Source organism: Streptomyces huiliensis (genome assembly GCF_020037025.1).
Taxonomy (GTDB): Bacteria; Actinomycetota; Actinomycetes; order Streptomycetales; family Streptomycetaceae; genus Streptomyces; species Streptomyces huiliensis.
Genome location: NZ_JAIQLH010000008.1, coordinates 1 through 56,988 on the forward strand (window position 1 = coordinate 1; position 56,988 = coordinate 56,988).

Sequence of the window (56,988 nt, forward strand, 5' to 3'; positions counted from 1 at the left end):
CGGGCCCGGCGGCGCCGCACCAGGCCGCCCCGGCCGCTCCGGCGCAGCCCTACCGGGAGCCCGAGCCGCCGCCGGTCGCGCTCGAGGACGACATGCCCGCCGAGGACGACCCCGACCTCGACGACACCGCCCTCACCGGCCACGACCTGATCGTCCGCGAACTCGGTGCGACGGTGATCGAGGAGATCGCCAACGAGTAGCGGCGGGGCGGGCCGGAAGGGCGGGCTGGGAAAGGGGGGGCCGGTTGTCCGCCGGTCGCCCCCGGGTCCGGCTGGGCATGGTCGCCCCGGTCCGTCCGGGCATGCCCACCGCCGGGTACGCACTCGCCGTACCTCCCGAGCCTGAGTGCGCCCCGCCCCCCCGCCCCGGAATACGGCCCGCGGCGCCTCCTCGCTCCCCTCCCGCGCCCCGGTGACCCTCTGGCCCCAAGGCGCCTCTCAGCGCCCCACAGCGCCCCACAGCGCCGCTCGCGCCGTGAACCCACCGCCGGGCCGCCCTCCCCGGACTTCTTGCCCTCGCATGGCGCGCCGCGCCCGACGAACACGTAGGCTCGGGCTACCGACCCCGCGTCGGACCGCGCGACGCCCAGCCGTGCCGCACGGCGCGCCGTCGTACCCGTAGTCGCGAGAGCACAGGAGCGAAGCCGTGATCCCCGGTGGTGGCCAGCCCAACATGCAGCAGCTGCTTCAGCAGGCTCAGAAGATGCAGCAGGACCTCGCCGCAGCCCAGCAGGAGCTGGCGGAGACCCCCGTCGAGGGTTCGGCCGGCGGCGGCCTCGTGAAGGTGACCGTCAGCGGCGCCGGCGAGCTCCAGGGGCTGGTCATCGACCCGAAGGCCGTCGACCCCGAGGACACCGAGACCCTCGCCGACCTGATCCTCGCCGCCGTCCGCGACGCCAACAACGCCGCCCAGCAGCTCCAGCAGCAGAAGCTCGGTCCGCTCGCCCAGGGTCTCGGCGGCGGCATCCCCGGGCTGCCGTTCTGACACCGGCCACGACCGGGGCGGACCCCGACCCGGCCCCGACTCGTCCCTGAGCCGGCACCGAGCCGACCCTGATCCGGTCGCGTCGACCGGCCCTGACAGGCCCCGACCGGCTCCGGCTCACGGGCCGCACCGGAAAGCCCCACCCGAGAAGGAGAACCCGATCCGTGTACGAAGGCGTGGTCCAGGACCTCATCGACGAGCTGGGCAGGCTGCCCGGCATCGGTCCGAAGAGCGCGCAGCGGATCGCCTTCCACATCCTCCAGGCCGAGCCGACCGACGTCCGTCGGCTCGCCCACGCCCTCACCGAGGTGAAGGCGAAGGTCCGGTTCTGCGCCGTCTGCGGCAACGTGGCGCAGGAGGAGCGGTGCCGGGTCTGCCAGGACCCGCGCCGGGACCCGGCCGTCATCTGCGTCGTGGAGGAGCCCAAGGACGTCGTCGCCATCGAGCGGACGCGTGAGTTCCGCGGCCGCTACCACGTCCTCGGCGGGGCCATCAGCCCCATCGAGGGCGTCGGCCCCGACGATCTGCGTATCCGCGAGCTGCTGGCCCGGCTCGCGGACGGTGCTGTCACCGAGCTGATCCTCGCCACCGACCCCAACCTCGAGGGCGAGGCCACGGCCACGTACCTGGCGCGCATGGTGAAGCCGATGGGGCTCAAAGTCACCCGGCTCGCCAGTGGGCTGCCTGTGGGCGGAGACTTGGAATATGCCGACGAGGTCACGCTCGGGCGTGCCTTCGAAGGGAGACGACTTCTCGATGTCTGACGCAACGCTTCACGACGCCAAGCGCGAACCGGACGACTTCGTCGTCTCCGTCGCCGACTCGATCGAGAGCTTCATCGTCGCCGTCACCGAGGTGTCCCGCGGTGACGAACCGGACAGCGCCGTTCCGTTCCTGCTGCTGGAGATCTCCCAGCTCATCCTCACGGGCGGCCGGCTCGGCGCGCACGAGGACTTCCTGCCCGACGAGCGCTACGAGCCCGACGTGGGCCCGGAGCCGGACGTCGACGAGCTGCGCGAGCGGTTCGCCACGCTCCTCGACCCGGTCGACGTCTACTCCGAGGTCTTCGACCCGTACGTGCCGCGCAGCGAGCCCGTCGCCTGCCGGATTTCCGACGATCTCGCCGACATCATCACCGACCTGCGGCACGGCATGGCCCACTACCGGAACGGCCGCGTCAGCGAAGCCCTGTGGTGGTGGCAGTTCTCGTACCTCTCCAACTGGGGTCCCACCGCTTCCGCCTGCCTCCGGGCCCTCCAGTCCCTCGTCGCCCACGTCCGTCTCGACCAGCCCCTCGACGAACTCGACGGACTGGACACGGACGCCGTCGGCACGGAGGAGCAGTTGGAGGAGGAGGCCGGACGGGTCATGGCCGCGGAAATCGGCGGAACGGCCGCTCGGCTCCGCTCGCTCTGACGGGCGGTGGGTGACGGGCGGTGGGTGACGCGCGGCGGGTGTCGGGCGGCGAGGCGGCGGGCGGTGGTCAGCGGTCATCAGTCGTCGGGTAGCCATTCCGCTGCCCTCGCCGATTTCACGGCGGAATCAGGCCGGTTGAAGACCGATTGAAGGCCGATGGAAAGGCCGGTTGAAGGCCGATGGAAAGGCCGGTTGAAGGCCGGTTGAAGGCCGGTTGAAGAATCGCGTCTCCGCATGAGTACCCGCCGCAAGAACTCCCGTTTTCCCGTAAGGGGCGCCCCGGAGTTCCCGTAAGGGGCTTGCCGGGGCTTTCCCACGCCCCTTACGGGCTCCCCTGAACCCACGTCGGGGGATGGCCGACGACGTCTCAGCATGCGGCTCCCCGAGGGCTCGATCCCGCCGCTCGTTAGACTGAGCCGACCGCATTACACAGAGCTGCGAGGAGCGCACGTGGGCCTTGTCGTGCAGAAGTACGGAGGCTCCTCCGTTGCCGATGCCGAAGGCATCAAGCGGGTCGCCAAGCGAATCGTGGAAGCCAAGAAGAACGGCCACCAGGTCGTCGTCGTGGTTTCCGCGATGGGTGACACGACGGATGAGCTGATCGACCTCGCCGAGCAGGTATCGCCGATCCCTGCCGGGCGAGAGTTCGACATGCTGCTGACCGCCGGAGAGCGGATCTCCATGGCGCTGCTGGCCATGGCGATCAAAACGCTCGGCCACGAGGCGCAGTCGTTCACGGGCAGCCAGGCCGGCGTCATCACGGACTCGGTCCACAACAAGGCGCGCATCATCGATGTCACGCCTGGGCGCATCAAGCAGTCGGTTGACGCGGGCAACATCGCGATCGTGGCCGGCTTCCAGGGTGTGTCCCAGGACAAGAAGGACATCACGACGCTGGGTCGGGGCGGTTCGGACACCACCGCCGTCGCCCTCGCCGCCGCGCTGGACGCCGAGGTCTGCGAGATCTACACGGACGTCGACGGCGTGTTCACCGCCGACCCGCGCGTGGTGAAGAAGGCGCGCAAGATCGAGTGGATCTCGTTCGAGGACATGCTGGAGCTGGCGAGCTCCGGTTCCAAGGTGCTGCTGCACCGCTGCGTCGAGTACGCGCGCCGTTACAACATCCCGATCCATGTGCGGTCGTCCTTCTCGGGGCTCAAGGGCACATGGGTGAGCAACGAGCCTCCAGGAGGTCAGCCGGTGGAGCAGGCGATCATCTCGGGTGTCGCGCACGACACGTCCGAGGCGAAGGTCACGGTCGTCGGGGTGCCCGACAAGCCGGGCGAGGCCGCGACGATCTTCCGTGCCATCGCGGACGCCGAGATCAACATCGACATGGTGGTGCAGAACGTCTCGGCGGCGTCCACCGGTCTCACGGACATCTCCTTCACCCTGCCGAAGGCCGAGGGCCGCAAGGCGATCGAGGCGCTGGAGAAGACCAAGGGCCGCGTCGGCTTCGAGCACCTGCGGTACGACGACCAGATCGCCAAGATCTCGCTGGTCGGCGCGGGTATGAAGACCAACCCGGGGGTCACTGCGGCCTTCTTCGAGGCGCTGTCCAACGCGGGCGTGAACATCGAGCTCATCTCGACCTCCGAGATCCGCATCTCGGTCGTCACGCGCGCCGACGACGTGAACGAGGCCGTCCGCGCCGTCCACACCGCGTTCGGCCTGGACAGTGACACGGACGAGGCGGTCGTGTACGGCGGCACCGGGCGCTGACCCGCTTCCGGTTCCTCCGGTTCCGCTCCCGCGCGCGCTCCCGATCCCGGGGCCGGTTCGCCGGCCCCGGCGTCGCCCCGGTGTCGTCCTGCCGTCGTCCTGCCGTCGGGCACTCCGCCCGTCGGGCCAACCGATCGGCGGAGCAGGCGAGATGGTGCTTGGCGGCGTCCGCTGCCGGTCGCATCGAGGTGTGAACTCTCCCGTCGCCGGGGAGGGTTCGCCCAGGCGGTTCGCGGCGGCGACGGGGATCCGGCTCCGGTGGACGCGACCGGTGGCACCGAGTCCGCATCCCGCCGCCCTCGGATCACCGAACTCGTGGCGGCGGGGACGGGTGCTCGGCAATACTGGGGAACGTGTGAAGGTTCTGTGATCAAGTCATTGGTCCGGGCCCCTTGAACTGCGCGGACGTTCCGTTCGCGCGGGCGCTTCCCGTCGCGCGCGCTTCACGCCGCCCCTGACCGGCGGCGGTACGGGAGCGGCGCCAGGCCCGGCCGTCCGGCGGAGGCCTGCTTGCCGTCTTCGCTCAAGGAGGCCGGGGATCAGGGCGTTTCGCGGCATGAGGAAGGGCTGGTACGCATGGCGGCACACGGCGCGGCGGTCCGTGACACGTCGGCGGCCGGGGCGCTGAGCGCGTACAACCCTGGTGGGGGGAAGCGTGTCCAACAGGCGTGGCAGAGGTCATCAGCATCGCAACGGTCCCGAGGCGCGGAAGCGTCGCCGCGCGCTCGCGTACGCGTGCTGCGGGCGGTATGCCGGTGATCGCCCCCTGGTCTCCCACTCCGGCCACTTCCGCCACTCCGGACACCCAGGGCACTCCGGACGCGTCACCCGCCTCCGGCTCGAGCCCGGGCCCCGCCGACTCCACTGCCCCGGTTTCCCCGTCGGAGCGGACCACGGCACGCATCCCGGCCCAGCCCACCCGGGGCCAGGCCATCGACGCGCGGAGCGTCGGGGAGCGTCAGGAAGCGACGCGGCAAGCCCTGGCGCCCAGCGCTGACACGCCGATGGCCGTCGGCACCACCGTCGATCACCTCACCGAGACCTACCGGGCGCACTACCGGTCGCTGCTGGGTCTGGCCGCCCTGCTCCTGGACGACACCGCCTCCTGCGAGGACGTCGTGCAGGAAGCTTTCATCCGCGTGCACTCCGCCCGCAACCGGGTCCGCGACCCGGAAAAGACCCTGGCCTACCTGCGGCAGACTGTCGTCAACCTGTCCCGCTCCGCGCTGCGCCGCCGCATCCTGGGTCTCAAGCTGCTCTCCAAGCCGATGCCCGACATGGCGAGCGCCGAGGAGGGGGCGTACGAACAGCTGGAGCGAGACCAATTGATCAAGGCGATGCGCGGCCTGCAGCGCCGGCAGCGCGAGGTGCTCGTCCTGCGGTACTTCGCCGACATGACCGAGGCCCAGGTGGCCGACGTGCTGGGCCTCTCGCTCGGCTCGGTCAAGGCGTACGGCTCACGGGGCATCGCCGCGCTCCGTGTCGCCATGGAGGCTCCGGCATGAACCACCGCAACCCGGGCGACAGCCGCTTCGGCCACCGCCGCGGCAACCGATGGACGTCCTCCCCGAACGATCCGACGTCCACCCACCCCGGGCAGCCGCCCGCCGAACCGCCGCACCCGGGCGAACAGCACCCGAACGAGCAGCACGTGAACGAACACTCCCCCAACGAACAATCCCGTGCCGGGCAGCCTCTCGACGAGCAGCCCCTCGACGAGCAGGCGCTGCGCCGGATGTTGCAGGGCGCCGTGGAGAACCTCGAGCCCGCCGACGACGCGCTGGAGCACCTGCGCCGCGCCGTGCCCGCCCGGCGTACCCGCCGGCGCCAGGCGCTGGGCGGCGCGGTGGCGGCCGTGGTGCTCATCGGGGCGGCGGTGCCGGCTCTGATGCACGTCGCCGATACCGTCGGCGTCGGCGGCTCCGACGACCGTCCCGCCAACGCCGCCAACAGCCACCGGCACGCCGAGGAGACGGTCGGCGACGAGGGCCACCGCGGCGGTACCGCCGACCCCGCCCGGCCCGGTGGTGGCGACACGGCCGCCCGTGGCGAACACCGTGTCGAACAGCCGAGCGGCGACTCTGACGCCCCGCGGACGAGCCGGGAACCGAGCCGCCCCCGCGACAGCGTCGGCAGCGCCTCCCCGACGCCCGGTGTCACGCTCAGCGCCGCCGCCCCGACCTGCGACCGCGATCAGCTCGGCAAGGGCTCCGGTTCGGTCGGCGCCGCCGATGCCGCGGGCCGGGTCTACGGCGCGTTCCGCATCGTCAACGTCTCGCGGGCCTCGTGCGCGGTGACCGGCCCCGGGGAGCTGGTCGCCCAGACCGGAGGCGGCTCCCAGAAGGCACGCGTCTCGGTCGTCGACCACACCACCGGCGACCCGGCGGCCGGTCTCCCCGACCCGGAGCACGCCCCCAGTGCGGTGGTGCTCCGGCCCGGGCAGGCGTACGTGGTGAAGTTCGCCTGGGTCCCGACCGGGGACGGCGGAGCGTCGGGTTGTACCAAGACCGGCGGCAGCACCACCCCGCCCCCCGCAGCCGGCGCTCCCACCGGAACCGGCGGCGGCCGGGTCGCCGAAGCCCCCGCCGTCTCCCCGTCACCCTCCTCACCCGCCGTCGTGCCGCCCGCGACGCCCGCCCCTCCAGCGCCGACGGGCAGCGTCACCCTCACCAACACCCCGGTGGCCGGGGAGCCGGCCGCGGCGGAGGCCCGGATACCCGACGCGTGCGCCGGGACCGTCTACCACACGGGCCCCCTGCCGGCCGCCGCCCCGACCGCGTAGCCGCGAGCCGGCCTCCGCGAGCCGGCCTCCGCGGGGGCGGCCCGAACCTCAGGGCCGCCTGCCGTCACGCTCCGCGTTCCCCGTACCGTGTGGGGTGTGTACCGGTTCCTGCTGACTCCTCGCTGGTGGGGGATCAACGTCTTCGCCGTGCTGGCCATCCCCTTCTGCCTGTTCATGGGCAGCTGGCAGCTCGGCCGCTTCGAGACCCGCGTCGACTCGCACCACGAACAGCAGACCCAGGCCGACGAGGCGCGCCGTGCCGCCGCCACGCCGTTGCGCGACCTGCTGCCGGTGACGACGGAGACCTCGGGCCGCAAGGCCAGTGCCACCGGCCGCTACGACACCGGCCACCAGCTGCTCGTGCCCGACCGCGACCTCGACGAACGCAAGGGCTTCTACGTCCTGACGCCGTTGCGCACCGACGACGGCAAGGCGCTGCCCGTGGTCCGGGGCTGGGTACCCGGCGACGCCGGCTCGAAGGCGGACACGGCCAAGGTGCCGGCCCCGCCGCCCGGCCGGGTCACCGTCGCCGGCGCCCTCCAGTCGTCGGAGAGCGCGACGTCGAAGGGCGTGCGCACCGGCGGTCTGCCCACCGGCCAGCTGGGCGTGATCAGCGCCGCCTCATTGGTCAACCTCCTCCCGTATCAGGTCCATGACGCCTGGATCACGGCGACGGACGCGCCCGCCCCCCTGACCCCGGTGCCGCCGGCTGCCCCGCCCAACACCGGCCTGGACCTCAAGGCGTTCCAGAACCTCGGGTACACCGGTGAGTGGTTCGTCTTCGTCGGCTTCGTGCTCTTCATGTGGTTCCGGCTGTTCCGGCGCGAGGCCGAGGCCGAGCGGGACGCGCGACTGGGCCTCGCCCCGGACCCGGGACCGCTCGCCGCGGCAGCCCGGGCTACCGCTCACGGAACGGCCGACCAAACCAGCACGGCCGATCAGACTCCCGCGGCCGACCAGACCCCTGCGGCCGACCAGTCCTCTGCGGCCGGTTAGGGCCCAGCAGGCGGTCAGGGCCCCGCTTCCGAACAGCCGGACCCCGCCCCCGTGCCGGGCGTCACCCCGTAGCCGGGCGTCACGCCGTAGCGGGACTCCGGTGCTCCGGGCTGTCGTCACGAAGCTCGCGAAGCCCCAGATGACGCTCCGCGAAAGCGATCTCCAGCCGGAGCTGCTTGATCCGCTCCCCCACGACCAGTGAGCCGTGGCCGGCGTCGTACCGGTACACCTCGTGCGGGTGGCCGCGCTCCTCCAGCCGCCGCACGTAGTTCTCCACCTGGCGTATCGGGCAGCGGGGGTCGTTCACCCCGGCCGAGATGTAAACCGGCGCCCGGACGGCGTCCACGTAGGTGAGGGGCGACGAGGCGGCGAAGCGCTCCGGCACCTCTTCGGGGGTACCGCCCAGCAGCGTGCGGTCGAGAGCCTTCAGGGCCTCCATCTCGTCGTGGTACGCCGTGACGTAGTCCGCGACGGGGACGGCGGCGATCCCCACGGTCCAGGCGCCGGGCTGCGTGCCCACCCCCAGCAGCGTCAGGTACCCGCCCCACGAGCCGCCCGACAGCACCAGCTTCTCCGGATCGGCCAGCCCGGAGGCGACCACGTGCTCGCGGACGGCCGCGATGTCCTCCAGCTCGATCAGCCCGACGCGGTGCTTGAGCGCGTCCGTCCACGCCCGGCCGTAGCCGGTGGAGCCGCGGTAGTTCACCCGGACGACCGCGAAGCCGTGGTCCACCCAGGCCGCCGGGCCCGCGGCGAAGGCGTCGCTGTCGTGCCAGGTCGGACCGCCGTGGATCTCGAAGACCGTCGGGAAGGGGCCGTCACCCGCGGGCTTCTGCACCAGGGCGTGCACCTTGCCGCCGGGCCCGTCCACCCAGATGTCCTCCACCGGGACCGACTCGGGAGCCCGGATCACCCCGTCCGTCCCGGAGGGCGCCTCCAGCACCACGTGCCCCGCCGTCGAGCGGACCACGGGGGGCATCTCCGCCGAGGACCAGAGGAACTCCACCGACCCATCGGGACGCGCCATGGCGCTGGACACCGTGCCCGAGGGGGTGTCGAGGCGGCTCAGAGAGCCGTCCGCCAGGTCGTAGCGCCACAGCTCGCTGCGCGCGTGGTGGTTGTGCTCGACGAGCAGGGCGGAACCGTCGGGGTACCAGTCGGCGCTCAGGTCGCCCGGGAGGTCGAGGGATATCACGGTCTCCTCCCCGGTGACCGCGTCCCAGAGCAGGGGCTCCCACCGGCCGCGCCGCTGGTGCCCGAGGAGCAGCCGGGAGTCGCCGGGGACGGGGGAGAAGCCCGTCACCGACAGCCCGAGTTCCTGGGTGCCGCCCTGGGTGTCGTCCAGCTCGGCCGCGGTCGTGCCGTCCAGCCGGAGGATCCGGACCGCCGAGTGCATGGCGTCGCCGTGCTCGGTGTGCTCGACCGCGATCAGGGTGCTGTCGTGGGAGAGTCCGGCGACCACGGCCGACTCGTCGTGCCGGTAGATCTCCACCGGCTCGGAGCCCGGCCGGGCCACGTGGACCGACGAACCGGACTTGTCGGTGGACCGGCCGATCACCACCGTGCCGTCCCGGCCCAGGGCCAGCCCGCTCGGGTAGGAGGGTTCCAGGCCGGGCACCGCCGGCTCGTCCGCGCCACCGTGGAAGGGCTGCCGCATCCAGACGCCGAACTCGTCGCCGTCCGTGTCCGAGAACCACCAGATCCACTCGCCGTCCGGCGTCAGTATCCCGCCCGTGGTGCCGTTGGGGCGGTCCGTCACCTGCCGCCGCTCACCGCTCGCCCGGTCCCACGCGTACACCTCGTAGGTGCCCGTCGCGTTGGACGTGAACAGCGAACGGTCCGGCGCCTCTTCCGCCCATCCGGGCAGCCCCGTGCGGGGCGCCCGGAAGCGCTTCTCCCAGTCGGGCATGGACTCGTCGCCCCGCAGGGCCCCGTTGCTCTCAGTCATGACCCCATTCTGCGCCGAACCGCCGACATCCGGTCCGGCCGGCGCCGAGTCTGTGGACAACCACCCGCTTGTGGATAACTCCATAACCCCGACGGGTGGTTGTCGGCCCGGTCCGGCCGTTTGTGGGGCTGTTCGCCGCCCGCTGTCAGTGGCGCGACTCATAGTGGGGACATGTACGAGACACCGGAGGACATGACGGCTCTCCAGCACCTGCTCGACGACAGCTATGCCGGTGCGGGTCCTCATCTGCGAAGAATCATCGGTGAGGAGCGCCGGCTGGACGCGGCCGGAGTCGTGGCCGCCCTCGACGGCATCAACATCATGGCGCTGGCCACGGCCGGTGTCTCGGGCGACCCCCGGGTCGGTCCCGTCGACGGACACTTCTACCGGGGCCGCTTCCACTTCGGATCCGGCCCGGATTCGGTGCGCGTCCGCCACATCCGCGGCCGCCCGGCGGTCAGCGCCACCGTCTTCGACGGCCAACGGATGCAGATCACCGTGCACGGCAAGGCCGTTCGGGTCTCACCGGCGGAGGACCCGGCCCTGGAGAGCTGCCTGATCGAACTGCATGGGAAGGCGTTGTGGGACGAATGGCTCAAGGATGTGGCATGGGCCCGCATCGATCCCGAGAAGATGTTCACCTTCCACAACCCGGGGCCGTTCAGCCGACGCGCTCGGCCCAGCCCTCCGGAAGGTCCCCGGGGGCGACGGAGATGACCGAGTCGTCGTCCGCCCCGACGTACTCGGAGAACGTGATCCGGGCGAACTCCGGGACGACGTAGATCGGGTAGGTCGGTCCGGCGTCGCGGTAGGCGCGCATCTCGTCCAGGTGGTCGTTCTGGAAGCACACCGTCCGCTCGCCGTGCTGCCGGATCCAGTCGGGGAAGAAGATCACGCCGTGCAGACGGCGCTTGCCCGGCATGATGTTCACGGAGACCGAGGTGCCGGTGGGTTCGGTCCAGGACACCTTGTAGCTGTCCTCGTCGAGCTGTACGAGATCGACTTCCTGGTCCTTGACCCAGCGGCCGCCGACGTGACCGCTGTGGATGCGGTAGTCGATGGTGCGGTCGTTCTTCACGTACATCTCGTACTGCCAGCCGTTGGCGTAGGTGTAGACGAACCGGTGGCCGACGATTCCGGAGAGGTCCTGCGCCGGGATGAGGTCGCTGAGCGTACCCATGATCTACCTCCAAGGAGTGCGAAGTGGACACTTCATTTTGCAACAAAACTTGTTTGATGCAAAAAGAACTCACCGGCACAATGGAGTCATGGACACCGCGACAGAGTTCGGACGGCTGCTCGGCCCCCTGCGCCGCGCCGTGCTGCGCACCCGACGTTCGGAAGGGCTCCCCGACCTCCCGGAAGCACAGATCGAGCTGCTGCGCGTGCTCGCCGAGACCGGCGGCGTCACCCCGCGCGAGGCCGCCGCGCGCCTGCGCGCGGCGCCTTCCACCATCAGCAACCTCGTCCGCACCATGTCCGCCGCGGAGCTGGTCGAGCGCACCCCGTCCGCCACCGACCTGCGCACGGTCCAGCTGTCCGCCACCCCGCGCGCCCTCGACATGCTGGACCGCTACGACCGGACCAGCACCGCCGCCCTGCGCCGAGCTCTCGACGCCCTGCCCCCGGCCGGCCGTCAGGCCATCGACGAGGCCCTGCCCGCCCTGGCGGACCTGCTGATCACCCTGGAGCGGCAGGACGCGACCGACCGCCGCCGCGCCTGACGACCCGCCGGTCCTGACGTCCCGCGTCCCGACGATCCGCCTCCTGCCGACTGGCCGCTCCCGACGACCCGCCCGGACGGGCGGGACGCCGGGACGTCAAGCGCCGCCGACCAGCCCGGAACGGTAGGCGTAGCGAACGGCCTGAGCGCGATCGCGTGCGCCGGTCTTCGCGAAGACGCGGTTGATGTGCGTCTTGACCGTGGCACGGCTGAGGAAGAGGCGTTCGCTGATCTCGGTGTTGGACAAGCCTTCCGCGATCAGTGTGAGGATCTCCGTCTCCCGGGCGGTCAGCAGCTCCGACGGAGGTGGGGGCGTTCCCTCCGCCCCCTGAGGCGCAGAAGACGACTGAAGCGGCCGCGGTGCCCCGCCCGTCTGATCCATCCGCGGCACGGCGCCCGGCGGCCCCTGCGGGGGACCGCTCGGGCCGGGCCCGGCCGAGGGCAGCGAATCCGCGGAGGTGACGACCGCGATCAGACGTTCCTGGACCACCGGATCCATCCAGATCCGGCCCTCACGCACGGCCCGGATCGCTCGTTCGATCTCGTCCGCGCCCGCGTCCTTGGTGAGGTACCCCTTCGCCCCGGCCCGCAGGGCGGGGAAGACCGACGAGTCGTCCGCGTAGGTCGTCAGCACGAGCACGGCGATACCCGGGGCCTGTTCGCGGAGCGTCCGGGTCGCGGCGAGGCCGTCCGTCCCCGGCATCGCCAGGTCCATCAGCACGACGTCCGGCCGGTGCTCGTGAGCAAGGGCCACGGCCTCCGCGCCGTCGGCCGCTCCGCCCACGACCTCCATGCCCTCGTTCAGTCCGATCAGGAGCATCAGACCTTCGCGGGTGACGCGTTGGTCGTCGGCGACCAGCACCCTGATCGGAGCCACGGAATCGTTCACGCCGGTATCTCCATCTCCACGGTCCACCCCTCCCCGGCGGGCCCCGCGTGGGTGCGGCCGCCGACACGTTCGATGCGCTCGCGCATGCCCCGCAGACCGTTCCCGCCGCCGGTCCACGCCTCGGCGGGCGGCGCGGGAACTCCGTCGACGCCCCCGTCGACTCCCGCTCCCGCGGACCGGCCCTGGTCCGAGACGGTCAGCGTGGTGGCCTCCGGCGTGTAGCGCAGCACGACGGCGGTGGGCGAACCGGGGGCGTACCGGGCGGCGTTGGTCAACGCCTCCTGTGCTCCGCGGTAGAGCGCGAGGTTCGCTTCCGGCGCCAGCGCCCGGGGGTGCCCGGCGACCGACAGCGTGATGGGCAGCGCGAGGTCGCGGCGGCACCGGCCCACCAGGGCGGTGAGCTGATCGGCCACAGGCGCCTCGTCCCCGCGCAGGGCGGCGACGGCCTGCCGTGCGTCGGAGAGCCCCTCGCGGGTCAGTTCACCGCTGCGAACGATCAGTTGGTGCAGGGTCGGGTCGACCTGGCCCCGCTCGGCGAGCTTGCGGGCCCCTTCGAGCTGCACGGCGAGCGCGGACAGGGACTGCGCGAGGACGTCGTGCAACTCCCGGGCGATACGGGTGCGCTCGGCGACCGCGGCGGCCCGCGTCTGGGCCTCCCGCGAGTCCTCCAGCTCGGCGAGCAGCAGTTCGGCCTGGTCGTGCCGCAGCCGGGCCTGGCGGGCGAACATGCAGACGGCGCCGAGCACCGCGCACAGCAGAGCGCCGGCCGCCCCCGCCTGAAACGGGTTGCCCGACGTGCTGACGTACGCGCTGACGGCGGTGATCCCCGCGGTCAGCGGCACCGCCGGCACGACGGCGAGCCCGGGCCGCAGACGCGAGAAGAGCAGCGCGACGGCGGTGGAGACGGGGACGATCATCAGGGAACCAGGCTGGAGGAAGGCCAGGACGCTGCCGCCGGCCCCCAGGACCAGCGCCAGTCCGACGGTGACCGCCTCCGGCTTCCCGCGACGGGTCAGCGCCGCGACGGCCAGGGACGCCACGCAGGCGGTCAACGCCAGACTGACCGCGAGACGTTCACCGGTGAGGCCCGGACGGGGCCGGCCCTGCGCCACGGACAGAGTGGTGAAAACCAGGATCACCCAGAGCGCCAGGTGCATTCGGGCGCCCTGCCGCAAGGCGCGTACAGCCGCGCGCGACCGGGCCTCCGCGACCCTCGGACTGTCCCCCGCACGACCGCCGGGCGGCGTCGAACTCATGTCGGACAGCATAGGCGCGGCCGGGCCCGCGAAGCGCGAGCCCAGCCTCTGACGTGCGACGTTCACGCAGTCACCGAGTGGTTCGCGGTCGTGGAGGAGGACAGCCGGTAACCCCGGTACCGGATCACCACCAGTCGGGCCACCGCCTCGGAGAGCGCCATCAGGACGAAGGCCGCCACCCATGCCTGGGCCGAGGTGATCTCGTGCGTCCGGCTGAAGCCGGCTATGGCGTCGCCCGCGCCGTGCTCGTCGGCGAAGACGAAGCCCATCCGGAACGCCATGCCGAAGACCCAGAACGCCGCGGCGGCCGGCCCCGCCTTGGCGTACACCCCGTCGGCCCCGCGCCAGAGCCGCGTCGTGAGCCCGCAGAACACCCCCAGCACCACCCCCGCGCCGGCCAGCACCAGCTCCAGCACGAGATCGTTCCCGGCCGTCGGCACCTCGCGCAGGTAGTACACGGCGGTGGCACTGACCAGCACGACCGGCAGCACCAGGTTGGACAGGCTCAGACGGCTGCCGCGGGCCTGCCGCACGACGAGGAGGACGAGGATCGCGTTGACGATGTAATCGGTGGTGTTCACAGGAATAAGCCTGCTCGGATCGGCCTTCCCGATCGTCGGCCCCCGGGTTGACCACCGGGTGGAACCCGGGCGGAGACCCATCTCAACCCACGGGTTGACGCGCCCCCGGCACCCACGCTGAAGCTGGCCCACGATGCTCAACCTCAAGTGATCCGCATCACAACCCCACCCTCGCCCCGTCCGGTGACCGCTGACGGAAGACACGAAAAAGCCGGAGCCCCGATCCACTCTGTGGATCAGGGCTCCGGCCTGTGCAACCAAGTCGGGGTGGCGGGATTTGAACCCACGACCTCTTCGTCCCGAACGAAGCGCGCTGCCAAGCTGCGCTACACCCCGCTGCAACGAGCTCTACTTTAGCGGACGGGAGCCGGGAGACGAAATCCGGTTCTCGGGGAGGTGCAGGTGGGGGGTGGAGGGGAGCCGAGGGGGCCGCCGCTGTGCTGCGAGGCGGGCGGCCCCGGACCCGGGCCGGCGCGGGGTGCGGTCAGGCGTCGCGCGGGGTGAGGGTGAGGAGGGTGGCCTCGGGGGGGCAGGCGAAGCGGACGGGGGTGTAGCGGTTGGTGCCGCAGCCCGCCGAGACGTGGAGGTACGAGCGGTGCCCGCCCGCGCGGTGGGCGGAGAGGCCCTTGACCCGGTCGGGGTCGATGTCGCAGTTGGTGACCAGCGCCCCGTAGAAGGGGATGCAGAGCTGGCCGCCGTGCGTGTGACCGGCGAGGATCAAGGGGTAGCCGTCGGCCGTGAAGGCGTCGAGAACGCGCAGGTAGGGAGCGTGGACGACGGCGAGGGAGAAGTCGGCGTCCTGGACCGGACCGCCTTGGACGGCGTCGTACCGGTCGCGCTTGATGTGCGGGTCGTCGAGCCCGGTGAGCGCGATCTCGTTGCTGCCGATCTTCAGGTGACCCCGGGTGTTGGTGAGGTTGACCCAGCCGGCCTTGTCGAAGGCGTCCCGCAGTCCCTCCCAGGGGTTGTGGATCACGCCGACGGCCGGCGCGTTGCCGTTGAGGCCGTGCCGTCCGCTGGCCCGCTCGAAGAGGTAGCGGGCAGGGTTCCGCAGCTTGGGCCCGTAGTAGTCGTTCGAGCCGAAGACGTAGGCGCCGGGGAACTGCATCAGCGGGCCCAGCGCGTCCAGGGTCTCGGGAACGCCCTCCGGGTCGGAGAGGTTGTCCCCGGTGTTGATCACGAAGTCGGGGCGCAGCCCGGCGAGGGACTGCAGCCAGCGCTGCTTCTTGCGCTGCCCGCTCACCATGTGGATGTCCGAGACCTGCAGCACCCGCAGCGGCCGCATACCGGGCGGCAGGACGGGTACGGTCACCCGCCGCAGCCGGAAGGAGCGGACTTCGAAGCCGGCGGCGTAGGCGATGCCCGCCGCGCCGACTGCTGTGATTCCCAGGGGTACTGCGTATCGCGCGCGCATACGGCCATGGTCGCAGACGGCGGGGGCCGGCCGTGCCACGGGCCCGGTGGCGAGGGGGAGTTGTGGGGCCCGGGCGGCCGCGGGGGCCGGGGGCGTCGGCCGGGGGTGTCGTTAATACGGGGCGCGGGCGGGGGTGGGATGCGAAGATTGCGGCATGACCACGCTCAAGGCAAAGCTCCAGGACGACCTCACGGCCGCCATCAAGGCGCGCGACGAGCTGCGCTCCGCCACGCTCCGTCTCACCCTCTCGGCCATCGGTTACGAGGAGACCGCGGGCAAGCAGGCCCGTGAGCTCTCCGACGACGAGGTCCTGAAGGTGATCACGCGCGAGGCGAAGAAGCGCCGGGAGGCCGCGGACGCGTTCGCGAAGGGTGGCCGTGCAGACTCCGCCGAGCGGGAGCGGGCGGAGGGCGAGGTACTCGCCGGCTACCTCCCGCAGCAGCTGTCGGACGAGGAGCTCACCGCGCTCGTCGCCGAGGCCGTGGCCGAGGCGAAGGCCGGCGGGGCCGAGGGGCCGAAGGCCATGGGCGCCGTGATGAAGGTCGTCAAGCCCAAGGTCGGCAACCGCGCCGAGGGCGGCCGGGTCTCCGCCGAGGTCAAGCGGCAGCTTTCGTAAACGCGGGAGCGAGAAGGAGTAAACAAGGAGGGGCCTGCCGGACCGCGAGCGCGGTCCGGCAGGCCCCTCCTTGTTTCAGTGCCCGCGGCCGGGCTTCCCGTTCTTCCCCGTCTTCCCGGGCTTGTTGCCCTTCCGCCCGGAGCCGCCGCCCTTCTTGCCCTTCTCCTTCTTGTCGGAGTCACCGGTGTCGATGCCGGGCACCATGTCGAAGGTCGGCGCGGACCTGTCTTCCAGGGCGCCGTTCATGGCGTCCCGCCAGATCGGGCCCGGGGTGTCACCGCCGTAGACCTGGGCGTGGTAGACGCCGCCGATGGTGATGTCCTCCATCGAGACCTGGGTCTCGCCCGCTCCGCCGACCCAGACGGCCCCGGCCATGTTGGGGGTGTAGCCGACGAACCACGCCGCCTTGCGGCCGTCCGTCGTACCGGTCTTGCCCGCGCTGTCGCGGCCGCCGAGGCCGGCCTCCTTGCCCGTGCCGTCCTCGACGACGCCCTTCAGCAGGGTGCTGATCGTCTGGGCGGTCTCCTCGGACATGGCCCGGGAGCAGTTCGACTTCGGCACGTTCAGCGGCTTGCCGTTCGGGCCGAGCGCGGAGGAGACGACGACCGGCGTGCAGTAGGTGCCGCGGTTGGCGAAGGCCGCATAGGCGGAGGCCATGCTCAGCGGGGACATCGGCTGGGAGCCCAGCGCGATCGACGGGACGGCCTCGAACTTCCTGCCGTCGGCCCGCTTGAGGCCGAGCTTCTCGGTCATCTTCTGCACCGGGCAGAGCCCGATGTCACCGAGCAACTGGACGAAGTAGGTGTTGACCGACTTCGCCGTCGCCTCCGCCATGCCGTACGGGCCGGCCTCGCTCTTGTTCTCGTTGGTGAGCGACTCGCCGCCGTTCTTCCAGGAGGTGCCGCAGGTCTCCACCTCGTCCGGGTAGGACATCGAGAACGGGGAGGAGTACGACTGGTTGGCCGACTTGCCCTCCTCCAGGGCGGCGGCCGCGATGATCGGCTTGAAGGTCGAGCCGGGCTGGAAGCCGGTGGACCCGCCCTGGGAGAAGTTGGTCGACAGGTTGATCTGGGTCTGGTTCTTGCCGAAGCCGTACGGCTTCGACTGGCCCATGCCGAGCACCTTGCCCGACCCCGGCTCCACGATCGAGATCGCCGTGGCCACCGTGTCGCTCTGGTAGACGTGCTCGCTGATCGACTTCTGCACCGACTTCTGCGTCTGCGGGTCGAGGGTGGTGCGGATCGTCATCCCGCCCTCGTTCCACCGCTTGGCGCGGGCCTCCTTCGTCTTGCCGAAGGCGGGGTCCTGGAGGAAGGTCTGGCGGACGTAGTCGCAGAAGAATCCGGCGCCGTTGACGGCGGTGATGCAGCCGCTCTTGGGGCGGCTGACGTTGAGCTTGATCGGCTTGGCCTTCTCGGCGGCCAGCTGCGCGGGGGTGATGTTCTTCAGGTCGGCCATCCGCTGGAGGACCAGGTTCCGCCGCTTCGCGGCTTCCTTCGGCGCGTTGACCGGGTCGAAACGGCTGGGCGACTGGACGATGCCGGCCAGCAGCGCCGACTCGCCGAGGGTGAGGTCCTTGGCGTGCTTGCTGAAGTAGCGCTGGGAGGCAGCCTCGACGCCGTACGCCTGCTGCCCGAAGAAGGTGATGTTCAGGTAGTTGGCGAGGATGCGCTGCTTGCCCAGCTCCTTCTCGACCTGGATGGCGTACTTCAGCTCCTTGACCTTGCGGCCGATGGTCTGCTGCGTGGCGACGGCGACCTTGTCCGGGTCGTCGCCGGCCTCCTCGATGAAGACGTTCTTGACGTACTGCTGGGTGAGGGTGGACGCGCCCTCCGAGACCCCGCCGCTCTGCGCGTTGCGGTTGAGGGCGCGGAGCACGCCCTTGAGGTCGACCGCGCCGTGCTCGTAGAAGCGCGCGTCCTCGATGGCCACGATCGCCTTCTGCATGTACGGGGAGATCCGGCTCAGCGGGACGACCGTGCGGTCGCGGGAGTAGACCTTGGCTATCTCCCCGCCTTCGGAGTCGAGGATGATCGTGCGCTGGCTCAGCGGGGGCGTCTTGAGGTTGGCGGGGAGTTCGTCGAACCCTTCCACCGTCCCCTTGGCCGCCAGCCCGAACGCGCCGACGGCCGGCAGGGCCAGACCGGCCAGCAGAACTCCGGAGAGGACGCTGACGCCGAGGAACTTGGCGGCCTGCTGGGCCCCCGAAGAGGCCCCCCCGCCCGAGCGCTTCATAGCCATGAAGGAAAGCCTACGTTCTCATTCGGCGGACAGACGCCCGTGTGTTCGCCTACGCTGTTTTACGCCAGCCACTGCGGCTTCTTCAGCATCACCCGTGCCTTCACTCCTGTAGGTGATGAGGTGTGTCCGTATTGCCGCATGTGTTGCTGACTGTCCTGTGCGAGAAGAGTGAAGTGTCCCTGTCTGCACAGGAATGTCACTGATGTCGTCAGGTCACTCCGTTGGGTGATCTGCCGCGTACGCATAGTCCGTTCGGGCCATTCAAGATTGGGCCCGAAGGGGGTGTTGCCCCCTGTCCTGCTTCCGTAACGTCCTCAACTGGCAACGGTGAATATGCCGCTGCCGCCGTGGGGGAGCCTCAATTCGGGAGAGGACGGCGCCAGCATGGGCTGGGTAACCGACTGGAGTGCGCAGGCTGCCTGCCGCACTACCGATCCGGATGAACTGTTCGTTCAGGGCGCAGCGCAGAACAGGGCCAAGGCGGTCTGCACCGGGTGTCCGGTCCGCACCGAGTGCCTGGCCGACGCGCTCGACAACCGCGTCGAGTTCGGCGTCTGGGGCGGGATGACCGAGCGCGAGCGGCGGGCGTTGCTCCGGCGCCGGCCGACGGTCACGTCCTGGCGCAGGCTGCTGGAGACCGCCCGCACGGAGTATGAGCGCGGCGCCGGCCTCCTGCCGCTGGGCGAGGAGGAGTACGACGCGTACGCCGCGGCCGGGTAGGCCGATCGGCGGCGGTGGACCGGACTACCCGGCTCCACACGCGGGCCTTCCAATCCCTCCGGCCGTTCCCTCCGGACGCTCCGTTTCACCACTCCGTCCGGCCCGGACCCCGTCGGACCCGGCCCGTCCAGCTCGCCGTGGTCGCGGCTATTCCGTCCGGCCCGCTTGGTTCAGGCCCGCCTGGTTCAGGTCCGCTTGGTCCGCCCGGCCCGTCCCCTGCCGGCCTATTCCTTGCTGGGGCGGTACGGCACCCTCGGTCACCTCACCCGCTGCCGACTCCTCCTGCCCGGCCAGCCGGTCGCCGATGGCCCGCAGCCCGGAAAGGTCGTGGACGTCACCGGGGAGCGCCGGCACCTCGGCCACCGGGACGTCCGGGTGCAGCGCGGTGAAGCGGTCACGGGTACGCCGCTCGCGCGCGAGCACCCGCATGCGCTCCGCGTGCAGGCGCAGGAGCCCCGCGGCGAGCCCCTCGGCGGAGAGCGCAGCACCACCAGCCGCAGCACCACCCGCCGGAGCGGCACCCTCGGCAGCGGAGCCCGACGCTTCCACCCCGGCGGAATCCGGGGCTTCCGCATCGCAGGTATCGGAATCGCCGGTAGCGGATGCGGTACCAGCGGCGACGCCGCGTGCGGCACCGACGGAATCCGCGTCCGCGCTCGCTGATGAGGACGAGGGCGCGGATGCGGATCCCGATGGTGCCGGCGCTGCCGAAGCTGCTGTTCCTGACGGTGCCGCGGAGTCTGCCGACACCGTGGGCACTCCGGGTGACACGGGCTGGGGGAAGCCGCTCTCGGGAGAGGATGTGTCGAGGGGAGTGACGGTGCCAGGGTCGTCAGCGGTACGTGTCCCAGCTTGCCCGCTGCCACGATCCACAATGCCGGAACCGGCAAGATTTTCTGTGTAATCCGCCGTCGCGGTGCCACCCGCGTGCGCCGGGGACCGCACGGGCTCGGCCGGTCCGCCGGTCTCGCCGGCAGACGACTCGGCCGATGACTCGGCCAACGCCTCGGCCGCCGCGAGCGCGCGCTCGGCGGAGAGGCGCGCGGCACCGCTGCCGTGCACCCGGTTGAGCACCAGTCCTGCCAGCGGCATTCGCTCGGCGGCCAGCCGCTGGACGAAGTAGGCGGCCTCCCGCAGCGCGTCCCGCTCGGGTGCGGCGACGACGAGGAACGCCGTCCCCGGGGCCTGCAGCAGGCGGTACGTGGCATCGGCACGCGTACGGAAACCGCCGAACATCGTGTCCATCGCCGCCACGAAGGTCTGTACGTCACGGAGCAGTTGGGCACCCATCAGTTTGTTCAGGGGGCCGCTCATCACCGACATGCCGACGCCCAGGAACTTCATCCCGGCCCGTCCGCCGATCTTCGCCGGGGCCATCAGCAGCTTGATGAGCTTGCCGTCCAGGAACGACCCCAGCCGGCTCGGCGCGTCCAGGAAGTCCAGCGCCGAACGGCTCGGCGGGGTGTCGACGACGATCAGGTCCCACTCGTCGCGGGAGCGGAGCTGGCCGAGCTTCTCCATGGCCATGTACTCCTGCGTACCGGCGAAGCCGGCCGACAGCGACTGGTAGAAGGGGTTCTCCAGGATCGCCCGGGCGCGCTCCTTGTCGGCGTGCGCCTCGACGATCTCGTCGAAGGTCCGCTTCATGTCGAGCATCATGGCGTGCAGTTCGCCGCCGGCGGCGGCGTCGACGCCGGGGACCCGGCGCGGCACGTTGTCCAGTTCCTCGATGCCCATCGACTGCGCGAGCCGGCGCGCCGGGTCGATGGTGAGCACGACCACCCGCCGGCCGCGCTCCGCCGCCCGCAGGCCCAGCGCGGCGGCGGTCGTCGTCTTGCCGACCCCGCCGGAACCGCAGCACACGACGATCCTGGTACGGCGGTCGTCCAGGATGGGGTCGATGTCGAGCGCGGTCGTCCTGTCCAGGCTCACTGGGCCCCCTCGGTCGTTCGGCTCGTGCCGTCGTGCGACGTGCCGTCCTGCGACGCGGCGATCCGCCGCCCCGCGCCGTCCCGCCGGACGATGTCCTGTTCCCGCAGCGCACGCGCCATGCGGTACAGGCCGGCCAGGTCCACGCCGTCGCCCAGCAGCGCCAGTTCGCTGGTGGGCAGGGCGAGTTTGGCCAGGCGGGCGCGGCCGAGGCGTTCGAGCGCCAGGCGCCCGGTGTGCTCGCGCGCCTCGTCGAGCAGCGGCCCGACCAGGGTGCCCGCCGCGCCAGCCCGGCCGCCGCTGCCGGACGACGTCCGGGCCAGGGCCTCGGCGAGGGCCGCGGCGACGGCGTCGCGCCGGCCGTTCGCGGCCTCCTCGACTGCGGCCTCGTCGAGGACCTCGGGACGCACCATGTTGATGACCACGCCCCCGACCGGCAGCCCCGCGGCCCGCAGCTCCGCCACGCCGTCCACCGTCTCCTGGACCGGCATCTCCTCCAGCAGCGTCACCAGGTGCACCGCCGTCTGCGGCGACTTGAGGACGCGCATCACGGCCTGCGCCTGGTTGTGGATCGGACCGATCCGGGCCAGGCCCGCCACCTCGTCGTTGACGTTGAGGAAGCGGGTGATGCGGCCGGTCGGCGGGGCGTCCATCACGACGTGGTCGTAGACGAAGCCGCCCGCACGGTCCTTCCGGCGCACGGCCTCGCACGCCTTGCCGGTCAGCAGGACGTCCCGCAGGCCGGGGGCGATGGTCGTCGCGAAGTCGATCGCGCCGAGCTTCTTCAGGGCGCGGCCTGCGCTGCCGAGCTTGTAGAACATGTGGAGGTAGTCGAGGAGGGCGCGCTCGGCGTCGATCGCCAGCGCGTACACCTCGCCCCCGCCGGGTGCGACCGCGATCTTGCGTTCCTCGTAGGGAAGCGCCTCCGTCTCGAAGAGCTGGGCGATGCCCTGCCGGCCCTCGACCTCGACCAGCAGTGCGCGTTTTCCCTCGGCCGCGAGGGCGAGGGCGAGAGCGGCGGCGACGGTGGTCTTGCCGGTTCCGCCCTTGCCACTGACGACATGGAGCCTGCTCATGATGCGGAGCCTAACCAGTCGCCGCGCGGGCTACGCACGAGGCTGTCAGTGTGAGGCATTACAGTCGGGCCATGACCAAGTGGGAATACGCGACCGTGCCGCTTCTGGTGCACGCGACCAAGCAGATTCTGGACACCTGGGGCGAGGACGGGTGGGAGCTCGTCCAGGTCGTTCCCGGCCCGAACAACCCCGAGCAGCTCGTGGCGTACCTGAAGCGGGAAAAGGCGTGAGTGCCGTCGAGGACAGGCTCGCGGAGCTCGGCCTGACCCTGCCGGAGGTCGTGCCTCCGCTGGCCGCCTACCAGCCGGCCGTGCGCAGTGGCGCGTACGTCTTCACCGCGGGCCAACTGCCCATGGTGAAGGGGTCCATTCCCGTCACGGGCAAGGTCGGCGCCGAGGTCAGCCCCGAGCAGGCCAAGGAGCTGGCGGGCGTCTGCGCGCTGAACGCCCTGGCCGCCGTGAAGTCGGTCGTCGGCGACCTGGACCGGATCGTCCGGGTCGTGAAGGTGGTGGGCTTCGTCGCCTCCGCCCCCGACTTCACCGGCCAGCCCGGTGTGCTGAACGGCGCCAGCGAGCTGCTGGGCGAGGTCCTCGGCGACAAGGGCGTGCACGCGCGGTCCGCGGTGGGTGTCGCGGTGCTGCCGCTGGACGCGCCGGTCGAGGTCGAGCTCCAGGTGGAGGTCGCGGGCTGACGTCCGTCCGGGTCCGGGGCGGTGGGATCCGTCCGCTGCCGGACCGGGGCCGGGTGCGCGGCGGAGGCGGTCCGAGTGCCGCCGCGCCGTGCCGAGTTCCGGCCTGCCGGAGGCCCGTGGCGTCGATCGCCGCGGGCCTTCCGCGCCCCCTCGAACATCCGCGCACCAGCGCATAGCATCCGGCCATGGTGACGACGAGCGGCCGGACGGACGGCGACGGAGCGAACGATCGCGAGGGCGGCCGGACGAACGGCCAGTGGTATCCGCCCGAGTGGCCCGACCGGATCAGGCGGCTCGCGCACGGCGAGCTCGAACCCGTACCGCCCCGGCGCGCGTCCACCGTCCTGCTGCTGCGGACGGACGCCGACGGCGTACCGGCCGTGCACATGCTGCGCCGACGCGCCTCCATGGCTTTCGCGGGCGGCGCGTACGCCTATCCGGGCGGCGCCGTCGACCCCCGCGACGAGCGGAACCTGCCGTGGGCGGGGCCCTCGCCGCGGGAGTGGGCCGCTCGGCTCGGCGTCGAACCGGCGGTGGCGCAGGCGGTCGTCTGCGCGGCCGTCCGCGAGACCTTCGAGGAGGCGGGCGTGCTGCTCGCCGGGCCGGATCCGGCCACGGTCGTCGCGGACACCACGGGCGAGGACTGGGAGGCCGACCGGGCCGCGCTCGCCGGACACGAGCTGTCGTTCGGCGACTTCCTGGAACGGCGTGGGCTGCTGCTCCGCAGCGACCTGCTGGGCGGCTGGGCGCGCTGGATCACCCCGGAGTTCGAACCCCGGCGGTACGACACCTGGTTCTTCGTGGCGGCCCTGCCCGAAGGGCAGCGCACCGCCGGCGTCTCGACCGAGGCCGACCGCGCCGTCTGGATCCGCCCCGCCGAGGCCGTCGCCGGATACGACCGCGGCGAGCTGCTGATGATGCCGCCCACCGTCTCGACACTCCGCGCGCTGCTGCCGTACGGGAACGTGCCCGGGGTGCTGGCGGCGGCCCGTGAGCGGGATCTCACCCCGGTGCTCGCACAGGCCCGGCTCGTCGGGGAAGAGATCGTGCTGAGCTGGCCCGGGCACGAGGAGTTCACCAAGCACCTCGCCTCCCGTCCGCAGGACCCTCCGCACACCCCAGCGACCTCGACCTCGGGAGCCGACGCATGACGTACGCAGCCGTACCCGCCGAGCCGCCGGGGCGCCCGCGCGCGGGCAGCCCGGCCGGTTCCGCCACCCCGCGCGCGACCTGCGTCCTCGCGCCCAACCCGTCCGCGATGACGCTCGACGGCACCAACACCTGGCTGCTGGCCGAGCCAGGGTCCGACGAGGCGGTGGTGGTCGACCCCGGCCCGCTGGACGAGTCCCACCTGCGGGCCGTCATCGCGGCGGCCGAGGAGTCGGGACGGCGGATCGTCCTGGCCCTGCTCACGCACGGGCATCTCGACCACTCCGGCGGCGCCGAGCGCTTCGCCGAGCTGACGGGCGCGCCGGTGCGGGCCGTGGACCCGGCCCTGCGCGTGGGCGGCGGAGGGGGACTGGCCGCGGGCGACGTCATCACCGTCGGCGGCCTGGAGCTGCGGGTCGTCCCCGCGCCCGGCCACACGGCCGACTCCGTCTGCCTCCACCTGCCCGCGGACCGGGCCCTGATCACCGGCGACACCGTGCTCGGCCGGGGCACCACGGTCGTGGCGCACCCCGACGGACGGCTCGGCGACTACCTCGACTCGCTGCGCCGCCTGCGGACGCTGGCGGTCGAGGAGGACGTACGGACGGTCCTGCCCGCCCACGGCCCCGTACTGGACGACGCGCGGGGCGTCCTGGAGTACTACCTGGCCCACCGCGCCAAGCGCCTCGCCCAGGTGGAGACCGCCGTCGAGGCGGGGCACCGCACCCCCGCCGAGGTCGTGGCGCACGTGTACGCGGACGTGGACCGCGCCGTGTGGCCGGCGGCGGAGCTGTCGGTCCGGGCGCAGCTGGACTACCTGGGCGAGCACGGGCTGATCTAGCGGCTCGGAGCCGCGAGACAAGCGCCCGAGCACGCCGTAGGAGGGCCCCGCCGGAACGGGACCCTCCTACGGGCGGGCGCGGCTCGGCGCCCGCGAGGTCAGCGGGACCGCTTGGCCAGTCGCTCGACGTCCAGCAGGATCACTGCGCGCGCCTCCAGGCGGAGCCAGCCGCGGCCGGCGAAGTCGGCGAGCGCCTTGTTGACCGTCTCGCGGGAGGCGCCCACGAGCTGCGCCAGCTCCTCCTGGGTGAGGTCGTGCACCACGTGGATGCCCTCCTCGGACTGCACGCCGAACCGGCGCGACAGGTCCAGCAGCGCCTTGGCGACGCGGCCGGGGACGTCCGAGAAGACGAGGTCCGACATGGAGTCGTTGGTGCGGCGCAGGCGGCGCGCGACGGCGCGCAGCAGGGCGGTGGCCACCTCCGGGCGGGCGTTCAGCCAGGGCTGGAGGTCGCCGTGGCCCAGGCCGAGGAGCTTGACCTCGGTGAGGGCGGTCGCGGTGGCGGTCCGCGGCCCGGGGTCGAAGAGGGACAGTTCGCCGATCAGCTCGCCCGGGCCCAGGACGGCGAGCATGTTCTCGCGGCCGTCGGGGGAGGTGCGGTGGAGCTTCACCTTGCCCTCGGTCACCACGTAGAGGCGGTCGCCCGGGTCGCCTTCGTGGAACAGGGCGTCGCCCCTCGCGAGAGTGACCTCGCCCATGGAGGCGCGCAGCTCAGCGGCCTGCTCGTCATCGAGCGCCGCGAAGAGCGGGGCGCGCCGCAGAACGTCGTCCACGAGTTCTCTCCTTGTCGACATGCACAGAGGACCGTGGTCCCCATGATGCCCGTCGGTAAAACTGTGTGATCAAACACAAGTGTGGCGCATCGTCGCCGGAAGCCCTACGGCAGGGGTCCGATTGGGCTGTGCTTTTCCCGCGCCCGGGGCGGATGTCAGTGCCGGGCTTTAGTCTGGCCGGGTGTCCAATACGCCGGTGAGAGCACAGGGCAAGGGGGCCGGGAGGGTGACCTCGACCCGTGATTCCGCTGTGGGCGAACAGCCCGCGGTGAAATCCGCAAAAGACGCAAATGCCGCCAAACCGCGGGCCCGGAGAGGGGCCGGTGAGACAGTGGGCGAGAAGGCTGACGGGAAGTCGGAGACGGCGCTGTCGGCCGAACGGGGGGCGCCGCCGGCGGGGGCGAAGAAGACCGCCGCGAAGGAGGCTCCCACGAAGAAGGCTGCCGAGAAGAAGGTGCCCGCCGCCAAGAAGACGCCTGCCAAGAAGACACCCGCCGCGAAGGCGCCCGCCAAAAAGGCCGCGGCGGCCGGGAAGGCCCCCGGTGCCGAGTCCGCCGGCGGCGGCGCCCGTCCGGAGTCGCGTACCGCGCTCGTCCGGCGCGCCCGGCGGATCAACCGCGAGCTCGCCGAGGTGTACCCCTACGCCCACCCCGAGCTGGACTTCGAGAACTCCTTCCAGCTCCTCGTGGCCACGGTTCTCTCCGCCCAGACCACCGACCTGCGCGTGAACCAGACCACCCCGGCCCTCTTCGAGGCGTACCCCACCCCGGAGGACATGGCGGCGGCCGACCCGGAGCGGCTGGAGCAGCTGATCCGCCCGACGGGCTTCTTCCGCGCGAAGGCCCGGTCCCTGCTCGGGCTCTCCGCCGCCCTCCGCGACCGCTTCGACGGCGAGGTGCCCGGCCGCCTCCAGGATCTCGTCACGCTCCCCGGCGTCGGGCGCAAGACGGCCAACGTGGTGCTGGGCAACGCCTTCGGCGTCCCCGGCATAACGGTCGACACGCACTTCCAGCGGCTCGTCCGCCGCTGGCGCTGGACGGCGGAGACCGACCCGGAGAAGATCGAGGCCGAGGTCTGCGCGCTCTTCCCGAAGAGCGACTGGACGATGCTCTCGCACCGCGTCATCTTCCACGGCCGCCGCATCTGCCACTCGCGCAAGCCCGCCTGCGGCGCCTGCCCGATCGCCCCGCTCTGCCCCGCGTACGGCGAGGGCGAGACCGACCCGGAGAAGGCGCGGAAGTTGCTCAAGTACGAGAAGGGCGGCCTGCCGGGCCAGCGGCTGAAGCCCCCGCCGGACTTCCCGGGCCCGCCCGCGCCCCCGCTGGGAGCCGAGTGAGGGTGCCGCCGCGCGGGGGCACGGCGCGGATTCCACGAGAAGACGCGGATTTCCACGAGAAGACCAGGGAACGCCCGGCAACGGCCGGGAAGATCGTCGGGAACATTGGGGAAGCGCATGAGGAGCACGTACGGCCGGGACAGCCGTGAGATCACCGTGACCGCCGAGGGGCTGCCCGAGTGGCTGGAACCGGTGGCGCGCTTCCTGACGACCGTCGAGCCGCACCAGCTGAGCCGCTTTCTGCCGCCGGAGACCGGAGGGCGCCTCTCCGCGGTGCTGGTCCTCTTCGGCGAGGGGCAGGACGGCCCCGAGCTGCTGCTTCTCGAACGCTCCGGCACGCTGCGCTCGCACGCCGGCCAGGCGTCGTTCCCCGGGGGCGCCCTCGACCCGGAGGACGGCGAGCCGGCCGACGGCGGCCTGGTCCGGGCGGCGCTGCGCGAGGCGGAGGAGGAGACCGGCCTGAACCCCTCGGGCGTCCAGGTCTTCGGGGTGCTGCCGGACCTCTACATTCCGGTGAGCGGGTTCGTCGTGACGCCGGTTCTCGGCTGGTGGCGCGAGCCCAGCCCGGTCGGCCCGGTCGACCCCGCGGAGACCGCGCGGGTCTTCACCGTCCCCGTCGCCGAGCTCACCGACCCGGCGAACCGGGCCACCGCCGTCCACCCCAGCGGTCACCGCGGCCCCGTCTTCCACGTGGGTTCGGCGACGGTCTGGGGCTTCACCGCCGGGGTGATCGACCGCATCCTGCACTACGCGGGCTGGGAGCGGCCCTGGGACGCCGGCCGGGAGGTGCTGCTCGACCGGACCGCCTGACCGCGCCCGCGGCGGCCCGGACCCCGCTCCTACGCATCCCCCTACGGCCCGCCACCGACGTCGACCGCAATGCGAGGCACCCTTCGGTGAACGTTCTGGACATCGTGCTGCTGCTGGCCGCCGCCTGGTTCGCGGTCATCGGTTACCGCCAGGGGTTCGTGGTCGGCGTGCTCTCGGTGATCGGCTTCCTCGGCGGCGGCCTGGCCGCCCTCTACGCGCTGCCCGCGATCTGGGACAGCGCGACCGGGGACCGCACCCCGGGCACCCCGGCGGCCATCGCCGCGGTAGTCATCGTCATCGTCTGCGCCTCGGTGGGCCAGGCGGCCACCACCCACCTGGGGAACCGGCTGCGCCGCCACATCACCTGGTCCCCGGCCCGCGCCCTGGACGCGACGGGCGGGGCGCTGGTCAACGTGGTGGCGATGCTGTTGGTCGCCTGGGTGATCGGCTCGGCCCTGGCGGGGACGTCGCTGCCGACGCTCGGCAAGGAGGTCCGCACCTCGAAGGTGCTGCTCGGCGTGGCCCGGGTGGTCCCCGCACAGGCCAACACCTGGTTCGCGGACTTCAGCACGGCCCTCGCCCAGAACGGCTTCCCGCAGGTCTTCGCGCCCTTCTCGACCGAGCCGATCACCTCCGTCCCGGCCCCCGATCCCGCGCTCTCGGGCAGCGCCGTCGCCGCCGAGGCACAGCGGAGCGTCGTGAAGGTGGTCGGCAACGCGCCGGGCTGCGGCAAGGTCCTGGAGGGCAGCGGCTTCGTCTTCGCGCCGCAGCGGGTGATGACCAACGCCCACGTCGTCGGCGGGGTGACGGACCCGACCGTGCAGGTGGGCGGGCGAGGGCGGCTCCTCGACGCCAAGGTGGTGCTCTACGACTGGAAGCGCGACATCGCCGTCCTCCAGGTCCCCGGGCTCCGCGCCCCCGAGCTGCGTTTCGCCCGCGCCGAGGCGGAGAGCGGCATGAGCGCCATCGTCGCCGGCTTCCCGGAGAACGGCGCCTACGACGTCCGGTCCGCCCGCATCCGCAGCCGCGTCGACGCCAACGGCCCGGACATCTACCACCGCGGCTACGTCCGGCGCGACGTCTATTCGCTGTACGCGACCGTGCGGCAGGGCAACTCCGGCGGTCCGCTGCTCACGCCGGACGGGCGGGTCTACGGCGTGGTCTTCGCCAAGTCGCTCGACGACGCGGACACGGGGTACGCCCTGACGGCGGACGAGGTCCAGGAGGACGTCGCGGAGGGGCGTACGGCCGTGGAACGCGCCGACACCCAGGGGTGCGCGCTCTGACCCGCCCCGCGCCGACCCGCCCGGCGCTCTGGGCCCGCCCCGCGGAAGCGGCCGGTCCGGGGGCGCAAGAGCGCCCTCAGAGGGTGCGACGGGGGCGTGAAGGCGGGGGCCGCGCTATGGGCGCGAGCCCCCCGCGCCACGGGGAGCCGGGCCGAGGCCCGGTGATCAGCGCCCGCGGGGATGGCGCAGCCGCGCCGACACCCAGCGCGCGCGGCGCCGGATGATGCGCGGGATCCCGAGTTGGGGGTCGGCACCGTCCCCGGGCGTGAGGAAGCCGTGTGCTCCCTCGACCCTCTCGGGTGCTTCGGTCACCACAGTCACCGCGGCATCGTCATCGGCGCCGCGCTGCTGAGTCAGGTCGCGATGGTCGTGCGTCCAGCCCATACCCGGTCCTGTGCCCGGGGTGGAAGGTCGGTAATCGCCGTCGCGGTGGGCAATTGGCCTATGCACGGGGCAATGACCGTTCGTCGGCCAACCGTTCGAGTGGTTCCTCCGCTGCCCCAGGCCGTCCCCGCTACCGGTCGGGCTCGGGGTCCTTCAACCAGCCGATCAGCTCCGCCGAGAACGCCGCCGGGTCCTCTTCGTGCGGGAAGTGCCCGAGGCCCTCGAAGAGCCGCCAACGGTAGGGAGCCTCCACGTACTCGCCCGACCCCGCCGCGCTGCGGGTCCGCATCACCGGATCGAGCGATCCGTGGACGTGCAGCGTCGGGACGCGCACCGGCCGCTTCATCCGCCGGTTGAACTGGATGCCGTCCGGCCGCGCCATCGACCGCACCATCCACCGGTAAGGCTCGACCGAGCAGTGCGCCGTCGACGGGATCGTCATCGCCCGCCGGTACACGTCGACCGTCTCGTCCTCCGGCTGCCGCGGCCCCGACCAGTCCCGGATCAGCCGGCCGACCAGCGTCGCGTCGTCCGCGACCAGCCTGCGCTCCGGGATCCACGGCCGCTGGAAGCCCCAGACGTACGACCCGGCGGCGGTCTGCTGCGGGTCGGTGAGCATCGCCGACCGCCACCGCCTGGGGTGCGGCATCGACGACACCACCAGCCGCCGCACCAGCTGCGGCCGCATCACGGCCGCCGTCCACGCCAGGTACCCGCCGAGGTCGTGGCCGACCAGGGCCGCGTCCGGCTCGCCCAGCGAACGGACCACCCCGGTGATGTCCAGGGCGAGGTTGGCCGGATCGTAGCCCCGGGGCGTCCGGTCGCTGCCGCCCACCCCGCGCAGGTCCATCGCGACCGCCCGGAACCCGGCCTCCGCCAGCGCGGTCAGCTGGTTTCGCCACGTCCACCAGAACTGCGGGAAGCCGTGCAGCAGCAGCACCAGCGGCCCCTCGCCCATCTCGGCGATGTGGAACCGCGCCCCGTTCGCCGCGACCTCCCGGTGCGTCCAGGGCCCGTCCGGGCGCACCACCGCCGTCGGCGACGCGGCGGAGACCGCCGGCGCCGCCTGGGCCGGAGCCTTGGCGGGTTCGGGAGACGCGGGCGCTGCGGAGGTATCGGGCACCGTCATACGGACGAGCGTGTCACAGATGCGTCCGCGGAGCGCGTGTCCGTCAAAGGACGGGGGTGCGGCTTGACCGTGCTCAGGACGGCCGCCGTCTCCTTGGCCGACGCCATGGTCCGCTCCGGCTTGCTGATCTTCTTCAGCTTGCTGATCGCCAGCAGCCCCAGCAGACCCGCCAGCACCAGGAAGGCGCCGCCCGTGATCAGGAACGACCAGGCGAGCCCCAGCCCCAGGTTGTGGATGCCGTACGCCGCGGCGAAGCTCAGCACCGGCAGCGAGAAGAGCGCCAGGACCCCCGCCGCGGCGATCGCGCCACCGCCCACGCCGACCCGCTTGGCGTCCTCCCGCAGTTCGGCCTTGGCCAGTGCGATCTCGTCGTGCACCAGCGCGGACAGCTCCGCGGTGGCCGTCGCCACCAGCTGGCCGAGGCTGCGTTCGGCACCGTCGTCGGCTGCGCTCATCGCTGCTCCCTCATCGTCGTCGCTCCCTCGTCTGCGCGTCCTCGGCGGCCCGCAGCGGGTCCGCCATGGGTGTTCCGCCCGTCTTCGACGGGTGTGAGGACACTCAGATCATGCCGGACCATCGTCGCCGGTGGTGCGCCCGGAGGCGACTTCCGCCAGGCGACGGTGTTCCGCGGCCTTCGCTTCGAGGATCGCCGCCATGCGCAGGTGGTACGCGGGGTCGTCCTGTTCGTAGATGTCCGGGATGCCGTCCTGGTCCTCGTCGCGGTCCTCCTCCGCGCACAGCTTCTTGTACTTGTTGTCGCGCAGCTTCAGCAGGACGCTCGCGAGGACCGCCGCGATCAGCGAGCCCACGAGGACCGCCGCCTTGATCTCGCCGCCGAGGACCGGATCGTCGCCGAAGGCCAGCTCACCGATGAGCAGGGAGACGGTGAAACCGATGCCGGCGAGGGAGGCGACCGCGAGGACGTCCGGCCACTTCAGGTCCGGATTCAGCTCGGCCCGGGTGAACCGGGCCGCCAGCCAGGTGCCGCCGAACACCCCGACCGCCTTGCCGAGCACGAGACCGAGTACGACACCCAGCGTCTCGGGCCTGCGGAAGATGTCGGAGAGCGCGCCGCCGGAGAGCGAGACGCCCGCCGAGAACAGGGCGAAGAGCGGTACGGCGAGTCCGGCCGACAACGGGCGTACGAGGTGCTCGATGTGCTCGCCCGGCGAGACCCGTTCGTCGTCGTGCCGGTGGCAGCGGAGCATCAGCCCCATAGCGACACCGGCGATCGTCGCGTGGACCCCGCTGTTGTACATCAGCGCCCAGTTGACGATGGCCAGCGGGACGTAGACGTACCAGCCGCGCACGCCCTTCCACAGCAGCAGCCGGAAGACCGCGAGGCCGAGCACGGCGAAGCCGAGCGCGACGAAGTTCAGCTGGGAGGTGAAGAAGACGGCGATGATCAGGATCGCGAAGAGGTCGTCGACGACCGCGAGGGTGAGCAGGAAGGCGCGCAGCGCGGACGGCAGTGCGGTGCCGATGACGGCGAGGACGGCGAGGGCGAAGGCGATGTCCGTGGCGGTGGGGACGGCCCAGCCCTGGAGGGAGCCGCCGCCGCTGCCGGCGACCGTGGTGTAGACGAGGGCGGGGACGGCCATGCCGCAGAGCGCGGCGACCACCGGGAGGACGGCCGCCTTGGGGTCGCGGAGCTCCCCGGCGACCAGCTCGCGTTTGAGCTCGATGCCGGCGACGAAGAAGAACACGGCCAGCAGCCCGTCCGCGGCCCAGTGCTGGACGGAGAGGTTCAGCCCAAGGGCGCCGGGTCCCAGGTGGAAGGTGCTTATGGACTCGTAGCTGTCCTTGAGCGGGGTGTTGGCCCAGATCAGGGCGGCGACGGCGGCGGCGAGCAGCAGGACGCCGCCGACGGTCTCGGCGCGCAGCGCGTCCACGAGGTGGTTCCGCTCGGGCAGCGGCAGCCGGCCGAGGAGGACGGAACGGTTCTTCTTGGGCGCGGTCACGAGCGGAGACCTCCTGGGGTCGATCGACGGACACACGTGGGTTCACGTGTGCCGGTGCCGACCAGACTTCCCGGCGCGCCTGTGATTCTTGTCGAGATTTCTACGCGATGTGTCTTTACTTTAGCCCGAACAGGTGAAGGGCGCCCGGTGTGCACCGAGCGCCCTTCCGCCGTGGATTCCTGTGCGGGTCAGTCCTCGCCGGGCGCCGCCGGGAGCTTGGCCTGGATGAGCTCCATGACCGAGGAGTCGGTCAGGGTGGTGACGTCACCCAGGGTCCGGTTCTCCGCTACGTCGCGGAGCAGCCGGCGCATGATCTTGCCGGAGCGCGTCTTGGGCAGCTCCGCCACGGGCAGGACGCGCTTGGGCTTGGCGATCGGGCCCAGCTGCTTGCCCACGTGCGCCCGCAGCTCCTCCACCAGCGCGGCGCTCTCCTCCTCGCCGAGCTCGGCCTCGCCGCGCAGGATGACGAACGCGCAGATCGCCTGGGTGGTCTGGGGGTCGGTCGCCCCGACGACCGCGGCCTCGGCGACCTTGGGGTGCGAGACGAGCGCCGACTCCACCTCGGTGGTGGAGATGTTGTGCCCGGACACCAGCATCACGTCGTCCACCCGGCCGAGCAGCCAGATGTCGCCGTCCTCGTCCTTCTTGGCGCCGTCGCCGGCGAAGTAGCGGCCCTCGAAGCGGGACCAGTAGGTGTCGAGGAAGCGCTGGTCGTCGTTCCAGATCGTGCGGAGCATGGAGGGCCACGGCTCGGTGAGGACGAGGTAGCCGCCGGCGCCGTCCGGCACCTCGTTGGCGTCGTCGTCCACCACGGTCGCGGCGATGCCGGGGAGGGGCACCTGGGCCGATCCGGGCTTGGTCTCGGTGACGCCGGGCAGCGGGCTGATCATGATGCCGCCGGTCTCCGTCTGCCACCAGGTGTCGACGACGGGCGTGGTGCCGGCGCCGATGTGCTCGCGGTACCAGACCCACGCCTCGGGGTTGATGGGCTCGCCCACCGAGCCGAGGACGCGCAGGCTGCTCAGGTCGAACTTGGCCGGGATGTCGTCGCCCCACTTCATGGCGGCGCGGATCGCGGTCGGCGCGGTGTAGAGGATGGTGACGCCGTACTTCTGGACGATCTCCCACCAGCGGCCCCGGTGCGGGGTGTCGGGCGTCCCCTCGTACAGCACCTCCGTGGCGCCGTTGCTGAGCGGGCCGTAGACGATGTACGAGTGGCCGGTCACCCAGCCGACGTCCGCGGTGCACCAGAAGACGTCCGACTCGGGCTTGAGGTCGAAGACCGCGTGGTGGGTGTACGAGACCTGGGTGAGGTAGCCGCCGGTGGTGTGCAGGATGCCCTTGGGCTTACCGGTGGTGCCGGAGGTGTAGAGGATGAACAGCGGGTGCTCGGCGTCGAACGCCTCGGGCGTGTGCCGGTCCGACTGGCGCTCGACCAGGTCGTGCCACCACACGTCGCGGCCCTCGGTCCAGGCGACGTCCTCCTGCCCGGTGCGGCGGACGACGAGGACGCTGCGGACGTTCTCCGTGCCCGGGCGGGTCAGGGCCTCGTCGACGGCCGGCTTGAGCGCCGAGGGCTTGCCGCGGCGGTAGCCGCCGTCGGCGGTGATGACGACGCGGGCGTCGGCGTCCTGGATGCGGGTGGCGAGCGCGTCGGCGGAGAAACCGCCGAAGACGAGCGAGTGCGGGGCTCCGATGCGGGCGCAGGCCAGCATCGAGACGACCGCCTCGGGGATCATCGGCAGGTAGATGGCGACCCGGTCGCCGGCCTGGACGCCCAGCTCGGTCAGGGCGTTGGCGGCCTTCGAGACCTCGCGCTGGAGCTCGGCGTAGGTGATCGAGCGGGTGTCGCCCGGCTCGCCCTCGAAGTGCAGGGCCACCCGGTCGCCGAGGCCGTTCTCGACGTGGCGGTCCACGCAGTTGTACGCCACGTTGAGCTTGCCGTCGGCGAACCACTTGGCGAACGGCGGGTTCGACCAGTCCAGGGTCTCGGTCGGCTCGGTGTGCCAGGTCAGGCGGCGTGCCTGTGCGGCCCAGAAGCCCAGCCGGTCGGCCCGCGCCCGCTCGTAGGCCTCCGCGGTGACGTTGGCCTGCGCGGCCAGGGCGGCAGGCGGTGCGAAGCGGCGCTCCTCCTTCAGAAGGTTGGCCAGGCTTTCGTTGCTCACGACATCTCCCTTTCCCAGGGGCCTCGTTGCGTCCCGGGCATAGCTCACCAGTCCGGGGCACACCCTGACAAGGGGTGTCGGCGATTGATTGGTTTAGACCTGTAGTGCTTCGTGCGTTCGGAGGTCGTCCGAGGTCAGACGGCATCGAGTACCTCCGGCCGGACGGCGGCGAACGTGCGGGACCGCTGGTCCAGGACGTACGCCTGCGCCTCGCCCACGTGGAAGTACATCCCCTGGAGGTGGAGCGTGCCCTCCGCCACCCGCCGGGCGACGCAGGAATGCGCCCGCAGGTGGTCGAGCTGCTGCATGACGTTGACGAGGGCGAGCCGCTCGACGTCGTCCGCCACCGGCCGGTCGGCGAGCGCCACCTCACCTCGCCCGAGCCGGCCGATCCGTTGCAGCCGGGCCAGACTCGGCCGGCCGTGTCGCAGCCAGCGGGCGAGCGGCGTCTCCCGGCCCGCGACCGCCCCGGAGCCGCTCGCCGGCTCCGGTCGGGCCGACGGGGGACGCGGCACGGTCTCCAGCAGCGCCTGCATCGCCCCGCATCCGGAGTGCCCGCAGACGGTGATGCTTCCGACCTTCAGCACCTCGACCGCGTACTCCACCGCGGCGGCCACCGAGTCGCAGGACGCGTCGTCCCCCGGCGGGGGCATGAGGTTGCCGACGTTCCGCACGGTGAAGAGGTCGCCGGGCCCGCTCGACGTGATCATGCTGGTCACCAGGCGGGAGTCGGCGCAGGTCAGGAAGAGCTGGCTAGGGCTCTGCCCCTCCCGGGCGAGGCGCGCCAGCTCGTCGCGGACCAGCGGCGCGGTGTCCCGCTGGAACGCGCTCACTCCGCCGATCAGCTGCTGCCCGCCGGGGCCGTCGCAGGACCCCGAGGCCGGCCGGGTGAAGCGGTGATGGCGCCAGGACGTCCACGGCCGGCAGGCGGCGGACACGGCACCGGGCCCGGGCGCCGGCCGTCGCCCGCCCCCGTCCTGCCGATCGGACTGTTCGAGCCTGCCCTGGCGTTCGGCCGCCTCCGCGCGGTCGGAGTGCTCGACGCGGTGGGGTTCTTCCCGGCGGCGGCCAGCCGGCTCCTCCTCCGCCCCGGCACCGGCTCGGACCCGCCGCCGCACCGCCATCACGGCCGGCACCGCGGCACCGGCCGCCAGCCCCGGCACCGCGCCGACCGCCGCGACCGCCGCGAGCGTGACCAGATAGGTGGTCAGAGCGGCACCGCCGCGGGGCCGGTGGGCCTGCGCGTGGTGAACCAGCCGCACGCCGGCCGCGAGGACCAGCGCCGAGAGCGCGGCCAGGGGGACGCGTTCCAGAGCGGTCGCGAAGAGCACCGCCCCGAGCGGCACCCAGAGCCCGTACAGCACCAGCGAGGTCCGGGACACCGCCGGACGGTCTCCGCCCGCCGGGCCGCCGGACCGGAGGGTGCCGCCGGCGACCGGCAGCCCTCCCAGCAGCCCGGAGACGGCCGTGGCCGCCCCATGGCAGATCAGCTCCCGGTCCGGACGCTCCGGCGGCCGGCCGTCGCCCTCCGGCGCCAGCGTCGCCATGCCGGCCACGAGCGCCACACCGAGCACGGCGGAGGCCACGGCGAGGACGGGACCGGACGGCAGCTCGGGCAGGGGGAGCGCCTCCCACCCGGACAACTCCACCCGCGGCAGCGGTAGCGCCGCGCTCGCGGCGGTGAGGACGGCCACCGCCGCGAGCGGCGCGGGCACGGCCCCCGCCCACCGGCCGACCAGGCCCGGCAGCCTTCGCCAGACCAGGTGGACGGACACCGTGGAGACGCCGACCAGTGCCCCCGTGAGCTCTGGGTGCGCCAACTCCCCGGGGAGCGCCGCGAGATTCCGCAGCGTGGAGGCCCCCGCGCCTTCCGCGCCCAGGAGGCAGCGCAGCTGCCCCAGCGCGACCGCCAGTCCCAGCCCGGCCAGCGCTCCGTGGACGAGCCCTGGCGCGAGGGCCGATGCCGCACGGGCCACCCGCGCGGCTCCCAGGGCAACTTGGACCAGCCCGGCCAGCACGGTGATCGCGCAGGTCGCGCGCCAGCCGTAGCGCTGGGTCAGCTCCGCCGTGACCGCCACCAGCGCGACGGCCGGGCCGCCGGCCCGGAAGGGCGGCCGCCCCAGGCCCCCCGCCACGAGACCGGCGGCCGCCACCGCGATCAGCCCCGCCCGCAGCGGCGCGCCCGCCGCCGGGGCGAGCCCGAGGCAGAGCGGCGCGGCGGCCAGGGCCATGGCCAGGGAGCGCACGAGATCCCGCTGCCACGCGGCGCGGCGCGGCCGGTCCGGAACGTCGTCGGCGGTCCGCTGGGCGGTCCGGGCCGGGGGGCTCGGCTGAACGTGCATGTCGGTCCCGTCTTGTCGTCGGCGGCCGGCGGAAGCGCTCGGCCGGGGGCACGGCGGGCGGCGGCGGGTGATGGATCCGCAGAGGGGCCGAGAGGAGCGCAATGGCAACTCTCGGTAAATGAATCGTAATGCTGAGTAAAGGCCCAGGGAAGGGGCAGACAGGAGTCAAGGGGGAGCTTCCTCCCATCAGGTGAATATGCACTTTTATGGGCTTGTCATACTTTTCCATTCCCTTCGTGCGTGCGAGGTTGACGGAGGCTCAGGGCGTGCGAGCGCACCCCGTGGGACCGGCCGAGCGGGTCGAAAGGTGAGGTGCCTGATGGCGGCTGCATGGAGATACACACTGGGCGCGCTCGCCGCGCTGTCACTGGCGACCGGGACCGCGGCCTGCTCGGGCACCGGCCCTCCCGAGGCGACCGGACCGCAGGCGGCCCCCGGCCCCAACACGGTCGAGCGACCGGTCCGCCTCCTGGGTGACGGCTCCACCGCCGACACCGGTCCCCAGCCCCGGCAGCCGAAGCCCCGGCGGATGGCGGCGGGCGAGAAGCCGCCGCAGTTCGTCGTCTTCTCCTGGGACGGCGCGGGCGAGGACAGCCAGCGGCTGTTCTCGCACTTCCGCAAGGTCGGCAAGAAGTACAACGCGACGATGACGTACTTCCTCAGCGGCGTCTACATGCTCCCCGAGGACAAACGCACCCTCTACGATCCGCCCCAACACGCCGCCGGTGCCTCGGACATCGGCTTCAACGACGTCCGGGGCGTGCGGGACACCGTGGAGCAATTGCGGGGAGCCTGGCTCGACGGCAGCGAGATCGGCACCCACTTCAACGGCCATTTCTGCGGCCGGGACCGAGGGGTGGGCACCTGGTCACCGGCGGAGTGGAAGAGCGAGATCCGGCAGGCCCTGTCGTTCGTCCGCAACTGGAAGACCAACGCCGGGCTGAAGAACGAGGCCCCGCTGCCCTTCGACTACGCCAAGGAGCTGGTCGGCGGTCGCGCTCCCTGCCTGGAGGGGCAGCGCAACCTCATCACCGCGGCGCGGTCGTTGGGCTTCCGCTACGACGCCAGCTCGGCCGGAGGGCGGCAGGTCTGGCCGTCGAAGATCGGCGGGCTGTGGGACTTCCCGCTCCAGGACGTGCCCGTCCCCGGCCGGGGCTTCGAGACCCTCTCGATGGACTACAACTTCCTGGCGAACCAGTCCGGAACCACCAAGGGCGACCCCTCCCGGCGCGACGCCTGGGGACGGCAGATGCGCGACGGGCTGCTGGCCGGCTTCGACCGGGCGTACCACGGCAACCGCGCGCCCCTGTTCATCGGCGACCACTTCGAGTCCTGGAACGGCGGCATCTATATGAAGGCCGTCGAGAGCGTCATCGCCCGGGTCTGCACCAAGGAAGGCGTGCGCTGCGTGTCCTTCAAGCAGCTCGCCGACTGGCTCGATGCCCAGGATCCCGAAGTGCTGCGGAAACTGCGCCGGTTGGAGGTGGGCGAGGCGCCGCGAGGCGGCTGGGCCCACCTCGGTGAGGCGCGGTCGTCCGCCGCGCGCCAGCCCGCCCCGCACCTGCCGTCGTGGCACGCGCCGTCCTCGCAGGAGCCCTCGACGCACGAGCCGTACGAGAGCTCCCAGGGTGACGACGACGAGGAGGACGACAAGCCGAAGCGGATCAGGCCGGTGCTGGTCAGGCCGGTGTCGGTCAGACCGGCTGCGGAGTAGCCGACAGCCGCTCCCCGAGGACGAAGGCGGGGTCGACCTGAGCCGCCAGGTCGGCGCCCGTCTTCGCGTTGCCCCAGCTCTCGGCGTTCTTCAGGTGGAAGTGCACCATCTGGCGGGTGTACCGGTGCCAGTCCCGCCGTTCGTAGGCGGCGTCCGCCGCCTCGTGCAGGGTGGCCAGCGCCTGGTGATTGCCCCCTTCGAGCAGCTCGAAGAGGGGCGGCCGGCCCTTCTCCATGGCCCGGACCCAGTCGGAGTGGCCGAAGGTGGTCAGCAGGTCGTCGCCGACCTCGTCGCGGAGGAAGTCCAGGTCGTCCTGGCCCTGCACCTTGTTCCCCACCACCTTCAGGCGGACCCCGAAGTCCCGGGCGTACTCCTTGTACTGGCGGTAGACCGACACCCCCTTGCGGGTGGGTTCCGCCACCAGGAACGTCATGTCGAAGCGGGTGAACATCCCCGAGGCGAACGAGTCGCTGCCCGCCGTCATGTCCACCACGACGTACTCGCCGGGCCCGTCGACGAGGTGGTTGAGGCACAGCTCCACGGCGCCCACCTTGGAGTGGTAGCAGGCGACGCCCAGGTCCGACTCGGTGAACGGGCCGGTGGCCATGAGCCGTACGGACGCCCCGTCGTCGAGGGCGACCCGCCGCGCGCAGGCCACGTAGACGGGGTTGTCCTCGCCGACGCGGAGCAGCCGGGAACCCTCGCCGGGCGGCGTGGTCTTGATCATGGTGTCGGCGGAGGTGATCCGGGGGTTGGTACCGCGCAGGTAATCCTTGATCAGCGGAAGGTGCGCGCCCATCGCGGGCAGGGCGGCGGCCTCCGTCTCGTCCAGCCCGAGCGCCGCACCCAAGTGCTGGTTGATGTCGGCGTCCACGGCGATGACCGGGACCCGGTGGGCGGCGAGCCGGCGGATGAACAACGAGGACAGCGTGGTCTTGCCGCTGCCGCCCTTGCCTACGAAAGCGATCTTCATGTTCACCAAGAGTAGGTGCGGGGGTGCGTGGAGTGAGAGCGGTGAGTGAAGAAGACCACTCCTTCGGGGGGTGTAAGGCGGAAGTGCGTAGTGTCGTACTCATGAGTACGACTGCCGATCCCCTGGCCGCTCTGGGCTCCCTGCCGGGCGTCGCCGAATCCGTGGAGTCCGTGCGCAAGGCGGTGGACCGCGCGTACGGCCACCGGGTGATGCGCCGGCGCAGCAACGAGGTGACGTCCGAGGCGGCTCTCCGGGGCGCTCGCGGTTCGGCCGCGCTCTCGGGCGCCGACTGGGCGCTGGAGGAGGTGCGCCGCCGCTCCGACTTCGGCGGGGAGGGCGAGCCGCGCACGGTGGGGGCGGCCCTGCGGCTGACCGCCGAGGCGGGGCAACTGCTGAGCGTGTGGCGGCAGTCGCCGCTGCGCGTCCTGGCCCGGCTGCACCTGGTGGCGGCGGGGGGTGCCCAGCCCGACGACGCGGTGGGGCGGCCGCGGCTCCGGGGCGAGTCCGTCGACGAACCGCTCGTCGACCTGCCGCTGCCCGACGCGGACGAGGTGTCGGGCCGGCTGGAGGGGCTGGCCGGCCTGCTGATCGCGGGGACCGGGGCGCCCGCCCTGGTGACGGCGGCCGTGGTGCACGGCGAACTCCTGGCCCTGCGTCCGTTCGGCTCGTGCAACGGCCTGGTGGCGCGGGCGGCCGAACGCATCGTGCTGATCGGCAGCGGCCTCGACCCGAAGTCGATCTGCCCGGCGGAGGTGGGCCACGCCGAACTGGGGCGGGACGCCTATCGGGCCGCCCTCGCGGGCTATGTCTCCGGTACGTCGGAGGGAGTGGCGGCCTGGATCGCCCACTGCGGCCGGGCGGCCGAGCTGGGGGTGCGGGAGACGACGGCCGTGTGCGAGGCCCTGCAGCGCGGCGCGGCCTGAGCCGCCGGCCGTGCCTCCGGTACGCGCCTGCCGGGGGTGGACGGGGTTGCGGCGGTACCGGTCCTGCGTTGGTACCGCCGCTGGCATGTTCACCGGGTTACCAGTGCGTGCACGGAATGCGTCCATCAGGCGGGGGTGCTTTGCTCCGCCTGGTGCGACAGGCCCGTATTCGACGGGTCGGCGTCGCGTGGGTGCCCGGCGTTCATGCATTCGGTCCGTGGGGCCGTGTTGCGTAGATGGGGATCCTCCCGGATGTCCCTGGTCTCGCGGGCCGTTGACTCCTTTTTACTCCGCCTCCCGCTCAAGCGGAAGGCGAAGGCGCACTTCTTTACTTTTAGCTTCAAAGACGGGTATTCCGGACGCCCGTCGCGGGGGCGCGGCGGCGGCTCGCCAGCCAGACCAGGCCCGCGGTCGTCACCGCGGCACCGACCACCGCCGCGGTCGCGAGCGCCGGGCCGGACGGCAGGCGCAGGGCGGCGACGCGCTGCTTGAGGCGGACCGGGCGGTTGAAGGCGAGCACCGGCCATTCCCGTGCGGCGGCCTCGCGGCGCAGGGCCCGGTCCGGATTGACGGCGTGCGGGTGGCCGACGGCCTCCAGCATGGGCAGGTCGGTCGCCGAATCGCTGTACGCGTAGCAGCCCGCCAGGTCGTACCCCTCCGACGCGGCGAGCTCCCGGACGGCTTCGGCCTTCGTCGGGCCGTACGCGTAGTACTCCACCTCGCCGGTGAAGACGTCGTCCTCGACGACCATCCGGGTCGCGACGACGCGGTCCGCGCCGAGCAGCCGGCCGATGGGCTCCACGACCTCGGCGCCAGAGGTGCTGACGATCACCACGTCCCGGCCGGCGGCGTGGTGCTCCTCGATGAGCGAGGCGGCCTCGTCGTAAATGATCGGGTCGATGAGTTGGTGGAGCGTCTCGGCGACGATCTCGCGGACTTGATGGACATTCCAGCCTCGGCAGAGCTCGGAGAGGTACTTCCTCATCCGTTCCATCTGCTCGTGGTCGGCGCCGCCCAGGAGGAAGACGAACTGGATGTATGCCGTGCGCAGTGCGGCACGCCGGTTGATCAAACCGCCTTGGTAGAAGGACTTGCCGAAGGTGAGCGTGCTCGACTTGGCAATGACCGTCTTGTCCAGATCAAAGAAGGCGGCCGTTCGGCGAGAGGAGTGGTTTTCCACGTCGCCGAGCATAGGGCCCTCCATTCGGCGTAAGCTGAGGCGTGTGGGTTTGCCTGAGAAGCCTCTCGGGTACACCATGGAAGTCACGGATCGTTCGCGACCGTGTCTAACCCGGTCCGACTCCTCCCCCCCCGAGTCGGCCGTGGGGACGACCCCCGCTCTCCCCCCCGGCGGGGGTCGTCGCATGTCCGGACGCGTTTCGTGTGTCACATCGGACATCCTCCGCCCTCCGCGGGCCTTGCTCGGCGCCTGTCCTCCCCCCTTCATACGCGTGACTGTGCGTAATCGTCGCGCTGCGCTGGGGAAGTCACCGGTATAGGTGAGCGGGATATCCACAACCGGTGAGTTGTCCACAGTTTTTCACCAAGATCCACACGATTTCCCGCGCCGCCGCACGGTGATTCCCCACGAGTTCCGCGATGACCGCGGATGCGAGAGCGCGTCATGGGACGCGCCGGAGAAGGGGAGGGACCGTGACCGGACGCGAGACATCCGATTGGCCACAGGCCGCCGCCACCGCCGCCACGACACCGGGCGGGCCTTTGATTGCCACCGAGGACGAGGACCTGCTCGACGATCTGCTGCGTTTGTGCGCGGCGGCCGGAGCGATGCCCGAGGTCTGCCACGGGACGCCCGCCCAGCGCGGGACATGGGACCGGGCGTCCCTGGTGCTGGCCGGCGGCGACTGCGCCGGCCGGTTGGCCGCCCTCCCGCACCGCGAGGACGTGGTGCTCGTCGGCCGGGAGCCCGCCGACCCGGACCTCTGGCGGCGGGCTGTCCTCGTCGGCGCCCGGAACGTCGCGCTGCTGCCGGACGAGGAGGGCTGGCTCGTCGACCGGATCGCCGACTCGGTGGAGGCCGCGGACAAACCGGCACTCACCGTCGGCGTGATCGGCGGCCGGGGCGGCGCCGGAGCCAGCACGCTGGCCTGCGCCCTCGCCATCGGGGCGGCCCGGACCGGGCGGCGGACGATGCTGGTCGACGCCGACCCGCTGGGCGGCGGCCTCGACGTCCTGCTGGGCGCCGAGCGGGTCGACGGGCTGAGATGGCCCGCGTTCGCGGGCTCCCGGGGCCGGATGGCGGGCAGGGCCCTGGAGGAGGTGCTGCCCGAGCCGCACGGGCTGCGCCTGCTGAGCTGGGACCGCGGCGACTGCGAGGTGCCGCCCGAGGCCGTGCGCGCCGTCCTGGCGGCCGCTCGCAGGCGCGGCGGCGTGGTGGTCGTGGACCTCCCGCGCGGAACTGACGGCTCCGCCGTGGAGGTCCTCCGGCAACTGGACCTGGGCCTGCTGGTGGTCCCCTCCGAACTGCGCGCCGTCGCCGCCGCCCATCGCGTCGCCTTGGCGATCGGCCTGATGATGGGCGACCTCCGGCTGGTCGTCCGGGGCCCGTGCGGCCCCGGGCTCGACGGCGAGGAGATCGCCCGGCTGCTGGACCTTCCGCTCGCGGGTGAGGTCCCACGGGAACCCGGCCTGGCCGCGGCGCTGATCGCCGGACGCCCGCCGGGCGGAGCCGAGCGGGGCCCGCTGGCCGCCTTCTGTGCGGAGTTCTGGAACCGCGCCCTGCCCGAGGGACCGGAGGTGCCGGCGTGAACACCGCGCTGCTGGACGCCGTACGGCTCCGACTGGCCGGCACGGGGGCCGAACCCACGCCCGCGCGGGTCGCCGAGGCCCTGCGCGAGGAGGGCCGGCTCCTCGGCGACGCGGAGGTGCTGGGTATCGTCTCCCGGCTGCGCTCCGAACTCGTCGGCACCGGACCGCTGGAACCGCTCCTCGCCGAACCGGACGTCACCGACGTCCTCGTCACCGCGCCCGACCGGGTCTGGGTGGACCGCGGCGCCGGACTGCGCAGGACCGACGTCTCCTTCCCCGACGCCGCGTCCGTCCGCCGGCTGGCCCAGCGCCTCGCCGCCGTCGCCGGGCGGCGACTGGACGACGCCCGCCCCTGGGTGGACGCCCGGCTGCCCGACGGCACCCGGCTGCACGCCGTCCTGCCCCCGGTGGCGGTCGGATCGACCTGCCTCTCCCTGCGCGTCGTCCGGCCCCGGGCTTTCACGCTGGACGAACTGGCCGCGGCCGGCACGCTGCCGCCCAGCGGGCAATGGCTCCTCCGGGCCGTGCTGGACGCCCGCCTCTCCTTCGTGATCAGTGGCGGTACGGGGTCGGGGAAGACCACGTTGCTCTCCAGCCTGCTGGGCCTCGTCGCCCCGGACGAACGGATCGTCCTCGCCGAGGACTCCGCGGAACTGCGACCGGACCACCCGCACGTGGTGCGGCTGGAGAGCCGGCCCGCCAATCAGGAAGGCACCGGGCGCGTGACCTTGCGGGACCTGGTCCGGCAGGCCCTGCGCATGCGGCCGGACCGGCTCGTCGTCGGCGAGGTGCGCGGCCCGGAGGTCACCGACCTCCTGGCGGCCCTCAACACGGGGCACGAAGGTGGGTGCGGGACCGTGCACGCCAACGCCGCCGCGGACGTACCCGCCCGCCTGGAGGCTCTCGGGTCCACGGCGGGGCTGGACCGGGCGGCGCTGCACAGCCAGTTGGCTGCGGCGCTGTCGGTGGTGATCCATCTGGTGCGGGGCCGTGACGGCCGCCGCAGGGTCGCCGAGGTGCACGTCCTGGACCGGGATCCGGCCGGGTTCGTGGCCACCGTGCCGGCCGCGCTGTGGGGGCCCGGCGGCTTCGAACGCGCGGCGGGCTGGGACCGGTTGATGGCACTGTGCGGGCGCGGCGGGTACGTACCGGGACACCCTGGTCCGCAGGCGGACGCGGACGGGGGTCCGTCATGACGACGCCCGGAGTGATGACGCAACCGGCGTTCGTCACCACGCTGTTCTTCTGCGCCGCCCTGATGGCCTGGTCCCTGGCGCGGCGCGGACAGGAGCTTCGGCGCGCGAGGGCCGTGCTCGCCGCGAGTGGCCACTTCGGGGCCTGGGATCCCGGCCTGCCGGCGCGAATCCGTGCGGGAGTCTCCCGGCTGACGGAAGTGGTAGGCCGGAAGCGGGAGTTGCTGTGCCTCCCGGTGGGGTGCGTGGGCGGCCTGTGGGGCGACTCGTTTCTTCCGCCGCTCGCCGCGGTGGTGGCCGTGCCGCTGGTGAGACGTCGGCTGGAGGCCCGGACCCGCCGACGTGCCCGCGATCGGCGCTCAGAGGCGGTGATCGAGCTGTGCGGGGCGGTGGCGGGTGACCTTCGGGCGGGACGTCAACCCGGCGAGGCGGTGCGGGCGTTCGATGGCGCAGCCTTGGAGCCGGCCTGGGCCGCGGTGCCGGCGGCCGCACGCTTCGGCGGCGACGTACCCGCCGCGCTGCGGGCGGTGGGGCGGCAGGAAGGCGCGGAAGGACTGGCCGGAGTGGCCGCCTGCTGGCAGGTCGCGGTCGACGGCGGCGCGGGGCTCGCGGCCGGCCTCGAACGGGTCGGGCACGCCCTGTCCGTCGAGCGCGACCAGCGGGAGGAACTCGCGGCGCAGTTGGCGGGCACGAGATCCACCGCGGTGATGCTCGCCCTGCTGCCCGCCGTCGCCCTGGCCATGGGGGCCGCACTCGGCGCCGAGCCCCTGCGGGTCCTGCTGCACACACCGGCCGGCATCGGCTGCCTGGCCCTCGGCGGACTCCTCGAAAGCGCGGGCCTGGCCTGGACGCGGCGCATCGTGCGCGCCGCGGCCGGGGGAGGGGAGGGCGCGTGACCGGGACAGACGGAGAGGGGGCGCTCGGGCCGGCGATCGCGCTGGCTGCCGTCCTGGCGGTCACCGCGTCCGGCGCGGTGGCGGTGCTGCGCGCGGCACATCGGCGAGGTGCCGCCCGGCGGCGTCCGACGCGGCTCCTCGCGGCGGCCGGGCGGGACGGTGGCCCGCGAGGGGCCGCCCGGCTCCGGTCGTGGCTGACGAAGCCGGTCGTCACCGGTCGGGCGCTGCCGGCGATCGCGGTGGGCGCCTTGGGGCTCCTTCTGATCGACGGCGCCGGGGGCTGGGCTCTCGGCCCGGTGGCCGCCGGCGGCATGTGGTGGTGGCGAGGGAAAACAGCACGGTCCGCCGCGGCGCGTGCGGCCCTCCCGGCGGAGGGCGCGCTACGGCAACTGCCCCTCGCCGCCGACCTGCTGGCGGCGTGCCTTGCCGCCGGGGCCGGTCCTGGGGAGGCGGCCGAAGCGGTCGGCGGCTCGCTCGGCGGCCCGGTCGGTGAGCGGCTGGCCCGGTCGGCCGCCGAGATCCGCCTCGGCGGGGATCCGGCGGTCGCCTGGGGACGGCTCGGCGAGCTGCCGGGCGCCCGGGGGTTGGCCCTCTGCCTGGAACGGGCGCAGGCGACGGGAGTTCCGGCGGTGGACACGATGGCGCGGCTGGCGGGCCGGCTGCGGGCCGCGCACGGCCGTACGGCGGCGGCGAGGGCGAGACGCGCGGGCGTGCTGGCCACGGCTCCGCTGGGGCTCTGCTTTCTGCCGGCCTTCCTGGCGGTCGGGGTCGTGCCCATGGTGATCGGCCTGGCGAGCGGGCTCCTGACCCGCGGGTGAACGGACAAGTACGCAGGTGAACCGACAAGTGCGACGGAATCGAACGTCGGAGAGGAAGACGGTGGACGTGATGACGAACCAAGGGGCGGGGACGGACATGCGGTGGTGGACACGGATCCGGTACCGGGCGAGGTCGGCGGCGGAGGCCGGCATGACGACGGCCGAGTACGCGGTGGGCACGCTGGCGGCCTGCGCGTTGGCGGCGGTCCTCTACAAGGTGGTCACCAGCGGCGCGGTGAGCGCGGCGCTGCAGGGCCTGATCGTGAAGGCGCTCCATGCGACGTTCTGACGAGGGTCAGGTCACCGCGGAGGCCGCGCTGGTCCTGCCGGCGCTGGTGTTGGTCGGCATCGCCCTCATCTGGGGGTTGGTGGCCGCCTCGGCCCAGCTCCAGTGCGTCGACGCCGCGCGGGCCGGGGCCCGTGCGGCGGCCCGCTCCGATCCCGGCCCCGCGGTGGTCGCCGCCGCGCGATCGGCGGCTCCCGCCGGCGCCCGGGTGGCACTGACGAGGGAAGGAGACCTGGTGAGAGTGCGGGTGGAGGCCCGGGCGGCCGGCCCAGGACCGCTCGCGGTCCGGCTCGACGGAGAGGCGGTGGCCCTTGCGGAGGAGACGGTGGGCTGACCGGGAGACCGGCCGGGAGCGGGGCTCCGCCTCCGTCTGGACGGCGGTCGCCGTCACGGCGCTCTGCGCGGTGTTCCTGGGCCTGTTGGCCATGAGCCAGGCCGTACTGGCCCGGCACCGGGCCGGCGGCGCGGCGGACTTGGCGGCCCTGGCCGCCGCCGACCACGCCCTGCTCGGGCAGGAGGCGGCCTGCGGCTTCGCCCGCCGGGTCGCCGAGGCCCAGCGGGCGGCCGTGGTCGGGTGCCTGGTGACGGGTGAGATCGCCGAGGTCGCGGCCGAGGCGGGGGCGGGTCCGTACACCGTCCGGGTCCGCTCACGGGCGGGCCCCGCCTCGGCGGCGGGAGCCCGGGCGGACGCGGCGCCGCTCGGCGGAGCGGTGGGGAGGTGGTCGTGAGGGCGGCCGCCGCGACCGTCTTCGAGACGACCGGAGCGCCGTCCGGTGACTCGGCTACGGCTTGTCGCGCGCCTCGGGTGGACCACCCGCCTGGGGAGCGTCGGCCGTCGCCGGATGGGCCGCTGATGACCCGTCCGCCGCCGGATCGCCCGTCGGGTCCTCCGCCGGCTTCGGTGCGTCGGCCAGGAGGCGGGTGAGGAGGCGGATCGCGGCTCGCTTGTCGAGGGGGTCGTTCCCGTTGCCGCACTTGGGTGACTGGATGCACGAGGGGCAGCCGGTGTCGCACTCGCAGGAGGCGATGGCCTCGCGGGTGGCGGCGAGCCAGCGGGCGGCCGTGTGGAAGGCGCGCTCGGCGAAGCCGGCGCCTCCCGGGTGGCCGTCGTAGACGAAGACGGTGGGCAGGAGCGTGTCGGGGTGGAGGGGGACGGAGACGCCCCCGATGTCCCAGCGGTCGCAGGTGGCGAAGAGCGGCAGCATGCCGATGGAGGCGTGCTCCGCGGCGTGCAGGGCACCGCCGAGGGCCTCCTCGGGGATGCGGGCGTCGTCGAGCTGGTCCTCGGTGACCGTCCACCACACGGCCCGGGTGCGCAGGGTGCGGGGCGGCAGGTCCAGCTTGGATTCGCCGAGGATCTCGCCGGTGATGAGCCGGCGTCGGAGGAAGGAGACGACCTGGTTGGTGACCTCGACCGAGCCGAAGCAGAGCCGTGCGTCCCCCCAGGGGATCTCCCGGCCGGTCTCCAGGATGGAGATGGCGGTGGTGTCGCGTGCGGTCGTGGAGTAGGGCGGGTCGGCCTCCTCGACCAGGGCGACGGAGTCGTCGAGGTCCAGGTGCCGGACGAGGTAGCTGCGGCCCTGGTGGAGGTGGACCGCGCCCTCGTGGACGGTGGTGTGCGCGGCGGAGGCGTCCACGGTGCCCAGCAGCCGTCCGGTGCCCTCCTCGACTACCTGGACGGGCCGTCCGTCCTCGCCGCGGATGCCGGTGAGGTCCGCGGCGCGTTCCCGGCGGGTCCAGTGCCAGGCGGAGCCGCGGCGGCGCAGCAGCTTGCGGAGTTCCAGCCGGGTGAGCAGGCCGCTTGTCTCGGGGCCGAAGAGTGACAGGTCGGCCTCGGTGAGCGGCATTTCCTCGGCCGCCGCGCACAGGTGCGGCGTCAGGACGTACGGATTGTCCGGGTCGAGGACGGTGGCCTCCACGGGCTGTCGGAACAGGGCGTCCGGGTGGTGCACGAGGTAGGTGTCCAGCGGGTCGTCGCGGGCGACGAGCACGGCGAGGGCGCCCTGGCCGCGGCGGCCCGCGCGGCCGGCCTGCTGCCACACGGAGGCGCGGGTGCCGGGGTAGCCGGAGAGGACGACGGCGTCGAGCCCGGCCACGTCCACGCCGAGTTCCAGGGCGGTGGTGGCGGACAGGCCGAGCAGTTCGCCGGTGTGGAGGGCGTGCTCGATGGCGCGCCGCTCCTCGGGGAGGTAGCCGCCGCGGTAGGCGGCGACACGGGAGGGGAGGGAGCGGTCCACGGCCGCCAGGCGTTCCTGGGCTATCAGGGCGATCAGCTCGGCGCCGCGCCGGGAGCGGACGAAGGCGACGGTGCGGACGCCCTGCACGGCGAGGTCGGTGAGCAGGTCGGCGGTCTCGGCGGTGGCGGTGCGGCGTACCGGGGCGCCCCGCTCGCCGTGGAGTTCGGTGAGCGGCGGCTCCCACAGGGCGAAGACGAGCTCGCCGCGCGGGGAGGCGTCGTCGGTGATCTCCACCACGGGCACACCGGTGAGGCGGGTCGCCGCGGCGGCCGGTTCGGAGGCGGTGGCGGAGGCGAGCAGGAAGACGGGTTCGGAGCCGTAGCGGGCGCAGAGCCGGCGCAGCCGGCGCAGTACCTGGGCGACGTGGGAGCCGAAGACGCCGCGGTAGGTGTGGCACTCGTCGACCACGACGTAGCGCAGGGCGCGCAGGAAGGAGGCCCATCGGGGGTGGGAGGGCAGGATCGAGCGGTGGAGCATGTCGGGATTGGTGAGCGCGTAGTTGGCGTACTGGCGCACCCATTCGCGTTCCTCGAACGGCGTGTCCCCGTCGTAGACGGCGGGCCGGACGGCCTTGCCGAGGGGCGCGGCGAGTTCTCGTACGGCCCGCCGCTGGTCGGCGGCGAGCGCCTTGGTGGGGGCCAGGTACAGGGCGGTGGTGCCGCGGCCGTTGGGGGCCTCGGAGCCGTCCAGCAGGGTGCTCAGCACGGGCGCGAGGTACGCGAGGGACTTCCCGGAGGCGGTGCCGGTGGCCACCACCGCGGATTCGCCGCGCAGCGCGTGCTCGGCCATGAGCGCCTGGTGCACCCAGGGCCGGGCGATGCCGGCGGCCCGGATGGCGTCGGCCACTTCCGGCCGGATCTTCTCGGGCCAGGCGGCATGACGTCCGGGACGAGGGGGCAAGTGCTCCGTATGAGTGATGCGTGCAGCCCGGCCTGCCCCGGTGGCGAGTCGGTCGAGGACCGCCCGGGGAGCGGGATGTACGCCCGCCTCCGGCGGGAGTTGATCGTGGGCCATCGACATCGAGTGTGTCACTGGCGTGACGGACAATGGCGGCAAGGCGTCGTGCGCGCCTGCCGGTAAGTGATTGAATGCCATCGCGGCTGCCGATCCATGGGGGGCGACCGCTCGATGCAAGGTGCTGGAGGATCCGTGGACCTGTCCCTGTCGACCCGGACCGTTGGCGACCGTACGGTTGTCGAGGTGGGTGGCGAGATTGATGTGTACACCGCGCCCAAGCTGCGTGAGCAGCTGGTCGAGCTTGTCAACGACGGCAGCTACCACCTCGTCGTGGACATGGAGCGGGTCGACTTCCTCGACTCGACCGGTCTCGGCGTGCTGGTCGGCGGCCTGAAGCGGGTGCGGGCGCACGAGGGCTCGCTGCGCCTGGTCTGCAACCAGGAGCGCATTCTCAAGATTTTCCGTATCACCGGTCTGACCAAGGTGTTCCCGATCCACACCTCGGTCGATGACGCGGTGCAGGCGACCGACTGACGGTCGTCTGACGATTTCGGTACGCGGGGGTGCCGGGCCGAGCCGCTCGGTTCCTCCGTGATGTCGCCCTGCCCCGGAGGCGAGGGGGAGGGCACGTACGACTGAGGGGGATGGGATGGCCACCGTCGAACTGCTCTTCAGTGCCCTTCCCGAGCACGTCCGCACCGCCCGCCTGGTGGCGGCGGCGGTGGCGCGTCGGGCGGGTGTCGACGAGGCCGTGCTGGACGAGGTGCGGCTGGCCGTGGGCGAAGCCTGCTCGCGCGCCGTCGGCCTGCACCGGAACGGCGGCATCACGTCCCCGGTCCGGGTCCGGCTCACGGAGGACGAGAAGAAGTTCTCCATCGAGGTGGGCGACGACGCGCCGCACCCGGTCGTGACGGAGGTCGTGGTGGGCGGCACCACGGTGACGTCGGCCGCCGAGCACGACGACGCCGGCGCGGAGGGCGAGGACGACATGGGCCTCGCCGTCATCAGCGGTCTGGTCGACGACGTCGAGGTCTCCGCCGACGAGAACGGCGGCGTCATCCGGATGAGCTGGCCGACGACCCCGGCGGCCGTTCTGCCGTAGCTCCGGGTCCGCCGTTCGGCCCAGGGCGGGCTGCCGGATCCGCCGTAGCCGTGGGCGATGGCGGAATTCCCTTGTCTACTCGCGCGTTTCTGTCGGATTTCCCTGCCCGCGGGAGCCGGATTCCGCCGGCCCGACAGGCCGGGTCCGGGGCTGGAAATGCGCGGGAGGCATTTCCGGATCTTCACCGGGCGGCCCGTCGAGTGTACGGATCTTCCACGGATTCTCCACCGGAGAAGACTCATTCCGTTTGTGGCGCCCTGTTGTGCCCTCGTCATGCTCCCTACAATCCGTCCATCTTGAGCTCAGGACGCCTGAGCGTGGTGGCCGTCCCGTGTGAACGGTCCGGTCGCGCGCCCATGTGCCAAACGTCAAGGAGGACGAATGGCGGGGCCCTTCACCCCTGAACAGGTGGTCTTCACTCAGAACCTCGCGGTTGAGCTCACCGGCGGCAACCGCGTCCTCGTGATCGTCATCGCGGCCGTGGCACTCGCGGCGCTCGTGGTGGCCGTGGTGTTGGTGCGGCAGGTGCTGGCGGCCGGAGAAGGCACCGAGAACATGAAGAGAATCGCCGCGGCTGTACAGGAAGGCGCCAATGCCTACCTGGCGCGGCAGTTGCGGACGCTCGGCGCGTTCGCGGTGGTCGTGTTCTTCCTCCTCATGCTTCTTCCGGCGGACAACTGGTCCCAGCGTCTGGGGCGTTCGGCCTTCTTTCTGGTCGGTGCGCTTTTCTCCGCGGCCACCGGCTATATCGGCATGTGGCTCGCGGTGCGCAGTAATGTGCGCGTGGCCGCCGCGGCACGGGAGGCGGCGCTCACTTCCGCGAATTCCCCCGCCGGTTCCCCTGCTGGTTCCCCTGCCGGTTCCGCGACCGGTCCGGACGCGGGAAACCTCGTGAACGCCGCGGGGACGGATGCCACGACGGCGTCCCACCGGGCCATGAAGATCGCGTTCCGCACCGGCGGCGTGGTCGGCATGTGCACCGTCGGCCTCGGCCTGCTGGGCGCCTCCTGCGTCGTACTGGTCTACGCGGCCGACGCGCCCAAGGTGCTGGAGGGCTTCGGCTTCGGAGCGGCGCTGCTGGCCATGTTCATGCGGGTCGGCGGCGGTATCTTCACCAAGGCCGCCGATGTGGGTGCCGACCTGGTGGGCAAGGTGGAGCAGGGCATTCCGGAAGACGACCCGCGCAACGCCGCCACCATCGCGGACAACGTGGGCGACAACGTCGGCGACTGCGCGGGCATGGCGGCCGACCTGTTCGAGTCGTACGCCGTGACCCTGGTCGCCGCCCTGATCCTCGGCAAGGCGGCCTTCGGCGACGCCGGCCTCGCGTTCCCCCTCCTCGTCCCCGCGATCGGCGTGCTCACCGCCATGATCGGCATCTTCGCGGTGGCGCCCCGCCGCGCCGACCGGAGCGGGATGACGGCCATCAACAGGGGCTTCTTCATCTCGGCCGTCATCTCCCTCGCGCTCGTCGCGGTGGCCGTCTACACCTACCTGCCGTCCAGTTATGCGGACCTGGACGGCCTCGGCGACCCCTCCATCAGCGGCCACAGCGGCGACCCGCGGGTGCTGGCGCTGGTCGCGGTCGCCATCGGCATCGTCCTGGCGGCCCTCATCCAGCAGCTCACCGGCTACTTCACGGAGACCGGCAGGCGTCCGGTGCGCGACATCGGCAAGACCTCGCTCACCGGCCCCGCGACCGTCGTCCTCGCGGGCATCTCGGTGGGGCTGGAGTCGGCGGTCTACTCCGCCGTGCTGATCGCCCTCGGCGTCTACGGGGCGTTCCTGCTGGGCGGCACGTCCATCATGCTCGCGCTGTTCGCCGTCGCCCTCGCCGGCACCGGCCTGCTGACCACGGTGGGCGTCATCGTCGCGATGGACACCTTCGGCCCGGTCTCTGACAACGCCCAGGGCATCGCCGAGATGTCCGGGGACGTGGAGGGCGCCGGGGCGCAGGTGCTCACCGAGCTCGACGCGGTGGGCAACACCACCAAGGCGATCACCAAGGGCATCGCCATCGCCACGGCCGTCCTGGCCGCGTCCGCGCTCTTCGGCTCGTACCGGGACGCGATCGGGACGGCGGTCCAGGACGTGGGGGCCAAGGGCACCGAGATGAACCTCAGCCTGGACATCTCGCAGCCGAACAACCTGGTCGGTCTGATCCTCGGGGCGGCCGTCGTCTTCCTCTTCTCCGGTCTCGCCATCAACGCCGTGTCCCGCTCGGCGGGTTCGGTGGTGTACGAGGTGCGGCGGCAGTTCCGTGAGCACCCCGGGATCATGGACTACACCGAGAAGCCGGAGTACGGCCGGGTGGTCGACATCTGCACCAAGGACGCCCTGCGGGAGCTGGCCACCCCGGGATTGCTGGCGGTCATGGCGCCCATCGCGGTCGGTTTCGCCCTGGGCGTCGGCGCGCTCGGCTCCTACCTGGCGGGCGCGATCGGCGCCGGCACGCTGATGGCCGTGTTCCTGGCCAACTCCGGTGGCGCCTGGGACAACGCCAAGAAGCTGGTGGAGGACGGCCACCACGGCGGCAAGGGCGGCGAGGCGCACGCGGCCACGGTCATCGGCGACACGGTCGGCGACCCGTTCAAGGACACCGCGGGTCCGGCCATCAACCCGCTGCTCAAGGTGATGAACCTGGTGGCGCTGCTCATCGCGCCCGCGGTGGTGAAGTTCTCCTACGGCGCCGACGCGAGCAGGCCGTTGCGCATCGGCGTGGCGGTGCTCGCCGCGCTGGTGATCGTCGTCGCCGTGTACGTGTCGAAGCGGCGGAGCGTCACCGTCGACGGCGGCACCGACCGGTCGGCCCAGTCGACCGATCCGGCGGTGGTGTCCTGACGGCGGGCGCGGCGGAAGCGCGGGCGGGACGGTCGCCCCGTATGCCGGACGGTGTGTCACCGGCCGTCCGGCAGGGCGCCGTCCCGCTCGCCCGCGGTCCGTCCGGCCTGCGCTCCGGCGCGGCGAACGCCACATCGAGATTGCCGTAAATGGCGAGGTAGGAGGTCATATGGGATGCTCGGCTCGCGGGCCGTGCCGGCGGGACGTGTAAGTTCCGGGGCCGAGAGCCATCGAAGGGACCGAACCGGTGAACAAGAAGCTTTTGGCCGCACTGTCCGGCGGGGCGGCGCTCGTCCTGGCGCTGACGGGATGCGACGGCGGCGGCGAGGACAAGGGCAAGAAGCTCGACGACTGGGCCAAGAAGGTCTGCGACACGATGCAGCCCCAGGTCAAGAAGATCCAGCAGGCCAACGCCTCGATCACCTCCGTGCGCACGGAGGAGGACTCGAAGAAGGTCCAGCGGACGGACTCGGCCGCCTTCCAGGCCAACGTCGACGCCTACAACGCCCTCGCCCAGTCCGTGCAGAACGCGGGCGCGCCGCCCGTCGACGACGGCCAGGCCAACCAGGAGGACGCCGTCCGGGCGCTCAAGGACCTCTCCGCGTCGTACAAGACCCTGAAGACGAAGGTCGACGCGCTCAACACGTCCGACCGGGCCAAGTTCTCCGAGGGGCTCAAGAACATGGCCGCGGACCTCGGGAAGCTGAGCGGCAAGAGCGGCGAAGCGCTCAAGAAGTTCCAGTCCGGCGAGACCGGTCAGGCGATGGCGAAGCAGGAGTCCTGCAAGATCCCGGCGGCCACGCCGCCCGCGCAGGTCTGACGCCGTCGCGGGAACGGGCCGTCGTCGCGGGGGCGGGCTGTCACGGATTGTCAGTGGCGCCCCCGACAATGGTCCCGTGAGTACGCTGCCTTCCGCCGACGCCCCCTTCGAGTCCGCGCGCACCGCCCGGCTGCGCGACGCCCTGCTCGCCGCCGCCTTCACGGCCGACGGCCTGCTCGAACTGCTCGGCGCTCCCGCCTACGCCGCGCTCGCGCGCAGCGAGACCGTCCCTGCCCTGCGCGCCACCCGGGGGGACGGCCCGCTGGAGACCCTGGTCCGGCTCTTCCTGCTGCAGCGGTCCGTGCCCGCCGCGCGGGCCGCCGCCGCGCTGCCCCTGGAGGACTGCCTCGCCGACGGCTGGCTGGTCCGGGACGGCGACGCCGTCCGGGCGAGCGTCGACGTGCGCCCCTACGGCGGCCCGGAGGGGCAGGACTGGTGGATCGTCTCCGACCTGGGCTGTGCGGTGGGCGGCGCCGGCGGCATCGCCGGGGGCGGGGCGGGCCCGTCCGGTGTCGACCGCTCGGAGCTCGTCCTCGGCGTGGGCGGCGCCTCCACCACGCTCGCCGGCATCACGGTCCGTACGCCGGTGGGGAGCGCCCTCGACCTAGGCACGGGCTCCGGCATCCAGGCGCTGCACGCGGCCCAGCACGCCGGCCGCGTCACCGCGACCGATCTGAACCCGCGCGCCCTGCGCTTCGCCCGGCTCACGCTCGCGCTCTCCGGCGCGCCGGAGGCGGACCTGCGCCAGGGCTCGCTGTTCGAGCCGGTGGCCGACGAGACGTACGACCTGATCGTCTCGAACCCGCCGTTCGTGATCTCTCCCGGCGCCCGGCTCACCTACCGCGACGGCGGCATGGGCGGGGACGACCTCTGCCGCACGCTGGTGTCCCGGGCGGCGGACCGGCTCAACGACGGCGGCTACTGCCAGCTGCTCGCCAACTGGCAGCACGTCGAGGGGGAGGACTGGCGGGAGCGGCTGTCGTCCTGGGTCCCGGCCGGCTGCGACGCCTGGATCGTGCAGCGGGAGGTCCAGGACGTGGCCCAGTACGCCGAGTTGTGGCTGCGGGACGCTGGGGACCACCGCACCGCCCCCGAGGAGTACGCGGCGCGGTACGACGCGTGGCTCGCGGAGTTCGAGGAGCGGCGGACGAAGGGGGTCGGGTTTGGCTGGATCACGCTGTACAAGTCGGGGGCCGAGCGGCCCTCGGTGATCGCCGAGGAGTGGCCGCACCCGGTGGAGCAGCCGCTGGGCGAGAGCATCCGCGCCCACTTCGAGCGGCAGGCGTTCCTGCGGACGCACGACGACGCGGCGCTGCTGGGCGCGCGTTTCCGGCTCGCCCCGGAGGTCGTCCAGGAGCAGGTCGGGCTGCCGGGGGCGGAGGACCCGGAGCACGTGGTGCTGCGGCAGAACCGGGGCATGCGCCGCGCCACCAAGGTGGACACGGTGGGCGCCGGGTTCGCCGGCGTCTGTGACGGGACTCTCAGCGCGGGCCGGATCCTCGACGCCATCGCCCAGCTCGTCGGCGAGGACCCGGTGCTGCTGCGTGACCGGACGCCGGAGGCGATCAGGCTGCTGGTGGAGCAGGGCTTCCTGGAGCCCGAGCGGGGGTGAGACGGGCGGCGGCCGCGGGGCGGCCGACCGTATATGACCGAAAGAGAGCGGTTGGCCGAAAGTGGCGGGAAGGAAGGATGAGAAAGGCCGGGTCATGACGGAGTCCGCTCGGAGCGTGCCCGGAATGCTCCGTCCGCCCTCACCCGGTCGAAACGCCGGATGGTGATGTTGATCGCCTCGTGAGGCGTGTCCCGTATCGTCCGGATACCGTCGCCTCAGTGCGGTCGGAGGCGCGATCCTCCTGATGGTGTGACGGTCCGGGCGGCAGACAGGACGCTTGTCGGGTTACCGTTCGAGTGGCGTTGCGGGCTTTCCCCGTTTGACACGGGGGCGGGATGTACCGTCACACTCCGCAGCGTCACCGCAACTCCCATGCCGATTGCGACCGGAAGAAGAGCGAAGTTGTCCCCGACCAGCGAGACCGCACAGGGCGGCCGCCGACTCGTCATCGTCGAGTCGCCTGCCAAGGCGAAGACGATCAAGGGCTACCTCGGCCCCGGATACGTCGTCGAGGCGAGCGTCGGGCACATCCGTGACCTGCCGAACGGGGCCGCCGAGGTCCCGGCGAAGTACAAGGGCGAGCCGTGGGCCCGCCTGGGCGTGAACGTGGACGCGGACTTCCAGCCCGTCTACGTCGTCAACGCCGACAAGAAGGACCAGGTCAAGAAGCTCAAGGAACTGCTGGCC

Annotated in this window: 53 protein-coding genes and 1 tRNA gene (1 of these 54 only partly in view); 34 read left to right on the forward strand and 20 right to left on the reverse strand. The window is 72.4% G+C overall.

The window, feature by feature from the left end:
• The 8 genes from JNW98_RS02110 to JNW98_RS02145 all read left to right on the forward strand — a co-directional run.
• Nucleotides 1-200, forward strand: a 200-nt coding sequence (locus tag JNW98_RS02110; RefSeq protein ID WP_223766307.1) for a hypothetical protein, incomplete at its 5' end; no start/stop codon positions are given.
• Nucleotides 201-645: 445 nt separating this feature from the next.
• The gene (locus JNW98_RS02115; RefSeq protein ID WP_004939552.1) at nt 646-984 is read left to right on the forward strand and encodes a YbaB/EbfC family nucleoid-associated protein; all 339 of its coding nucleotides are present in this window, start codon (nt 646-648) and stop codon (nt 982-984) included.
• Between the two features lie 164 nt (nt 985-1,148).
• The gene (gene recR / locus JNW98_RS02120; protein WP_171166601.1) at nt 1,149-1,748 is read left to right on the forward strand and encodes a recombination mediator RecR; all 600 of its coding nucleotides are present in this window, start codon (nt 1,149-1,151) and stop codon (nt 1,746-1,748) included.
• Nucleotides 1,741-2,400 carry a DUF5063 domain-containing protein gene (locus JNW98_RS02125; protein ID WP_223766308.1) on the forward strand — a complete coding sequence of 220 codons (660 nt, stop codon included), beginning with the start codon at nt 1,741-1,743 and terminating at the stop codon, nt 2,398-2,400. The genes recR and JNW98_RS02125 overlap by 8 nt, the downstream gene beginning before the upstream one ends.
• Nucleotides 2,401-2,850: 450 nt before the next feature.
• On the forward strand, nt 2,851-4,122 hold the full coding sequence (locus JNW98_RS02130; RefSeq protein WP_223766309.1) for an aspartate kinase: 1,272 nt from the start codon (nt 2,851-2,853) through the stop codon (nt 4,120-4,122).
• Nucleotides 4,123-4,790: 668 nt separating this feature from the next.
• A complete protein-coding gene (locus JNW98_RS36800) occupies nt 4,791-5,627 on the forward strand; it encodes a SigE family RNA polymerase sigma factor (protein ID WP_372459141.1) in 837 nt (278 codons plus the stop codon).
• Nucleotides 5,624-6,904 (forward strand): DUF4232 domain-containing protein, encoded by a 1,281-nt coding sequence (locus JNW98_RS02140; RefSeq protein ID WP_223766310.1) that lies wholly within the window; start codon nt 5,624-5,626, stop codon nt 6,902-6,904. Before JNW98_RS36800 ends, JNW98_RS02140 begins: the two co-directional genes overlap by 4 nt.
• A gap of 96 nt (nt 6,905-7,000) precedes the next feature.
• Nucleotides 7,001-7,900, forward strand: a complete 900-nt coding sequence (locus tag JNW98_RS02145; protein ID WP_223766311.1) for an SURF1 family protein — start codon at nt 7,001-7,003, stop codon at nt 7,898-7,900.
• A 79-nt stretch (nt 7,901-7,979) separates the two neighbouring features.
• On the opposite strand, the gene JNW98_RS02150 is transcribed toward JNW98_RS02145, so the two are convergent.
• The gene (locus JNW98_RS02150) at nt 7,980-9,809 is read right to left on the reverse strand and encodes a S9 family peptidase (protein WP_223766416.1); all 1,830 of its coding nucleotides are present in this window, start codon (nt 9,807-9,809) and stop codon (nt 7,980-7,982) included.
• 210 nt (nt 9,810-10,019) lie between these two features.
• On the opposite strand from JNW98_RS02150, the gene JNW98_RS02155 reads away from it, so the two are divergent.
• Nucleotides 10,020-10,565, forward strand: a complete 546-nt coding sequence (locus JNW98_RS02155; RefSeq protein ID WP_223766312.1) for a pyridoxamine 5'-phosphate oxidase family protein — start codon at nt 10,020-10,022, stop codon at nt 10,563-10,565.
• Here the strand turns inward: JNW98_RS02155 and JNW98_RS02160 are convergent.
• On the reverse strand, nt 10,510-11,028 hold the full coding sequence (locus JNW98_RS02160) for a phenolic acid decarboxylase (protein ID WP_223766313.1): 519 nt from the start codon (nt 11,026-11,028) through the stop codon (nt 10,510-10,512). The two genes, JNW98_RS02155 and JNW98_RS02160, sit on opposite strands and share 56 nt — an antisense overlap.
• Nucleotides 11,029-11,116: 88 nt before the next feature.
• Between JNW98_RS02160 and JNW98_RS02165 the strand changes: the two genes are divergently transcribed.
• Entirely contained in the window at nt 11,117-11,572 is a 456-nt protein-coding gene (locus JNW98_RS02165; RefSeq protein WP_223766314.1) for a MarR family winged helix-turn-helix transcriptional regulator, read from the forward strand.
• Between the two features lie 96 nt (nt 11,573-11,668).
• Here JNW98_RS02165 and JNW98_RS02170 read toward each other — a convergent pair whose 3' ends face one another.
• The 5 genes from JNW98_RS02170 to JNW98_RS02190 all read right to left on the reverse strand — a co-directional run bounded on the left by JNW98_RS02170 (nt 11,669) and on the right by JNW98_RS02190 (nt 15,711).
• The gene (locus tag JNW98_RS02170; RefSeq protein ID WP_223766315.1) at nt 11,669-12,460 is read right to left on the reverse strand and encodes a response regulator transcription factor; all 792 of its coding nucleotides are present in this window, start codon (nt 12,458-12,460) and stop codon (nt 11,669-11,671) included.
• Nucleotides 12,457-13,617, reverse strand: a complete 1,161-nt coding sequence (locus JNW98_RS02175) for a sensor histidine kinase (RefSeq protein ID WP_223766316.1) — start codon at nt 13,615-13,617, stop codon at nt 12,457-12,459. Before JNW98_RS02175 ends, JNW98_RS02170 begins: the two co-directional genes overlap by 4 nt.
• A gap of 161 nt (nt 13,618-13,778) precedes the next feature.
• A complete protein-coding gene (locus JNW98_RS02180; protein WP_223766317.1) occupies nt 13,779-14,297 on the reverse strand; it encodes a hypothetical protein in 519 nt (172 codons plus the stop codon).
• A gap of 262 nt (nt 14,298-14,559) precedes the next feature.
• Nucleotides 14,560-14,633 (reverse strand) — tRNA-Pro (locus JNW98_RS02185).
• Nucleotides 14,634-14,781: 148 nt separating this feature from the next.
• Nucleotides 14,782-15,711: a metallophosphoesterase gene (locus JNW98_RS02190; protein WP_223766318.1), complete on the reverse strand. Its 930-nt coding sequence runs from the start codon at nt 15,709-15,711 to the stop codon at nt 14,782-14,784.
• A gap of 154 nt (nt 15,712-15,865) precedes the next feature.
• Between JNW98_RS02190 and JNW98_RS02195 the strand changes: the two genes are divergently transcribed.
• On the forward strand, nt 15,866-16,327 hold the full coding sequence (locus JNW98_RS02195; RefSeq protein ID WP_223766319.1) for a GatB/YqeY domain-containing protein: 462 nt from the start codon (nt 15,866-15,868) through the stop codon (nt 16,325-16,327).
• A 75-nt stretch (nt 16,328-16,402) separates the two neighbouring features.
• Here JNW98_RS02195 and JNW98_RS02200 read toward each other — a convergent pair whose 3' ends face one another.
• Entirely contained in the window at nt 16,403-18,568 is a 2,166-nt protein-coding gene (locus JNW98_RS02200) for a transglycosylase domain-containing protein (protein ID WP_223766320.1), read from the reverse strand.
• 384 nt (nt 18,569-18,952) lie between these two features.
• Here JNW98_RS02200 and JNW98_RS02205 point away from each other — a divergent pair, with 384 nt between their 5' ends.
• Entirely contained in the window at nt 18,953-19,288 is a 336-nt protein-coding gene (locus JNW98_RS02205; RefSeq protein ID WP_004939680.1) for a WhiB family transcriptional regulator, read from the forward strand.
• A 147-nt stretch (nt 19,289-19,435) separates the two neighbouring features.
• Here JNW98_RS02205 and bagB read toward each other — a convergent pair whose 3' ends face one another.
• Nucleotides 19,436-21,220 carry an ATPase BagB gene (bagB, locus tag JNW98_RS02210; protein WP_223766321.1) on the reverse strand — a complete coding sequence of 595 codons (1,785 nt, stop codon included), beginning with the start codon at nt 21,218-21,220 and terminating at the stop codon, nt 19,436-19,438.
• Nucleotides 21,217-22,293, reverse strand: coding sequence for an ATPase BagA (gene bagA / locus JNW98_RS02215; RefSeq protein WP_223766322.1), 1,077 nt, complete (start codon nt 22,291-22,293; stop codon nt 21,217-21,219). The genes bagB and bagA overlap by 4 nt, the downstream gene beginning before the upstream one ends.
• A gap of 71 nt (nt 22,294-22,364) precedes the next feature.
• Between bagA and sp36 the strand changes: the two genes are divergently transcribed.
• From sp36 to JNW98_RS02235, 4 genes are all read left to right on the forward strand, one after another.
• A complete protein-coding gene (sp36, locus tag JNW98_RS02220) occupies nt 22,365-22,523 on the forward strand; it encodes a Sp36 family protein (protein ID WP_003967454.1) in 159 nt (52 codons plus the stop codon).
• Nucleotides 22,520-22,984: a RidA family protein gene (locus JNW98_RS02225; protein ID WP_223766323.1), complete on the forward strand. Its 465-nt coding sequence runs from the start codon at nt 22,520-22,522 to the stop codon at nt 22,982-22,984. The genes sp36 and JNW98_RS02225 overlap by 4 nt, the downstream gene beginning before the upstream one ends.
• 185 nt (nt 22,985-23,169) lie before the next feature.
• Nucleotides 23,170-24,135, forward strand: a complete 966-nt coding sequence (locus JNW98_RS02230) for an NUDIX hydrolase (protein WP_223766324.1) — start codon at nt 23,170-23,172, stop codon at nt 24,133-24,135.
• Complete coding sequence (locus JNW98_RS02235) at nt 24,132-24,974, forward strand: MBL fold metallo-hydrolase (protein ID WP_223766325.1); 843 nt, start codon at nt 24,132-24,134, stop codon at nt 24,972-24,974. Before JNW98_RS02230 ends, JNW98_RS02235 begins: the two co-directional genes overlap by 4 nt.
• 98 nt (nt 24,975-25,072) lie before the next feature.
• On the opposite strand, the gene JNW98_RS02240 is transcribed toward JNW98_RS02235, so the two are convergent.
• Complete coding sequence (locus tag JNW98_RS02240; protein WP_004939715.1) at nt 25,073-25,747, reverse strand: Crp/Fnr family transcriptional regulator; 675 nt, start codon at nt 25,745-25,747, stop codon at nt 25,073-25,075.
• A gap of 454 nt (nt 25,748-26,201) precedes the next feature.
• Here JNW98_RS02240 and nth point away from each other — a divergent pair, with 454 nt between their 5' ends.
• The 3 genes from nth (at nt 26,202) to JNW98_RS02255 (ending at nt 29,179) form a co-directional block, all read left to right on the forward strand.
• Entirely contained in the window at nt 26,202-27,083 is an 882-nt protein-coding gene (gene nth, locus JNW98_RS02245) for an endonuclease III (RefSeq protein ID WP_372459148.1), read from the forward strand.
• Between the two features lie 117 nt (nt 27,084-27,200).
• The gene (locus tag JNW98_RS02250; protein ID WP_223766326.1) at nt 27,201-27,893 is read left to right on the forward strand and encodes an NUDIX hydrolase; all 693 of its coding nucleotides are present in this window, start codon (nt 27,201-27,203) and stop codon (nt 27,891-27,893) included.
• Between the two features lie 86 nt (nt 27,894-27,979).
• A complete protein-coding gene (locus JNW98_RS02255) occupies nt 27,980-29,179 on the forward strand; it encodes a MarP family serine protease (protein WP_223766327.1) in 1,200 nt (399 codons plus the stop codon).
• A gap of 165 nt (nt 29,180-29,344) precedes the next feature.
• On the opposite strand, the gene JNW98_RS02260 is transcribed toward JNW98_RS02255, so the two are convergent.
• From JNW98_RS02260 to JNW98_RS02285, 6 genes are all read right to left on the reverse strand, one after another.
• A complete protein-coding gene (locus tag JNW98_RS02260) occupies nt 29,345-29,563 on the reverse strand; it encodes a hypothetical protein (RefSeq protein ID WP_223766328.1) in 219 nt (72 codons plus the stop codon).
• A gap of 130 nt (nt 29,564-29,693) precedes the next feature.
• Entirely contained in the window at nt 29,694-30,692 is a 999-nt protein-coding gene (locus JNW98_RS02265) for an alpha/beta fold hydrolase (RefSeq protein ID WP_223766329.1), read from the reverse strand.
• Nucleotides 30,689-31,147: a phage holin family protein gene (locus tag JNW98_RS02270; protein ID WP_223766330.1), complete on the reverse strand. Its 459-nt coding sequence runs from the start codon at nt 31,145-31,147 to the stop codon at nt 30,689-30,691. The genes JNW98_RS02265 and JNW98_RS02270 overlap by 4 nt, the downstream gene beginning before the upstream one ends.
• Before the next feature lie 108 nt (nt 31,148-31,255).
• Entirely contained in the window at nt 31,256-32,653 is a 1,398-nt protein-coding gene (nhaA, locus tag JNW98_RS02275) for a Na+/H+ antiporter NhaA (RefSeq protein ID WP_223766331.1), read from the reverse strand.
• 188 nt (nt 32,654-32,841) lie between these two features.
• Entirely contained in the window at nt 32,842-34,818 is a 1,977-nt protein-coding gene (acs, locus tag JNW98_RS02280; protein ID WP_223766332.1) for an acetate--CoA ligase, read from the reverse strand.
• Nucleotides 34,819-34,952: 134 nt separating this feature from the next.
• Nucleotides 34,953-37,160, reverse strand: a complete 2,208-nt coding sequence (locus JNW98_RS02285; RefSeq protein ID WP_223766333.1) for a carbonic anhydrase — start codon at nt 37,158-37,160, stop codon at nt 34,953-34,955.
• A 319-nt stretch (nt 37,161-37,479) separates the two neighbouring features.
• Between JNW98_RS02285 and JNW98_RS02290 the strand changes: the two genes are divergently transcribed.
• On the forward strand, nt 37,480-38,874 hold the full coding sequence (locus JNW98_RS02290; RefSeq protein ID WP_223766334.1) for a polysaccharide deacetylase family protein: 1,395 nt from the start codon (nt 37,480-37,482) through the stop codon (nt 38,872-38,874).
• On the opposite strand, the gene JNW98_RS02295 is transcribed toward JNW98_RS02290, so the two are convergent.
• Nucleotides 38,855-39,847 (reverse strand): ATP-binding protein, encoded by a 993-nt coding sequence (locus JNW98_RS02295; RefSeq protein ID WP_223766335.1) that lies wholly within the window; start codon nt 39,845-39,847, stop codon nt 38,855-38,857. The genes JNW98_RS02290 and JNW98_RS02295 overlap by 20 nt on opposite strands.
• 101 nt (nt 39,848-39,948) lie before the next feature.
• Between JNW98_RS02295 and JNW98_RS02300 the strand changes: the two genes are divergently transcribed.
• Nucleotides 39,949-40,770 (forward strand): Fic family protein, encoded by an 822-nt coding sequence (locus tag JNW98_RS02300; protein WP_223766336.1) that lies wholly within the window; start codon nt 39,949-39,951, stop codon nt 40,768-40,770.
• A gap of 340 nt (nt 40,771-41,110) precedes the next feature.
• Here JNW98_RS02300 and JNW98_RS02305 read toward each other — a convergent pair whose 3' ends face one another.
• Nucleotides 41,111-41,962, reverse strand: a complete 852-nt coding sequence (locus tag JNW98_RS02305; RefSeq protein WP_223766337.1) for an HAD family hydrolase — start codon at nt 41,960-41,962, stop codon at nt 41,111-41,113.
• Nucleotides 41,963-42,423: 461 nt separating this feature from the next.
• On the opposite strand from JNW98_RS02305, the gene ssd reads away from it, so the two are divergent.
• The 7 genes from ssd (at nt 42,424) to JNW98_RS02340 (ending at nt 47,460) form a co-directional block, all read left to right on the forward strand.
• Nucleotides 42,424-43,539, forward strand: a complete 1,116-nt coding sequence (gene ssd, locus JNW98_RS02310) for a septum site-determining protein Ssd (RefSeq protein WP_223766338.1) — start codon at nt 42,424-42,426, stop codon at nt 43,537-43,539.
• Complete coding sequence (locus JNW98_RS02315) at nt 43,536-44,735, forward strand: TadA family conjugal transfer-associated ATPase (RefSeq protein WP_223766339.1); 1,200 nt, start codon at nt 43,536-43,538, stop codon at nt 44,733-44,735. The genes ssd and JNW98_RS02315 overlap by 4 nt, the downstream gene beginning before the upstream one ends.
• A complete protein-coding gene (locus JNW98_RS02320) occupies nt 44,732-45,628 on the forward strand; it encodes a type II secretion system F family protein (RefSeq protein ID WP_223766340.1) in 897 nt (298 codons plus the stop codon). Before JNW98_RS02315 ends, JNW98_RS02320 begins: the two co-directional genes overlap by 4 nt.
• On the forward strand, nt 45,625-46,446 hold the full coding sequence (locus JNW98_RS02325) for a type II secretion system F family protein (RefSeq protein WP_223766341.1): 822 nt from the start codon (nt 45,625-45,627) through the stop codon (nt 46,444-46,446). The genes JNW98_RS02320 and JNW98_RS02325 overlap by 4 nt, the downstream gene beginning before the upstream one ends.
• Before the next feature lie 70 nt (nt 46,447-46,516).
• Nucleotides 46,517-46,735: a DUF4244 domain-containing protein gene (locus tag JNW98_RS02330; RefSeq protein ID WP_223766342.1), complete on the forward strand. Its 219-nt coding sequence runs from the start codon at nt 46,517-46,519 to the stop codon at nt 46,733-46,735.
• Nucleotides 46,722-47,066: a TadE family type IV pilus minor pilin gene (locus tag JNW98_RS02335; RefSeq protein ID WP_223766343.1), complete on the forward strand. Its 345-nt coding sequence runs from the start codon at nt 46,722-46,724 to the stop codon at nt 47,064-47,066. Before JNW98_RS02330 ends, JNW98_RS02335 begins: the two co-directional genes overlap by 14 nt.
• Complete coding sequence (locus JNW98_RS02340; RefSeq protein ID WP_223766344.1) at nt 47,044-47,460, forward strand: Rv3654c family TadE-like protein; 417 nt, start codon at nt 47,044-47,046, stop codon at nt 47,458-47,460. The genes JNW98_RS02335 and JNW98_RS02340 overlap by 23 nt, the downstream gene beginning before the upstream one ends.
• 54 nt (nt 47,461-47,514) lie before the next feature.
• Here the strand turns inward: JNW98_RS02340 and sftH are convergent, their stop codons facing one another.
• Complete coding sequence (sftH, locus tag JNW98_RS02345; protein ID WP_223766345.1) at nt 47,515-50,064, reverse strand: DEAD/DEAH box helicase; 2,550 nt, start codon at nt 50,062-50,064, stop codon at nt 47,515-47,517.
• 54 nt (nt 50,065-50,118) lie between these two features.
• On the opposite strand from sftH, the gene bldG reads away from it, so the two are divergent.
• The 6 genes from bldG to topA all read left to right on the forward strand — a co-directional run.
• Nucleotides 50,119-50,460, forward strand: coding sequence for an anti-sigma factor antagonist BldG (gene bldG, locus JNW98_RS02350; RefSeq protein WP_004939779.1), 342 nt, complete (start codon nt 50,119-50,121; stop codon nt 50,458-50,460).
• A gap of 115 nt (nt 50,461-50,575) precedes the next feature.
• Entirely contained in the window at nt 50,576-51,028 is a 453-nt protein-coding gene (locus tag JNW98_RS02355) for an ATP-binding protein (protein ID WP_223766346.1), read from the forward strand.
• 381 nt (nt 51,029-51,409) lie between these two features.
• Nucleotides 51,410-53,869 (forward strand): sodium-translocating pyrophosphatase, encoded by a 2,460-nt coding sequence (locus JNW98_RS02360; RefSeq protein WP_223766347.1) that lies wholly within the window; start codon nt 51,410-51,412, stop codon nt 53,867-53,869.
• A gap of 247 nt (nt 53,870-54,116) precedes the next feature.
• Complete coding sequence (locus JNW98_RS02365) at nt 54,117-54,689, forward strand: small secreted protein (protein WP_223766348.1); 573 nt, start codon at nt 54,117-54,119, stop codon at nt 54,687-54,689.
• 76 nt (nt 54,690-54,765) lie between these two features.
• Nucleotides 54,766-56,301, forward strand: a complete 1,536-nt coding sequence (locus JNW98_RS02370) for a DUF7059 domain-containing protein (protein ID WP_223766349.1) — start codon at nt 54,766-54,768, stop codon at nt 56,299-56,301.
• A gap of 402 nt (nt 56,302-56,703) precedes the next feature.
• Nucleotides 56,704-56,988, forward strand: the 5' end (the start) of a protein-coding gene (topA, locus tag JNW98_RS02375; RefSeq protein WP_223766350.1) for a type I DNA topoisomerase. It continues 2,565 nt past the right edge of the window; only the first 285 of its 2,850 coding nucleotides appear in the window; it begins with the start codon at nt 56,704-56,706; its stop codon lies beyond the right edge, outside the window.

Coding starts and splice junctions, on each gene's coding strand:
- JNW98_RS02290 (WP_223766334.1), top strand. CDS start 37,480: ATGGCGGCTGCATGGAGATACACACTGGGCGCGCTCGCCGCGCTGTCA.
- sp36 (WP_003967454.1), top strand. CDS start 22,365: ATGACCAAGTGGGAATACGCGACCGTGCCGCTTCTGGTGCACGCGACC.
- JNW98_RS02140 (WP_223766310.1), top strand. CDS start 5,624: ATGAACCACCGCAACCCGGGCGACAGCCGCTTCGGCCACCGCCGCGGC.
- JNW98_RS02260 (WP_223766328.1), bottom strand. CDS start 29,563: ATGGGCTGGACGCACGACCATCGCGACCTGACTCAGCAGCGCGGCGCC.
- JNW98_RS02165 (WP_223766314.1), top strand. CDS start 11,117: ATGGACACCGCGACAGAGTTCGGACGGCTGCTCGGCCCCCTGCGCCGC.
- JNW98_RS02155 (WP_223766312.1), top strand. CDS start 10,020: ATGTACGAGACACCGGAGGACATGACGGCTCTCCAGCACCTGCTCGAC.
- JNW98_RS02160 (WP_223766313.1), bottom strand. CDS start 11,028: ATGGGTACGCTCAGCGACCTCATCCCGGCGCAGGACCTCTCCGGAATC.
- JNW98_RS02150 (WP_223766416.1), bottom strand. CDS start 9,809: ATGCCCGACTGGGAGAAGCGCTTCCGGGCGCCCCGCACGGGGCTGCCC.
- JNW98_RS02285 (WP_223766333.1), bottom strand. CDS start 37,160: ATGCACGTTCAGCCGAGCCCCCCGGCCCGGACCGCCCAGCGGACCGCC.
- JNW98_RS02335 (WP_223766343.1), top strand. CDS start 46,722: ATGCGACGTTCTGACGAGGGTCAGGTCACCGCGGAGGCCGCGCTGGTC.
- JNW98_RS02270 (WP_223766330.1), bottom strand. CDS start 31,147: ATGAGCGCAGCCGACGACGGTGCCGAACGCAGCCTCGGCCAGCTGGTG.
- bagA (WP_223766322.1), bottom strand. CDS start 22,293: ATGAGCAGGCTCCATGTCGTCAGTGGCAAGGGCGGAACCGGCAAGACC.
- JNW98_RS02295 (WP_223766335.1), bottom strand. CDS start 39,847: ATGAAGATCGCTTTCGTAGGCAAGGGCGGCAGCGGCAAGACCACGCTG.
- JNW98_RS02235 (WP_223766325.1), top strand. CDS start 24,132: ATGACGTACGCAGCCGTACCCGCCGAGCCGCCGGGGCGCCCGCGCGCG.
- JNW98_RS02200 (WP_223766320.1), bottom strand. CDS start 18,568: ATGGCTATGAAGCGCTCGGGCGGGGGGGCCTCTTCGGGGGCCCAGCAG.
- JNW98_RS02305 (WP_223766337.1), bottom strand. CDS start 41,962: ATGCTCGGCGACGTGGAAAACCACTCCTCTCGCCGAACGGCCGCCTTC.
- JNW98_RS02300 (WP_223766336.1), top strand. CDS start 39,949: ATGAGTACGACTGCCGATCCCCTGGCCGCTCTGGGCTCCCTGCCGGGC.
- JNW98_RS02195 (WP_223766319.1), top strand. CDS start 15,866: ATGACCACGCTCAAGGCAAAGCTCCAGGACGACCTCACGGCCGCCATC.
- JNW98_RS02125 (WP_223766308.1), top strand. CDS start 1,741: ATGTCTGACGCAACGCTTCACGACGCCAAGCGCGAACCGGACGACTTC.
- JNW98_RS02250 (WP_223766326.1), top strand. CDS start 27,201: ATGAGGAGCACGTACGGCCGGGACAGCCGTGAGATCACCGTGACCGCC.
- sftH (WP_223766345.1), bottom strand. CDS start 50,064: ATGGCATTCAATCACTTACCGGCAGGCGCGCACGACGCCTTGCCGCCA.
- JNW98_RS02190 (WP_223766318.1), bottom strand. CDS start 15,711: ATGCGCGCGCGATACGCAGTACCCCTGGGAATCACAGCAGTCGGCGCG.
- JNW98_RS02205 (WP_004939680.1), top strand. CDS start 18,953: ATGGGCTGGGTAACCGACTGGAGTGCGCAGGCTGCCTGCCGCACTACC.
- JNW98_RS02355 (WP_223766346.1), top strand. CDS start 50,576: ATGGCCACCGTCGAACTGCTCTTCAGTGCCCTTCCCGAGCACGTCCGC.
- JNW98_RS02320 (WP_223766340.1), top strand. CDS start 44,732: ATGACGACGCCCGGAGTGATGACGCAACCGGCGTTCGTCACCACGCTG.
- JNW98_RS02265 (WP_223766329.1), bottom strand. CDS start 30,692: ATGACGGTGCCCGATACCTCCGCAGCGCCCGCGTCTCCCGAACCCGCC.
- JNW98_RS02175 (WP_223766316.1), bottom strand. CDS start 13,617: ATGCACCTGGCGCTCTGGGTGATCCTGGTTTTCACCACTCTGTCCGTG.
- JNW98_RS02330 (WP_223766342.1), top strand. CDS start 46,517: ATGACGAACCAAGGGGCGGGGACGGACATGCGGTGGTGGACACGGATC.
- JNW98_RS02360 (WP_223766347.1), top strand. CDS start 51,410: ATGGCGGGGCCCTTCACCCCTGAACAGGTGGTCTTCACTCAGAACCTC.
- JNW98_RS02230 (WP_223766324.1), top strand. CDS start 23,170: ATGGTGACGACGAGCGGCCGGACGGACGGCGACGGAGCGAACGATCGC.